Origin of the sequence: Streptomyces sp. Ru73, from assembly GCF_002920575.1 — a bacterium.
GTDB lineage: Bacteria > Actinomycetota > Actinomycetes > Streptomycetales > Streptomycetaceae > Streptomyces.
In genome coordinates, this window is the sequence record NZ_PQSQ01000066.1 from 1 (window position 1) to 45,425 (window position 45,425).

At 73.1% G+C, this 45,425-nt stretch carries 35 protein-coding genes and 1 pseudogene; 19 read left to right on the plus strand and 17 right to left on the minus strand.

All coding sequences use genetic code 11. From position 1 onward, the window contains the following. Nucleotides 1-467 precede the first annotated feature (467 nt). Entirely contained in the window at nucleotides 468-1,217 is a 750-nt protein-coding gene (locus C3486_RS24785; protein WP_103834976.1) for an enoyl-CoA hydratase/isomerase family protein, read from the plus strand. 185 nt (nucleotides 1,218-1,402) lie between these two features. On the opposite strand, the gene C3486_RS24790 is transcribed toward C3486_RS24785, so the two are convergent. From C3486_RS24790 to C3486_RS24805, 3 genes are all read right to left on the minus strand, one after another. Next, nucleotides 1,403-2,194: a maleylpyruvate isomerase family mycothiol-dependent enzyme gene (locus C3486_RS24790; protein ID WP_103834977.1), complete on the minus strand. Its 792-nt coding sequence runs from the start codon at nucleotides 2,192-2,194 to the stop codon at nucleotides 1,403-1,405. Nucleotides 2,195-2,361: 167 nt separating this feature from the next. Continuing rightward, nucleotides 2,362-3,006, minus strand: a complete 645-nt coding sequence (locus tag C3486_RS24795; RefSeq protein ID WP_103834978.1) for a DJ-1/PfpI family protein — start codon at nucleotides 3,004-3,006, stop codon at nucleotides 2,362-2,364. A 337-nt stretch (nucleotides 3,007-3,343) separates the two neighbouring features. Next, the gene (locus tag C3486_RS24805) at nucleotides 3,344-4,330 is read right to left on the minus strand and encodes a GlxA family transcriptional regulator (protein WP_103834979.1); all 987 of its coding nucleotides are present in this window, start codon (nucleotides 4,328-4,330) and stop codon (nucleotides 3,344-3,346) included. Nucleotides 4,331-4,469: 139 nt separating this feature from the next. Here C3486_RS24805 and C3486_RS24810 point away from each other — a divergent pair, with 139 nt between their 5' ends. Together C3486_RS24810 and C3486_RS24815 are read left to right on the plus strand one after the other, a co-directional pair. Then, nucleotides 4,470-5,360, plus strand: a complete 891-nt coding sequence (locus tag C3486_RS24810) for a hypothetical protein (RefSeq protein ID WP_103834980.1) — start codon at nucleotides 4,470-4,472, stop codon at nucleotides 5,358-5,360. 363 nt (nucleotides 5,361-5,723) lie between these two features. Then, complete coding sequence (locus C3486_RS24815; RefSeq protein WP_103835007.1) at nucleotides 5,724-8,141, plus strand: Tex family protein; 2,418 nt, start codon at nucleotides 5,724-5,726, stop codon at nucleotides 8,139-8,141. Between the two features lie 267 nt (nucleotides 8,142-8,408). Here the strand turns inward: C3486_RS24815 and C3486_RS24820 are convergent, their stop codons facing one another. Further along, nucleotides 8,409-8,990: a MarR family winged helix-turn-helix transcriptional regulator gene (locus tag C3486_RS24820; RefSeq protein WP_103834981.1), complete on the minus strand. Its 582-nt coding sequence runs from the start codon at nucleotides 8,988-8,990 to the stop codon at nucleotides 8,409-8,411. Between the two features lie 66 nt (nucleotides 8,991-9,056). Between C3486_RS24820 and C3486_RS24825 the strand changes: the two genes are divergently transcribed. Continuing rightward, nucleotides 9,057-9,776 (plus strand): SDR family NAD(P)-dependent oxidoreductase, encoded by a 720-nt coding sequence (locus C3486_RS24825; RefSeq protein WP_103834982.1) that lies wholly within the window; start codon nucleotides 9,057-9,059, stop codon nucleotides 9,774-9,776. A 115-nt stretch (nucleotides 9,777-9,891) separates the two neighbouring features. Here C3486_RS24825 and C3486_RS38210 read toward each other — a convergent pair whose 3' ends face one another. Then, nucleotides 9,892-12,207: an FUSC family protein gene (locus C3486_RS38210; RefSeq protein WP_258052977.1), complete on the minus strand. Its 2,316-nt coding sequence runs from the start codon at nucleotides 12,205-12,207 to the stop codon at nucleotides 9,892-9,894. A gap of 188 nt (nucleotides 12,208-12,395) precedes the next feature. Between C3486_RS38210 and C3486_RS24840 the strand changes: the two genes are divergently transcribed. Continuing rightward, nucleotides 12,396-13,346: an FAD-dependent oxidoreductase gene (locus C3486_RS24840; RefSeq protein ID WP_103834983.1), complete on the plus strand. Its 951-nt coding sequence runs from the start codon at nucleotides 12,396-12,398 to the stop codon at nucleotides 13,344-13,346. A 221-nt stretch (nucleotides 13,347-13,567) separates the two neighbouring features. Here C3486_RS24840 and C3486_RS24845 read toward each other — a convergent pair whose 3' ends face one another. Together C3486_RS24845 and C3486_RS24850 are read right to left on the minus strand one after the other, a co-directional pair. Beyond that, the gene (locus C3486_RS24845) at nucleotides 13,568-15,328 is read right to left on the minus strand and encodes a BCCT family transporter (RefSeq protein WP_181138681.1); all 1,761 of its coding nucleotides are present in this window, start codon (nucleotides 15,326-15,328) and stop codon (nucleotides 13,568-13,570) included. A 54-nt stretch (nucleotides 15,329-15,382) separates the two neighbouring features. Next, nucleotides 15,383-16,696 (minus strand): M14 family metallocarboxypeptidase, encoded by a 1,314-nt coding sequence (locus tag C3486_RS24850; protein WP_103834984.1) that lies wholly within the window; start codon nucleotides 16,694-16,696, stop codon nucleotides 15,383-15,385. A 261-nt stretch (nucleotides 16,697-16,957) separates the two neighbouring features. Between C3486_RS24850 and C3486_RS24855 the strand changes: the two genes are divergently transcribed. The 3 genes from C3486_RS24855 (at nucleotide 16,958) to C3486_RS24865 (ending at nucleotide 20,224) form a co-directional block, all read left to right on the plus strand. Then, nucleotides 16,958-18,484: a M1 family metallopeptidase gene (locus C3486_RS24855; RefSeq protein WP_103834985.1), complete on the plus strand. Its 1,527-nt coding sequence runs from the start codon at nucleotides 16,958-16,960 to the stop codon at nucleotides 18,482-18,484. Nucleotides 18,485-18,577: 93 nt separating this feature from the next. Then, entirely contained in the window at nucleotides 18,578-19,576 is a 999-nt protein-coding gene (gene sph, locus C3486_RS24860) for a sphingomyelin phosphodiesterase (protein ID WP_103834986.1), read from the plus strand. 99 nt (nucleotides 19,577-19,675) lie between these two features. Further along, nucleotides 19,676-20,224: a hypothetical protein gene (locus C3486_RS24865; RefSeq protein WP_103834987.1), complete on the plus strand. Its 549-nt coding sequence runs from the start codon at nucleotides 19,676-19,678 to the stop codon at nucleotides 20,222-20,224. 133 nt (nucleotides 20,225-20,357) lie between these two features. On the opposite strand, the gene C3486_RS24870 is transcribed toward C3486_RS24865, so the two are convergent. Beyond that, nucleotides 20,358-21,863 (minus strand): amino acid permease, encoded by a 1,506-nt coding sequence (locus C3486_RS24870; RefSeq protein ID WP_103834988.1) that lies wholly within the window; start codon nucleotides 21,861-21,863, stop codon nucleotides 20,358-20,360. A gap of 215 nt (nucleotides 21,864-22,078) precedes the next feature. Here C3486_RS24870 and C3486_RS24875 point away from each other — a divergent pair, with 215 nt between their 5' ends. Then, nucleotides 22,079-22,822 (plus strand): MerR family transcriptional regulator, encoded by a 744-nt coding sequence (locus C3486_RS24875; protein WP_103834989.1) that lies wholly within the window; start codon nucleotides 22,079-22,081, stop codon nucleotides 22,820-22,822. An 89-nt stretch (nucleotides 22,823-22,911) separates the two neighbouring features. Here the strand turns inward: C3486_RS24875 and C3486_RS24880 are convergent, their stop codons facing one another. The 4 genes and pseudogenes from C3486_RS24880 to C3486_RS24895 form a co-directional block, all read right to left on the minus strand. Further along, a complete protein-coding gene (locus C3486_RS24880; RefSeq protein ID WP_103834990.1) occupies nucleotides 22,912-25,083 on the minus strand; it encodes a 3-hydroxyacyl-CoA dehydrogenase NAD-binding domain-containing protein in 2,172 nt (723 codons plus the stop codon). Nucleotides 25,084-25,117: 34 nt separating this feature from the next. After that, nucleotides 25,118-26,332 (minus strand): acetyl-CoA C-acetyltransferase, encoded by a 1,215-nt coding sequence (locus tag C3486_RS24885; protein WP_103834991.1) that lies wholly within the window; start codon nucleotides 26,330-26,332, stop codon nucleotides 25,118-25,120. Between the two features lie 66 nt (nucleotides 26,333-26,398). After that, nucleotides 26,399-27,541, minus strand: a complete 1,143-nt coding sequence (locus C3486_RS24890; protein WP_103835010.1) for an acyl-CoA dehydrogenase family protein — start codon at nucleotides 27,539-27,541, stop codon at nucleotides 26,399-26,401. A gap of 347 nt (nucleotides 27,542-27,888) precedes the next feature. After that, a pseudogene (locus C3486_RS24895) lies at nucleotides 27,889-29,019 on the minus strand (CaiB/BaiF CoA transferase family protein); the annotation flags it as partial. Between the two features lie 449 nt (nucleotides 29,020-29,468). On the opposite strand from C3486_RS24895, the gene C3486_RS24900 reads away from it, so the two are divergent. Next, on the plus strand, nucleotides 29,469-30,212 hold the full coding sequence (locus C3486_RS24900) for an MgtC/SapB family protein (RefSeq protein ID WP_103834992.1): 744 nt from the start codon (nucleotides 29,469-29,471) through the stop codon (nucleotides 30,210-30,212). A gap of 218 nt (nucleotides 30,213-30,430) precedes the next feature. Here C3486_RS24900 and C3486_RS24905 read toward each other — a convergent pair whose 3' ends face one another. Then, nucleotides 30,431-31,360 carry a dihydrodipicolinate synthase family protein gene (locus C3486_RS24905; protein ID WP_103834993.1) on the minus strand — a complete coding sequence of 310 codons (930 nt, stop codon included), beginning with the start codon at nucleotides 31,358-31,360 and terminating at the stop codon, nucleotides 30,431-30,433. 199 nt (nucleotides 31,361-31,559) lie between these two features. On the opposite strand from C3486_RS24905, the gene C3486_RS24910 reads away from it, so the two are divergent. Continuing rightward, nucleotides 31,560-32,747, plus strand: coding sequence for a trans-acting enoyl reductase family protein (locus C3486_RS24910; protein WP_103834994.1), 1,188 nt, complete (start codon nucleotides 31,560-31,562; stop codon nucleotides 32,745-32,747). A gap of 9 nt (nucleotides 32,748-32,756) precedes the next feature. Here the strand turns inward: C3486_RS24910 and C3486_RS24915 are convergent, their stop codons facing one another. After that, the gene (locus C3486_RS24915) at nucleotides 32,757-33,461 is read right to left on the minus strand and encodes an endonuclease V (RefSeq protein WP_103834995.1); all 705 of its coding nucleotides are present in this window, start codon (nucleotides 33,459-33,461) and stop codon (nucleotides 32,757-32,759) included. Nucleotides 33,462-33,583: 122 nt separating this feature from the next. On the opposite strand from C3486_RS24915, the gene C3486_RS24920 reads away from it, so the two are divergent. Further along, nucleotides 33,584-34,984, plus strand: a complete 1,401-nt coding sequence (locus C3486_RS24920; protein WP_103834996.1) for a carboxylesterase family protein — start codon at nucleotides 33,584-33,586, stop codon at nucleotides 34,982-34,984. An 89-nt stretch (nucleotides 34,985-35,073) separates the two neighbouring features. Here the strand turns inward: C3486_RS24920 and C3486_RS24925 are convergent, their stop codons facing one another. After that, nucleotides 35,074-36,447, minus strand: a complete 1,374-nt coding sequence (locus tag C3486_RS24925; protein WP_103834997.1) for a deoxyribodipyrimidine photo-lyase — start codon at nucleotides 36,445-36,447, stop codon at nucleotides 35,074-35,076. A 493-nt stretch (nucleotides 36,448-36,940) separates the two neighbouring features. Between C3486_RS24925 and C3486_RS24930 the strand changes: the two genes are divergently transcribed. Together C3486_RS24930 and C3486_RS24935 are read left to right on the plus strand one after the other, a co-directional pair. Next, nucleotides 36,941-37,645: a response regulator gene (locus C3486_RS24930; RefSeq protein ID WP_374936913.1), complete on the plus strand. Its 705-nt coding sequence runs from the start codon at nucleotides 36,941-36,943 to the stop codon at nucleotides 37,643-37,645. 166 nt (nucleotides 37,646-37,811) lie between these two features. Beyond that, nucleotides 37,812-38,339 (plus strand): flavodoxin domain-containing protein, encoded by a 528-nt coding sequence (locus C3486_RS24935; RefSeq protein ID WP_258052978.1) that lies wholly within the window; start codon nucleotides 37,812-37,814, stop codon nucleotides 38,337-38,339. Between the two features lie 203 nt (nucleotides 38,340-38,542). Here the strand turns inward: C3486_RS24935 and C3486_RS24940 are convergent, their stop codons facing one another. After that, the gene (locus tag C3486_RS24940; protein ID WP_103835000.1) at nucleotides 38,543-38,722 is read right to left on the minus strand and encodes a hypothetical protein; all 180 of its coding nucleotides are present in this window, start codon (nucleotides 38,720-38,722) and stop codon (nucleotides 38,543-38,545) included. A 164-nt stretch (nucleotides 38,723-38,886) separates the two neighbouring features. Between C3486_RS24940 and C3486_RS24945 the strand changes: the two genes are divergently transcribed. The 4 genes from C3486_RS24945 to C3486_RS24960 all read left to right on the plus strand — a co-directional run bounded on the left by C3486_RS24945 (nucleotide 38,887) and on the right by C3486_RS24960 (nucleotide 42,719). Next, the gene (locus C3486_RS24945; RefSeq protein WP_103835001.1) at nucleotides 38,887-39,186 is read left to right on the plus strand and encodes a YciI family protein; all 300 of its coding nucleotides are present in this window, start codon (nucleotides 38,887-38,889) and stop codon (nucleotides 39,184-39,186) included. A gap of 253 nt (nucleotides 39,187-39,439) precedes the next feature. Beyond that, on the plus strand, nucleotides 39,440-40,345 hold the full coding sequence (locus tag C3486_RS24950; RefSeq protein ID WP_103835002.1) for an SIS domain-containing protein: 906 nt from the start codon (nucleotides 39,440-39,442) through the stop codon (nucleotides 40,343-40,345). Nucleotides 40,346-40,444: 99 nt separating this feature from the next. Next, a complete protein-coding gene (locus C3486_RS24955) occupies nucleotides 40,445-41,326 on the plus strand; it encodes a class II fructose-bisphosphate aldolase (RefSeq protein ID WP_103835003.1) in 882 nt (293 codons plus the stop codon). A 577-nt stretch (nucleotides 41,327-41,903) separates the two neighbouring features. Beyond that, the gene (locus tag C3486_RS24960; RefSeq protein ID WP_103835004.1) at nucleotides 41,904-42,719 is read left to right on the plus strand and encodes a DeoR/GlpR family DNA-binding transcription regulator; all 816 of its coding nucleotides are present in this window, start codon (nucleotides 41,904-41,906) and stop codon (nucleotides 42,717-42,719) included. 292 nt (nucleotides 42,720-43,011) lie between these two features. Here C3486_RS24960 and C3486_RS24965 read toward each other — a convergent pair whose 3' ends face one another. Next, nucleotides 43,012-43,845, minus strand: coding sequence for an SDR family oxidoreductase (locus tag C3486_RS24965; protein WP_103835005.1), 834 nt, complete (start codon nucleotides 43,843-43,845; stop codon nucleotides 43,012-43,014). A gap of 269 nt (nucleotides 43,846-44,114) precedes the next feature. Here C3486_RS24965 and C3486_RS24970 point away from each other — a divergent pair, with 269 nt between their 5' ends. Then, nucleotides 44,115-44,843 (plus strand): TetR/AcrR family transcriptional regulator, encoded by a 729-nt coding sequence (locus tag C3486_RS24970; RefSeq protein ID WP_181138682.1) that lies wholly within the window; start codon nucleotides 44,115-44,117, stop codon nucleotides 44,841-44,843. Nucleotides 44,844-45,425 lie beyond the last annotated feature (582 nt).

Consider the following 45,425-nt stretch of genomic DNA (forward strand, 5'->3'; position numbering starts at 1 on the left):
CAGCTCTCGGCAGACGGCCGGGCGGAGGGAGCGGGCCCCGACAGGCGGCCGGGCGGAGGAGGACGGGCCCCGGCGGGCGACACGGGGAGCGGGGGCGGCTCCGGCCTCGGTGGTGGGCCACGGGCAGCGGGGACGGTTCTCGGCAGGCGGCCGGGCAGAGGAGGACGGGCCCCTGCGGGCGGCAGTGGGAAGTGGGGGCGAGTCGGGTCTCGGTGGTGGGCTGCGGGGCGCGGGTGCGTGGTCGCGTGGGCGGGTGCTGGGGGCGGCGGCCGCGCGGGCGGGGCTCCGGGGCCGGCGTCCGGTGCTCGTCGGCTGTCCGCGGGCCGACGGGCCTTGGCGCTCGGCCGCCGCGAGCGACACCGGGTCGAACGGTGGCGTTCGCGGCGAGGAGCGGGGGTCCCGGCGTGGTGGTGATCACGTCGGGCGGGGCGGGACGGGGGCGGTCGTGCGGCCTTACGATCCGCAGCATGAAGCCTGGGCTCAGCACGCGTGTCAGCGGCGGCACCGCGACCGTCACGATCAGCAACCCCGCCAAGCGCAACGCCATGACGGCCGACATGTGGCGCGCGGTCCCCGAGCTGGTGGAGCGGCTGGCCGCTGACCCGTCCGTACGGGTGCTGGTCCTGACCGGCGAGGGCAACACCTTCTGCGCGGGCGCCGACATCGGGTCGCTGCGGGAGTCGGGCGACGAGAACCGCGGGCTCGCGCTGGCCGCCGAAGAGGCCCTCGCCGCCTTCCCCAAGCCGTCGCTGGCCGCCGTACGCGGCTACTGCGTGGGCGGCGGCAGCCAGCTGGCCGCCGCCTGCGACCTGCGGTTCGCCGAGGAGGGCGCGCTCTTCGGCATCACGCCGGCGAAGCTCGGCATCGTCTATCCGGCGGCCTCCACACAGCGCCTGGTCCGCCTCGTGGGCCCGGCGACCGCCAAGTACCTGCTCTTCTCCGGCGAGTTGATCGACTGCGCTCGGGCCCTGCGGTCCGGGCTGGTGGACGAGGTGCTGCCGGAAGGCGAACTGGACAAGCGGGTCGCGGACTTCTCTGCGGTGCTGGCGAGCCGGTCGCAGCTCACCCAGGCGGCGGCGAAGGAGTTCGCTGACGGCCCTGCGGACGCGGAGCGGAGCGCGTACTGGGAGGAGCAGGCGCGCGGCAGCGGCGACACCGCGGAGGGCGTCGCGGCCTTCCTGGAGCGCCGCGCGCCGCGCTTCGAGTGGACGGTGTGAGCCGCAGTACGAGTCACGGGGCCGGCCCCCGCGGGGCGCGGGACTCGCTCCCGCTCTTCCCGGCCCGGCGGTCCGGGCCGCACGAGGCCGACGCCCCGCGAGGCCGACGCCCGCTCTTCCCGGCCCGGCGGTCCTGGCCGCATGAAGGCCGGCGCCCCGCCTCACCTTCACCCTCCCCCTCTCCGTCACCCGAAGGCGACGCGCTCCAGCCAGAAGTCCAGCAGCTCGGCATCGCCGATGACCTCAACCGTGCCGTCGTGCGGCGAACGCCGCCGGTAGATCGTCAGCAGCAGCTCGGTGAGCGGTCCGCGCACGGCGACCGCCGCCTTCTCGTGCGCCCGGCGCCAGCTGATGGCGTCGCCGGTCAGGTCGACCACCCACTCGGCCGCCGCCTCCGGCGCGGTGTCCGTGGCGTGGAAGTGCAGCGTGCGGCCGGGCCCGAGGAGCTCGCGCATCTCGGGGTGGTAGTCGAACATCATCGGCAGCGAACCGAGCCACAGCCACTCGTCGGCCGCGTCCAGCGCCACCTCCTCGTCGAGCTCGTACGGCACGCCGAGGGCGAGCGCCGCGTCGGCCCGGTGTATTGCCGTCTCGTGCGCGAAGCGGCGGGCGTAGAACGCGGACCGCTGCCCCGGCACCGGCGTCCACAGCGCCGCGTCGGGCCCGGCCTCGCGCAGCGCGTCCGCGAGCTGCCCGGCGCCCTCGGCGAGCCAGCCGTCCAGCTCCTCCGGGGTCTCGCCGGCGTAACCGGAGAGGTCGCGGAAGAAGGCGTCGTCCACCGGCCCGTCGGCCCTCGTCCGCACGGTCTCCGCGGCCCAGCGCTGGGCACCGCCGAGGTGCCGCAGCAGCTGGTTGACGGTCCAACCCGGGCAGGAGGGCACCGGGGCCGCCAGGTCGGCTCCCTTGATGTGAGCACGCAACAGGTCGGTCTGCGCGACGATTTCGCCGCAGTGCCGGTCGAACGACATCCGAGTCATGGCAGCACCGTAGACGGCACCACTGACAACGGCCCGCGGGCCGCCCGCAGGCCGCGTGGATCCGGCCGCGGCCGCACCGTGGCCGGCACCGGGCTGCCTCGGTCCGGCCGCGGCTCGCCGAACGGCATCCGTCCGGCGAGCCGTGCCCACCGGCCCTGCCGGGTCCGTCAGGACATGCCCTTCAGGACGAACCGGCTGCGGTCGCGCAGGGCCGCGACCACCGCGGCCGGCGCCTTCTCCGGTGAGCCGCTGTCGTACGGCGGCTGCGGGTCGTACTCGACGGCCAGCTGCACCGTCTGCGCGAGTTCATCGCCATGGAGCCGGCCCAGCAGCGTCAGACCCATGTCGATGCCGGACGAGACGCCGGCCGCCGTGACGTACTTGCCGTCGATGACGACCCGCTCCCCCGTGGGCTCGGCGCCGTACTCCTTCAGCTGGTCCAGCGCCAGCCAGTGCGACGTGGCGCGGCGGCCCGCCAGCAGTCCGGCGGCGGCCAGCAGCAGCGAGCCGGTGCACACGGAGGTCGTCCAGGTGGTCGCGGCGTCGACCGTGCGCAGCCACTCGTGGAGCGGCCCGTCGGCCATCAGGTCGCTCTGCCCGGGGCCGCCGGGCACGACCAGGATGTCGGGCGCGGTGACCTCTTCCAGGGCCGCGTCGGCGACCAGCGCGAGGCCGCCGCTGTCGTTGCGTACGGGTCCGGTGCGCTCGGCGACGAAGACGGTCTCCGAACCGGGCAACCGGCCCAGCGTGTCGTACGGACCGACGGCGTCCAGCGCGGTGAAACGGTCGTAGAGCAGGATCGCGATCTGCATGACGGGGTTCCTTTCGGCAGTGGGTCGTTGGCTCGGGAGCGGGTCGTTGGCGGTCGGCGGCCGTCACCGACGGTCGGCGGCCATCTACAGCCATCGGCGGTTGACGGTCGGCGGTCGCGGTCGGCGGCCGGGGGTCGGCGGTCCGCGGTCGAGGGCCAGCGGTCGGCGGCCGGGGGTCGGCGGTCCGCGGTCGAGGGCCAGCGGTCGGCGGTCGGCGGTCGGCGGTCGGCAATGGTCACCCGCAGGGCCGCGGCGACCAGCAGCGGGAAGCCGACAGCGGGAGGCCGGCAGCCGCCGGGCGGGGCACCGGCGGCCGGAGCTGTGGCCGGAGCGCAGGTCAGTGGGAGTGCGCCGGCCGGGGCGCCGGCGGGCAGTGGTGCGGCCGGTACCGGCGCCGGTACTCGGCCGGGCCGGTGCCGAGGGCACGCAGGAAGGCCCGGCGCATCGCTTCGGGGGTGCCGTAGCCGCAGCGGCGGGCGACGCGTTCGACGGCGTCGGTGGTGTCCTCCAGGAGCCGGCGCGCCGCCTCCAGCCGGACTCTGTCGACATAGCGACCTGGCGTCATGCCGACTTCGTCACGGAAGGCGCGCGCGAAGTGGCGAGGCGAGAGCCCGGAACGGGCCGCGAGCGCCTCGACGGACAGGTCGGCGGCCGGGTGCTCGGTGATCCAGTGCTGCACCTCGCGCAGCGAAGGGCGCTCCGCGGTCTGTGCGGCGAGCTGGGCGCTGAACTGCGTCTGGTTGCCGGGGCGGCGCAGGAAGACGACGAGGTGCCGGGCGACGGTCAGCGCCACGTCCCGGCCGAGGTCCTCCTCCACGAGGGCCAGCGCGAGGTCGATGCCTGCGGTGACGCCTGCGGAGGTCGCCAGGTCGCCGTCCCTGATGAAGATCGGCTCGGGGTCGACCTCGACGGCGGGGAAGCGGTCGGCCAGCGTGTCGCACATCGCCCAGTGGGTGGTGGCCCGGCGGCCGTCCAGCAGCCGGGCGGCGGCCAGCAGGAACGCGCCCGTGCAGACCGACACCTTGCGGCGCGCCCGCGGCGCATACGTACGCAGCCGGTCGACGAGCCGAGGGTCGGGGTCGCGGGTGCCCTGCCCGCCGGGCACGAGGAGGGTGTCCGGCGGCGCCGCGTCCGTCAGTGCGACGTCGGGCGCGATCCGCAGGCCGCTGGAGGCGCGTACGGGGGCGCCGTCGAGCGTGGCAGTGCGCACCCGGTAGGCGCCGGGGACGCAGTGGGCGGCGCCGGTGAAGACCTCCATCGGGCCGGTGACGTCCAGGCTCTGGACGCCGTCGAAGAGGACGACCAGTACGTCGTGCGGTGGCATGGCCCCATCGTGGGCGCGGCGGAGCACGGCGGCAATGACGCTTTTCCCACCTTTCCTGCCATGGCGGCCGCCCGGCGGTCGTACGATTGTCCGCCCTCCCGGCCTACCAGGCATACCGACGGGTCGGTAACGTGCTGCCATGACCACCACGGCTTCCCCGCAGGACCGCTCCGCGCTGCCCGACCGCGCCGGACGGCACTGTCACAACGTCATCAACCCGCTGCACTCCACGGTGTACTTCTCGCCGGACTTCCCCGCCGAAATGGCCGGGCTCGGCATCGAGGACCGCAGCGTCGCCTACTTCCTCGGCCGGGCGGCCGCCATGGGCCCGGTGGGCCCCGGCGTCATCGCCGCGACGTTCTACAACTTCAAGTACGAGCTGATCGCCCGGCACATCCCGGACGCCTGGTCGGCCGTCACGCCGCGGCAGGTGCTCGACGCGCGGCTGCGCGCCGCCGACAGCACGCTGCGCCGGCTGCTGGGCGACGCGCTGGTGGAGTCCGACGAGATGGCCGAGGCGGCCCGGCTCGCGCTGCGCGCCGCCGAGGGCTGCGTACGGCACGCCCGGCCGCTGTACGCCGCGCACGCCGACCTCCCGGTGCCCGAGGCGCCGCACCTGGCGTACTGGCACGCCGCGACCCTGCTGCGCGAGCACCGCGGCGACGGGCACCTCATCGCGCTCGCCGACGCCGGCCTGGGCCCGCTGGAGGCACTCGCCTCGCACACCGCCAGCGGCCGCGGGATGAGCACCAAGTGGATCCTGGCGACCCGCGGCTGGTCGGCCGAGGAGTGGCAGGCCGCGCGCGACGGGCTGCGCGACCGCGGCATCCTGGACGCCGAATACGGCCTGACCGAGGCCGGTACGAAGCTCCGCGCCGACCTGGAGGACGCCACGGACCGGCTGGACGCGGCCCCGTACGAGCACCTGGGCGCCGAGGGCGTGGCCCGGCTGACCGAGCTGGCCACGACGTTCACCAACACCGCGATCGGCAACGGCGCTTTCCCCGCCGACCTGTTCGGCAAGGGCTGAGCCCGCGGCTCCCGGGAGCGGGCACAGCTCGGCTCTTCTGGGCGGGCTGAGCCCGGCTCCTCGGGGCGGGCTGAGCCCGGCTCCTCGGGGCGAGCGCAACGCGGCTCCTCAGGGCCGGCGAAGGCGGCCCCTCACGGGGAGCTGAACCCGGCTCTCCGGGGCGGGCGAAGACGGTCCCTCAGGGGCGGGCGCGGCCGTGTGCACGATGGTCCGCCCCGGGGCCGTGCCTCTTGTCACACCTGTGCGCTCCGGCCCGGGTCACGCGACAGGCCGTACCGCGACCCTGCACAATGCAGGCTCAAGCACAGCGCGAGAAGGCAGGTCGGGAGCATCGTGACGGCAACCACCGAGTCCACCGGGCCCATCCAGTCCCCGGGGGCACCCGGGCCCCTGGGGTCCATCGAGAGCAGGATCGCCGAGGAGCTCGGCGTCAAGGAGCGGCAGGTGAAGGCCGCGGTCGAACTGCTCGACGGCGGCTCGACAGTGCCGTTCATCGCCCGGTACCGCAAGGAAGCGACCGAGATGCTCGACGACGCGCAGCTGCGCGCGTTGGAGGAGCGGCTGCGCTACCTGCGGGAGCTGGAGGAGCGCCGGACGGCGGTCCTGGAGTCCGTACGGTCCCAGGGCAAGCTGGACGCGGCGCTGGAGGCGCAGATTCGCGGCGCCGAGTCCAAGGCCCGCCTGGAGGACATCTACCTGCCGTTCAAGCCCAAGCGGCGGACGAAGGCACAGATCGCCCGTGAGGCCGGTCTGGAGCCGCTCGCCGACGGCCTGCTGGCCGACCCGTCCGTGGAGCCGCAGGCGGCCGCCGCCGCGTTCGTGGCCCCGGAGAAGGGCGTGGCCGACCCGGCGGCGGCCCTGGAGGGCGCGCGGGCCATCCTCACCGAGCGGTTCAGCGAGGACGCCGACCTCATCGGCGAGCTGCGCGAGCGGATGTGGACCCGCGGCCAGGTCGCCTCCAAGGTCCGGGAGGGCAAGGAGGAGGCGGGCGCGAAGTTCGCCGACTACTTCGACTTCGCCGAGCCGTTCACGGAACTGCCCTCGCACCGCGTACTGGCGCTCCTGCGCGGCGAGAAGGAGGAGATCCTCGACCTCTCCCTGGAGCCGGAGACCGAGCCCTCCGAGGGCCGGACGTCGTACGAGCAGTCCATCGCCAACAAGTTCGGGATCGCCGACCGCGGCCGCCCGGCCGACGGCTGGCTGCTGGACACCGTGCGCTGGGCGTGGCGCACCCGCGTCCTGGTGCACCTCGGCATCGACCTGCGGCTGCGGCTGCGCCAGGCCGCCGAGGACGAGGCGGTGCGGGTCTTCGCCGCCAACCTCCGCGACCTGCTGCTGGCCGCGCCGGCCGGCACCCGCGCCACGATGGGCCTGGACCCCGGCTTCCGTACGGGCGTGAAGGTGGCCGTGGTGGACGCGACCGGCAAGGTGGCGGCCACGGACACGATCTACCCGCACGTGCCGCAGCAGAAGTGGGACGCCGCGCTGGCCACGTTGGCGAAGCTCGCGCGCGAGCACAACGTGGAGCTCATCGCGATCGGCAACGGTACGGCCTCGCGCGAGACCGACAAGCTGGCCGCCGACCTGATCGCCGCGCAGCCGGACCTGAAGCTGACGAAGGTGATGGTCTCCGAGGCGGGCGCCTCGGTGTACTCCGCCTCCGCCTTCGCCTCCCAGGAGCTGCCGGACCTGGACGTGTCGCTGCGCGGCGCGGTCTCGATCGCGCGCCGCCTCCAGGACCCGCTGGCCGAACTGGTCAAGATCGACCCCAAGTCGATCGGCGTCGGTCAGTACCAGCACGACCTGTCCGAGGTGAAGCTCTCGCGCTCCCTGGACGCGGTGGTCGAGGACTGCGTGAACGGCGTCGGCGTGGACGTGAACACCGCCTCTGCGCCGCTGCTCTCCCGGGTCTCCGGCATCGGCTCGGGCCTGGCGGAGAACATCGTGGCGCACCGCGACGCCAACGGCCCGTTCCGCACCCGCAAGGCGCTCAAGGACGTGGCGCGGCTCGGCCCGAAGGCGTACGAGCAGTGCGCGGGCTTCCTCCGGATCCGCGGCGGCGACGACCCGCTGGACGCCTCCAGCGTGCACCCCGAGTCGTACCCGGTGGTGCGGCGGATCGTCACTGCTGCAGGCAGCGACGTGCCGTCGCTCATCGGCAACACCGCGGTGCTGCGCTCGCTGAAGCCGGCCGACTTCGTGGACGACTCGTTCGGCCTGCCGACCGTGACGGACATCCTGAGCGAGCTGGAGAAGCCGGGGCGCGACCCGCGGCCGGAGTTCAAGACGGCCACCTTCAAGGAGGGCGTCGAGAAGATCGGCGACCTGCAGCCCGGCATGCTCCTGGAGGGCGTCGTCACGAACGTCGCCGCGTTCGGCGCCTTCGTGGACGTCGGCGTGCACCAGGACGGGCTCGTGCACGTCTCGGCGATGTCGAAGACGTTCGTGAAGGACCCGCGTGACGTGGTCAAGCCGGGCGACATCGTGCGCGTGAAGGTGCTGGACGTCGACGTCCCGCGCAAGCGCATCTCGCTGACGCTCCGGCTGGACGACGAGCACGGCGCCGGCGGCCAGGGCGGCTCGGGCGGCCGCGGCGGGCGGCAGGAGCGCGGCGGGGAGCGGCGCGGCGGCGACCGGCGCGGTGCCGCCCCGCGGCAGCGGCAGGGCGGCGGCAACGGCCGTGGCGGACGCGGCGGCCGGGACGCGGCCCCCGCGAACGGTGCGATGGCCGACGCACTCCGCCGCGCGGGCCTGCTGGGCAAGGACGGCGGCGGACGCTGAACCAGTAGGCGGCGCCGCGCCGACCCGAGAGGCGGCGCGGCGCCGCCGCACGAATGACGGCGGGCGGTCGGAGCCTACGTACGCTCCGGCCGCTCGCCTACTCGTATGTCCGGCCCTGGGCATACGGGGGCTGCGGCTCCCCGGCCCCGGGGGCAGCGCCCTGCGCCGCCCCCGTAGGCAGCGCCTTGTGTCGCCCCGTAGGCAGCGTGGCGTGCCGCCTCCGTAGGCAGGCGCGGCGTCGGCCTCGTTCCTCCTGCCCGGCGTACCTCACTCCTGTCCCACGTGCGTCAGCCGGTCGTCGCCGAGACGGTGCTGGACGTCTCTCAGGAGACCGCGGAGCAGCTCGGTCAGCTGCTCCTGCTTGTCGGCGTCGAGGCCGTCGAGGAGCTCGGCTTCCCGGTGCAGCACCTGGTCCACGGTGGCCTCGACGACCTCGTGCCCGGTGGCGGTCAGCGTGACCTCCACGGTGCGCGGCCGCCCCTGCGCGGGCCGCCGGACGACCAGGTCCTCCCGTTCCGCGCGGGCCACGCGTTGCGAGACGGCGCCCGCGGTGACCATGCAGCGGCGGCCGATCTCGCGGGTGCTGAGCGTGTAGGGCGGGCCGCTCCGCCGCAGGACGCTGAGCAGGTCCAGGGTGGCGGTGTCCACGCCGGCCCGGGCGAGGGTCCGGCGCCGGTCGTCGCCGAAGAGCTTGGCCAGCTGCCAGATGCTCGTGACGATCCCGATGGAGGCGACGGGCGTGCCCGGGCGCTCGCGCTCCCAGGCCGCGGCGATGTCGCGTACCGGGTCGGACGGCACCCTGCCCTCCGGCCGGCCGTCCCCGGCCTCCCCCTTCGCTTCGCTTGCCACGGTGCTCCTCCCGACTGATATGTTTAGCTCTAAATTTAGATCTACATGAATGCGAGGAGCCAGCTTATGCCACGCAACGTCCTGGTGACCGGCGGCGGCACCGGCATCGGCCGCGCGATCGCCCGGCACTTCGCCGAGCAGGGCGACACCGTCGTCATCACGGGCCGCCGCGGCGGCCCGCTCAAGGAGGCGGCGGACGCCCTCGGCGCCCGTCCCGTGGTCTGCGACCACACCGACCCCGAAGCGCTCACCCGGCTGCTCACCGAACTGCCCGGCACCGTCGACGTACTGGTCAACAACGCGGGCGGCAACACCGATTTCGACACCGGGGCCGCGTCGGACCTGGCCGCGTACGCGCACGCCTTCCGCGCCAACCTCGACGCGAACCTGGTCAGCGCCGCGCTGACCACCAAGGCCCTGGAGGAACGGCTCACGGAGGGCGGCGCGGTGGTGCACATCGGGTCCATCGCCGGCGCCCGCGGCCCCGGCGCGTACGGCGCGGCCAAGGCTGGCCTTGCGACCTGGAACATCAGCCTGGCCGACGAGCTGGGGGCACGCGGGATCACCACCAACGTCGTGGCGCCCGGCTACATCGCCGACACCGAGTTCTTCCGGGACCGGCTCACGGGCGAGCGGCGCGCTGAGCTGGTGGCCGAGACCGCCGTCGGCCGGGCCGGTTCGCCCGAGGACGTGGCGGGCACGGTGGCCTTCCTCGCCTCACCGGCGGCGCGGCACATCACGGGCCAGGTGCTGCACGTGAACGGCGGCGCGTACCGCACCCGGTAAGGGCACGCGTACCGCACCCGGTAGGCCGCGCGTACCGCACCCGGTAAGGGCACGCCCCGCACGTACCGGGTGCGGGCACGCGCCCGCGCCACTCGGACACGTCCCACCGTGAGGCTCAGACCGCCCCCGCGTACCCCCGCATCCGTTCCAGTTCGGCCGCGACATCGCTGAGCGTCGCGCAGTCCGGCGCCGACTCCAGCGCCGGCGGCGGCAGCAGCCGGGGGCGGTGCCGGCGCGGTGCGTCCAGCGCGGCCGCCATGTCGGCCAGCACCGCGCACAGCCGCCGGGCCTCCTCCTCGCTGGGCCGCTGCGCCCCCTGGTCCAGCCGGACGGCCGCCGCCGTGGTCGCGTCCACGATGCGCTCGGCGGCCTTCACGACGGTCGGCCAGTCGGGCGCGCCGCTCCGGTGCGCCAGCAGCTCGGCCGCGGCGGTCTCGGCGGCGGTCCGGGCCTCCCCCAGCGCCTGGTAGGCGGCCCGCCGGAGCGCCAGCCGCTCCCCCGTGTCCGTACCGGGCCGGGCGGCGAGCACCTGCCGCAGGTACGCCTCCGTGCAGCGCAGTGCGGCGCCCACGCGTGGCCCGACCCGGCGCCGCGGGTCGGCCAGCCGCGGCAGGTGGCCGACGACCAGCACGATGAGGCAGGCGATCGAGGTGTCGACGATCCGCTCGGGCGCCGCCTCCGGGGCGCCGCTGACGTGCACGAACGACAGGACCATCAGCGTGATGGCGACGGTCTGCAGGGCGAAGTGCCGGGTGGCGAACGGCAGCAGGGCGCCGCCCGCCGTCACCATCACCACCGGCCACCACGCGCCGGGCAGCACGAACCCGGCGGCGGCGAAGACCAGCACGCCGCAGGCGGTGCCGGCGAAGCGGTTCACCGTACGGGAGAACAGCGGCCCGAGGTCGGGCTTGACGAGGAAGGTGGCGGTGGCGGGCAGCCAGTACCAGTGCTCGGGGTGGAGCAGGAGCGCCATGGCGGTGCAGGCCGCGATGCAGAGGCCGACCCGCAGGCCGTAGTCGCGTCCGGCCGGCCCGAAGACGCGGCGACCCGGCCCGCGGCGCCAGGCGAACACGCCCGCGACACCGCGTACGAGGGACGCCCAGCGCCCCGTATCGAAGGCCGCGCGCGACCCGAAGGGCACCCGGTCGTCGCTGCCTCCGAGCATGGCGCGCGCACCGCCTCCGGACATTGCGCGCCCGCCGCCGTCCGCGTCGCCGCCCCCGGGTACCGCACGGACACCACTGCCCGCCTCGCCCTCTCCAAGCACGGCACGCGCGGCGCCTCCAGGCACGGGGCGCCGAGCGCCGTCCGCCTCACCGCCTCCGGACACTGCACGCGCACCGCCTTCAGGCACGGCGCGTCCATCCGGCTCACCGCCCTCGGGGCCGGGCGCATCCGCCTCGCCGCCCCCAGATGTGCCGGGCCCCCCGAGGGCCGGGCGCAGTCCGCGGAGGAGCCGTTCGTCCGTCGCTCCGGGCACCGCCGTACCGGCCGGCGGCTGGGTCCGGGCGAAGACCACCGCAGCGTCCAGCAGCGCCCGGTCGAAGGCGCGGCGCGCGGGCGTGGAGGTCTCGGGCGCCGGCAGCCGGCCGGGCGGCCGCCCGGTGCGCAGGGCGGTGGCGAGGGCGCGCGGCCCGTCGGCAATGCGCGCGGGCAGCGGCTGTGCCTCCCACAGCAGCGCGACGCTGGCCTCGCAGAGCGTGGTGGCGGCCGCGAAGCGTTCGATGAGCCGGCGTTCGCCCGTACGCGGCCTGCGGCGCAGCAGCCGGCGCAGCCGCATGGCCTCGTCGGCCCGGTCCAGGGCCGTCGTCAGCCGGCGCCTGGCCGGTTCGGCGCCCGGCGTGCCGACCGCCGTGAGCGCGTCGGCCAGCGCGTCGAAGACGGTGGCGACGGCCGCGCGCTCGCCGCTGAGCGGCCCGCCCGACGGCCGGGGCGAGCGCAGCACCAGCCGCAGCAGGAGCAGCCAGCCCGCGCCGACCAGCGTGAGCACGCTCTTCTGCCACGGCTCCAGCTGCGGCAGCGGCATGCCGGCGCCGAGGATGGCGGCGGCCAGCATCTGCATGCCGGCGGTGGAGCGGACCGGCCCCGCGACGCTGCCCGCGCCGGAGACGAACCCGATGCCGAAGAGCGCGAGCACCAGCCACCAGCCGACGCCGGACAGCGACGCGCCGGCGAACATGCCCAGGGCCACGGCCAGCGCGGGCAGCCCGATGTGCACGATGCCCTTGCGCCGGGTGCCGGGCCGGTCGTTGACGCCCGCGAGCATCGAGCCCAGGCCCGCGAGCACGCCCGCCGCCGGGTGCCCCGTGGCGATGCCCGCGCCCAGCAGCGGGCCGGCGGACAGCGCCCCTCTGACCACCGCCGCCCACGGCACGGGCAGCCGCTGCCAGCGGAAGGGATGGGCGAGCCAGGCGGGTACGGCGCGGGGCATGGGCCTCCTCGGGTCGGCTGCGTACGGTGCGGACGGACTGCGCTGCGTACGAGTACGGGCGGTCTCCGTGGACTTCCTCGGCCGACGGTGTGCTGCTACCAGCCTAAGTACCCGCTTTGTCCAGGTCGCTGCCGGAGGGTTAACCCAAGATCACAAAACGTCGGCGGGACTCCCGATACGGTCCTCGCATGACGAACGATGTGATCGTGATCGGAGCCGGGGTCACCGGGCTGACCTGCGCCGTCCGGCTGGCCGAGGAGGGCCGCCGGGTACGGGTGCTGAGCCGCGACGAGGCGGCGGGGACGACGTCCTCGGTGGCGGGCGGGCTGTGCTGGCCGTACCGCATCCTCCCGGAGGCGGCGGCCGTCGAGTGGTCGGTGCGCGGCTACGAGGCGCTGAGCGCGCTGGCCGGGACGGACGGCACGGGCGTACGGATGGCGACGGGCACGATGGCGACGGCCTCGGTGCCGGACCGCTGGCGGGACGCCGTACCGGGGCTGCGCGCCGCGCGCCCCGAAGAGCTGCCCGCCGGCATACCCGAGGGCCTGCGGGCCCGCACCCCTCTGGTGGCGATGGACGCGCACCTTCAGTACCTGGAGCGGCGGCTGGCCGCGGCCGGCGGCACCGTGGAGCGGCGCCCGGCCGGTTCTCTGGAGGCCCTCGCGCACGAGGCCGGCGCGGTGGTGAACTGCTCCGGCCTGGGCGCCCGGGAGCTGGTGCCCGACCCGGAGCTGCGTCCCGTGCAGGGGCAGCTCGTCGTCGTGGAGAACCCCGGCATCGAGGAGTGGTTCGTGAACGCCGACGGGCACGCGGACACCACGACGTACGTGCTGCCGCAGCCGTACGGCGTCGTGCTGGGCGGCACGGCGGTCGAGGGCGCGTGGTCCACCGAGCCCGACCCGGCGGTCGCCGAGGCGATCGTGGCGCGCTGCGCCCGTATCCAGCCGGCGCTGGCCGAAGCGCGGGTGCTGGCGCACCGGGTGGGGCTGCGCCCGGCCCGCTCGTCGGTGCGCCTGGAGGCCGAGCGGCTGCCGGGCGGCGGGCTGGTCGTGCACAACTACGGGCACGGCGGCGCGGGCGTCACGGTGGCGTGGGGATGCGCGGACGAGGTGGCACGCCTGCTGGACACGGCGGCCTGAGGGTCGTTGACCAGCTGACCGGGCCGGCGGGGCCCCGCGGCGGCCCGAGGCGCCCGACACGCGGCCCGGGCACCACCCTGCCCGGAAACGCCGGAGCGGAGGGCCCCACGGCCCTCCGCTCCGATGACACCGATCGCACCGGCCCCGCAGGCGGCGTCCCCCGCGCGGACGACGCCGGTGGCGGGCCGGTGGCGGCCCCGTGCCCGTGGCGGGCCGGTGGCTCAGTCCTTCCCCGTGCCCGCCGGTGCGGGCCCGTCCGAGTCGGTGACGACCTGCGCCGACTGCTCGGACCCGCCCGTGGCGGGGCCGATCCGGATCTCGAAGTCGCCCTCGTACTTCTCGTGCCCGGCGACCACCGCCGCCTCGATGACCTCCTCGCCGATCTGCCCGCGGACGATCAGCGGGTCGCTCCGCAGGTCCTTCAGCAGCGCCCAGCACATCATGATCATGACCAGCACGAACGGCGCGGCGACCAGGATCGTGAGGTTCTGCAGACCCGTGAGGGCATCGCCGCTGCCGCCGCCGATGAGCAGCATGATCGCGGCGACCGCGCCGGTGACCACGCCCCAGAAGATGACGACGGGCCGGGTCGGCTCCATCGTGCCCTTCTGCGACAGCGTGCCCATGACGATGGACGCGGCGTCAGCGCCGGACACGAAGAAGATGCCGACCAGGATCATGACAAGAACGCTCATGAGGGTGGCGACCGGGTACTGGTGCAGCACGTCGAAGAGCTGCGCCTCGACGCTGGAGGCGTCCGACAGCTGCTTGTGCTCCTTCAGGAACATCGCCGACTGCCCGAAGATCGCGAACCAGATGAGGCTGACGACGCTGGGCACCAGGATGACGCCGCCGACGAACTGGCGGATCGTCCGGCCGCGGCTGATGCGTGCGATGAACATGCCCACGAAGGGCGTCCAGGAGATCCACCACGCCCAGTAGAAGACCGTCCAGCTGCGCAGCCAGTCGCCGACGCCCTCACCGCTGCTGGCGCCCGTACGGCCGGCCATCTGCGGCAGTTCGTCGAAGAACGTGGCCACACCGGTGGGCAGCATGTTCAGGATGAGGATGGTCGGTCCCGCGACGAACACGAAGACGGCCAGGATCAGCGCCAGCACCATGTTGATGTTGGACAGCCACTGGATGCCCTTGGCGATGCCGGAGACCGCGGAGAGGATGAACGCGATCGTCAGCACGGTGATGATGACGACCAGCAGGGTCGTGCTGACGCTCTCCTTCCAGCCGAGCACCTTGATGCCGCTGCCGATCTGCAGCGCCCCCAGACCCAGCGAGGCGGCCGAGCCGAACAGCGTCGCGAAGATCGCGAGGATGTCGATGACCCGGCCGCCCGTGCCGTTGGCCCGCCGGGCCCCGATGAGCGGGGTGAAGACGGCGCTTATGGTCTGTCTGCGGCCCCGCCGGAAGGTGCTGTAGGCGATGCCCAGCCCGACCACCGCGTAGATGGCCCACGGGTGCAGCGTCCAGTGGAACAGCGTGGTGGCCATCGCCGTGTCCATGGCCTGCGCCGCGTCCCTGGGGTGGGTGCCCGGCGGGTGCGTGGTGAAGTGCCCCAGCGGCTCGCTGACGCCGTAGAACATCAGGCCGATGCCCATGCCGGCGCTGAACATCATGGCGATCCAGGAGACCGTGCGGAACTCCGGCTCCTCGCCCTCCTTGCCGAGGGTGATCCGCCCGTACTTGCTGATCGCCAGCCAGATCGCGAAGACCACGAATCCGGAGGCGGCCAGGACGAAGGCCCATCCGCCGTTCTCGATGAGCCAGTCGAGCATCGTGCCCGACGCCTTCTCGAGCGACTTGGTGGACGTGGCACCCCAGGCGATGAAGGCCAGGGTGAGCAGTGCCGTGACGCCGAAGACCACCCGGTCGGTGCCGGCGGGGCGGGCACGCTGCGACTCCGGGGGCAGGTCGATGGGGCTCGTCGCCCCGCTTCCGCCCTCCGGTTCGTTCTCTCTGTCCGTCACGTGTTGACCTTTCGATGGGCTGGATTTCTCCTAGCCATTACCCCCTACCACGATTCAACACCCGGCTGAGGGCTTCGCGACCGTAAGGTGATCTGCCGACCGCCCGTCCAGCAGCAGGGGCACCAGCGCCCGCAGCGGCTGGCGCAGCCGCACGAGGGCGCCCGTACCGTCCTGTTCGGCCCGTACGCCGTGGAGTGCCAGCTCGTCGCGGACCTCCGCGTACGCAGCGCCGTCCAGCCGGTAGCCGCACGGCGGGTCCTTGAGCACCTCCTCGTCCGTGGCCGGGTCGTTGTCGGCGCCGCCGAGGTAGACGGGCCCGCGGTCCGCGTAACCCGCCGTCCTCGCCGCGCCGGTGGCCGCCTCGATCCGGCCACGGCGCTCGTCGAGGAAGGCGAACGCGCCCTTGAGCCCGGCCAGCTGGGAGTGCACCCGGCGCCGGTTGTTGACGGCGGGGTCGTCCTTCTCGGCCTGGGTGAGCGGGGTGGTGCGGGTCTCGACGAGCAGGCCGACGGAGTTCTTCACCCCGGCAGTGTTGCGCAGGATGCGCGCCTGGCCGTCGCCCGCCACCTGCTTGACCGGCTCACCGGTCTCCGGGTCGGTCCAGATGCCGTAGATGCCCGTACTGAAGCCGCTGTGCTGCACGGTGGGGCGGACGTACCGCTCGGACAGCGTGGTGGCCTCTTCGTGCACGGCGTCCTGAGTGTTGAGGTTGCGCGGCCACAGGGCCAGCAGGTCCTTGTCGTAGTACGGCGGGGTCGCGCCGTACTCGTGCAGGTCGTAGACGGTGTCGGGGCGGTAGTCGCGGAGGACGCGGGCCATCGTGCGGCCCTCGGCGGTCTTCAGCGCGAGGTGGTCCCGGTTGATGTCCACGCCGTCGGAGTTGCCGCGGGTGTTGGCGGCGCGGCCGTCGGGGTTGGCCGTGGGGATCACCAGAACGCTGGTGCGCTCCAGGAAGCGGCGGGTCGCGGCGTCGGTGGCGTAGGCGAGGTCGCGGACGGTGGACAGGCACGCCTCGCGCCCCGAGGGCTCGTTGCCGTGCTGGGAGCAGATCAGCAGGACGGAGTTGCCGTGGCGGGTGCGGTCGGCGGTGGGCGGCCGGGTGGCGCCGATGCGGACGAGCTGGAGCGGCCGGCCCTGCTCGGTCGTGCCGATGCGGTCGACCTGCAGGCGTGCGCTGTCGCGGTCGGCGCGGGCGAGGAGTTCCTGCTCCTCGGGCTGGGTGGTCCAGCGGGCGCCGCCGCTCTCCTCGAAGCCGGTGCGGGGCCCCGCGTGCCCGGCGGCGACGGCCGGGGCCGGGCCGGCGAGGAAGGTGGCAGTGAGCGCGGTGGTGACGGCGCCGAGCAGTGCGGTGCGGAGTCTGTGCCTCACGGAGCGATGCCTCCCTGGTACGACGCGGAAACGGTTCTTCCGGGGCGGGCCAGGACCGTAGCGCGGAGTCCCCGGGCGGCGTAAGGGTGCGCACGTGACGGAAGTGACCGTGTCGACGCGATGTCGGTCATGTGTCAGATGTAGCCATGCACCTGACGTACGGCGTGCCAGTACATAAGGTCGGAGACGACCCGACCAGGGTCGGCACCACCCCCCACGCAGGCCGGAACGGTCCGGCCTCTCCGACGAGTTGGAGGACTCGTGCGTCACAGACTCATCGTGCCGGGCGCTGCCGTGCTCAGCCTGCTGCTGGCGATCCCGGCATCGGCTGCCGACTACACCCCCGGCGCGCCGGGTGCGGGCGACTCCTACTACCCCGAGAGCGGCAACGGCGGGTACGACGTCTCCCACTACGACCTGCGCCTGAAGTACCAGCCGAAGACCGACGTGCTGGAGGGCACGGCGACGCTGCTGGCGAAGACCACCCAGGACCTCTCGCGCTTCAACCTCGACTTCGGCCTGAAGGTCTCCGAGGTGCGGGTGAACGGCAAGAAGGCGGGCTTCAAGGCGTCCGGCAAGCACGAGCTGGAGGTGACCCCGGCCGCGCCGCTGCCCAAGGGCAAGGACATCAGCGTCGTGGTGCGCTACGCGGGCAAGCCCTCCGACCTGAAGATCGACGGCTTCACGGCCTGGGCCCGCACCCCCGACGGCGGCGTGGTCGCGCAGGAGCCGGACTCGGCGGTGTGGTGGTACCCGAGCAACGACCACCCCACCGACAAGGCGACGTACGACATCTCCGTGGCCGTGCCGGACGGCACCCAGGCGCTGAGCAACGGCGTCCTGCTCTCGCAGACCTCCAAGCTCGGCTGGACGCGGTACAACTGGCGCTCGGACAAGCCGCAGGCGACGTACCTGACGACGCTGGCGGTCGGCAAGTTCGACATCACCAAGGACACCACAGCGAACGGCCTGCCGGTCATCAACGCGGTCAGCAAGGACCTGGGCAGCAACGAGGGCGCGGCGAAGGCCAGCATCGAGCGCAGCACCGAGGTCGCCGAGTGGCTGGAGACGGTCTTCGGGCCGTACCCCTTCAACGCGCTCGGCGGGTACGTGCCGAACGTCCCGGCGGGCTACGCGCTGGAGACCCAGACCCGCCCCTTCTACGGCAAGAAGGCGTTCGACGCGGGCACCAACGTCTCCGTCGTGGTGCACGAGCTGGCCCACCAGTGGTACGGCGACAGCGTCTCGCTCAAGGACTGGAAGGACATCTGGGTCAACGAGGGCTTCGCCCGCTACAGCCAGTGGCTGTGGTCGGAGAAGGAGGGCGAGGGCACCGCGCAGGAGCTGGCGGACTACGTGTACGACCAGCACCCGGCCGACGACGCGTTCTGGAAGGTGAAGCCCGGCGACCCGGGCCCGGACAACCAGTTCGACATCGCGGTGTACGACCGCGGCGCGCTGGCCCTTCAGGCGCTGCGCAACAAGCTCGGCGACAAGACCTTCTTCTCGATCCTGAAGTCCTGGCCGACGGAGAACAAGTACGGCAACGCCTCGGTCGCCGACTTCGTGAAGTTCGCCGAGGCGAAGTCCGGCAAGCCGCTCGCGGGCTTCTTCGACACCTGGCTCTACCAGCCGGCCAAGCCGTCCGCTCCGGCGGCGAAGGGCGCGTCCCTCGCGGCCGCGAAGACGCCGGCGCCGCGGCCGAAGTCCTGGAAGTCGATCGCGGCGACGAACGGCGTCCACGCGCACGGCGGCGTCCACACGCAGGACGGGCACCGGCCGGAGTGAACATCTCCGGCCACCTGACGGTTACCCAAAGGTAATCGCGGCTGATTGGATGTGCGGCGCCGGATCAACCTCCTCACCCCACAGGGAGATTCAGTGCCGCACTCCACGCCGCGCCGCAGGCGCGCCGCCGTCCTCGCCGCCGCGCTCGCCCTCGCGTCGTCACCGCTCCTCACGGCCGGCCCCGCGTCGGCCGCCCCGGCCTCCGCGGCGGACACCCCCGCCCTGAAGGTCCTGACGTACAACACGTTCCTGATGAGCAAGAACCTCTACCCGAACTGGGGCCAGGACCACCGGGCGAAGGAGATCCCGGCGGCCGGCTTCTTCCAGGGCAAGGACGTCGTCGTGCTCCAGGAGGCGTTCGACAACACCTCCTCCGACGCGCTCAAGGCGAACGCCGCCGCTGCCTACCCGTACCAGACCCCGGTACTGGGCCGTGGCAAGGCCGGCTGGGACGCCACCGGCGGCGCGTACTCCTCTCTCACCCCGGAGGACGGCGGCGTCACGGTGCTCAGCAAGTGGCCGGTGATCCGCAAGGAGCAGTACGTCTACAAGGACGCCTGCGGCTCCGACTACTGGTCCAACAAGGGCTTCGTCTACGCCGTGCTCGACGTGCACGGCACGAAGGTGCACGTCGTCGGGACCCACACGCAGTCCACCGACCCCGGCTGCGCCGCCGGCGAGGCCGCGGCGACGCGCGCGAAGCAGCTCAAGGAGCTGGACGCCTTCCTCGACGCGAAGGACATCCCCGCCGCCGAGCAGGTGCTCGTCGCCGGGGACTTCAACATCGACTCACGGAGCGCGGAGTACGGGTCGATGCTCGAGGACGCCGGCCTGGTCGCCGCCGACGCCCGCACCGGACACCCGTACTCCTTCGACACCCGCGAGAACTCCATCGCCAGGGACCGGTACCCCACCGACCCCCGCGAGGACCTGGACTACGTCCTGCACCGCACGGGTCACGCCCGCCCGGCCGACTGGCAGAACGCGGTCGTCAAGGAGGAGTGCCCGCCCTGGACGGTCACCAGCGGCGGCAAGGACTACACCTACACCGACCTCAGCGACCACTATCCGGTGACGGGCGCGGTCGGTTAGGGCCTCCCCCTTCCCGGGGTCACCATTTCATCACCTCTATTCCTCAAAACCTCCACTTCATCAGATGATGCATGGATCAATCACACTCCTGGGGGGACCATGCATCGTCACGTCCGCATCTACGCCGCCACTTGTACAGCGCTCGTACTCGCCACGCTCACCGCGTGCGGTGCGACCGGCAAGGCCACGGCCGAGGCGAAACCGAACGAAACGATCAGTGCCGCGACCGAGCCCGCAGAAGCCACTGAGACAGCCATCGAAGACGAAACCGCGCCACTCACCGGCACCGTTGACTACGACGACGGTGTCAGTGTCCATCTGGAAAACTTCGTCCGCGGTGTGTCGAGTGCCGTGGCTTCGCCCGAGAACACCCCGTACATCAAGTTCACCCTCAAGCTGCACAACGGCAGCAAGTCCACGATGGACCTGAACGAACTGTCCGTGCAGTGCATGTACGGCGATGAAGGCAGACAGGGAGACCAGATCTTCGACGAAGGACTGGACATGCCGACGACGCACCTTCGCCCAGGCCGGGCCGTCAGCGCGACGACGGCCTGCGAGCTGCCGAAGGGCGAGCATTACCTGCAGATCGAGGTGACACCGAACGCCGAAACAGAGACTGCGATCTTCGCGGGCGATGTGAAGTAGTCGCAGCCTCGATGCCTCCTTTCACCGCTATGAAGGTGAGCAAGGGGGCATCGGGTTCGGAAATGACGGATCCCCGGCTGCCTCACAGCCGGGGATCCGCATCTGCCCTGGACCGTCGCCAACGGCGCCCCCGTCAGCGCCCTGGCGTCTCCGGGGCGGGCGGGCCCGCCAGGCCGTCCGTTTCGGAGGCGCGTTCCGCGGCGATGCGGTTGACGCGGCCGCGTACGACGAACCAGCCGGCGATCAGGGCGGCCACGATCACCGGGGCGACCATGACCGTGCGCCGGCCGACGCCGTCGTCGAACCACATCAGGACGATGACGCCGAGCAGGAAGGCGATGGTGAGGATGTCGGTGACGGGCGTGCCCGGCAGCCGGAACTTCGGGCGCTGGAGCAGGCCCTCCTTGGTCCGGCGGACGAAGACCATGTGGCAGACCATGATCACGCACCAGGTGCTGATGACGCCGAGCGCCGCGATGTTGATCACGATCTCGAACGCCTCGCCCGGCACGACGTAGTTCAGTACGACGCCCAGCACGCACACCGCCGAGGTCAGCAGGATGCCGCCGTAGGGCACCTGGTGGCGGTTCATCCGGCCGACGAACTTCGGCGCGGAGCCGGCCATGGCCATCGAGCGCAGGATGCGGCCCGTGGAGTACAGGCCGGAGTTCAGGCTGGACATGGCGGCGGTGAGCACGACGAGGTTCATGACGTCGCCCGCGGCCGGCACGCCGACGTTGGAGAGCACGGTGACGAAGGGGCTCTCGTCGCCGGTGTACTTGTTCCACGGCATCAGCAGCGCCAGCAGCACGACCGAGCCGACGTAGAAGATGCCGACCCGCCACATGATGGAGTTGACGGCCTTCGGGACGACCTTGTGCGGCTCGCTGGTCTCGCCGGCGGTGACGCCGACCATCTCCACCGCGGAGTACGCGAAGACCACGCCCTGGAGGACGACCACGACGGGCAGCAGGCCGGTCGGGAAGAAGCCGCCGCTGTCGCTGATCAGCTGCAGCCCCGGGGTGTGTCCGCTCACCGGGTGCTGGGTGGCCAGCAGGAAGATGCCGATCAGCATGAAGACCACGAGCGCCGCGACCTTGATGATCGCGAACCAGAACTCCAGCTCACCGAAGATCTTCACCGAGATGAGGTTCACGGTCAGCACGACCGCGAGCGCGATGAGCGCCATCACCCACTGCGGGATGTCGGTGAACATGCTCCAGTAGTGCGTGTAGAGCGCGATGGCGGTGATGTCCGCGATACCGGTGGTCGACCAGTTCACGACGTACATCCAGCCCGCCGCGTAGGCGCCCTTCTCGCCCAGGAACTCGCGGGCGTAGGAGACGAAGGAGCCGGAGGAGGGGCGGTGCAGCACCATCTCGCCCAGCGCCCGTACGACGAAGAACGCGAAGAGACCGCAGACCGCGTAGGCGACGGCGAGCGCGGGGCCCGCGGCTGCCAGCCGGCCGCCGGCGCCGAGGAACAGGCCGGTGCCGATCGCGCCCCCGATGGCGATCATGTTGATGTGCCGGGCCTTCAGGCCCTTGCTGTACCCGGCGTCACCCGCGTCGTGCGGGGCGCTGCCGTTCCCCCCGTCCGGCGGCCGGTAGGCGTCTTCCTGGACGGTATGCGTGCTCACAGGTGGGTCATCTCGCTTTCGGAAGGGCGGTGGAGCGGTCGGCCGCTGCGGATCACGCGAGCCGGGCCGACGGCACACCTTCCCCGAAGGACGGGCATCCGTCTGTGAAAGGGATCACACGGGCGCCGACGGGCAGGCGGACGGGTGCGGACAGCGGCGGAACGGTCACCCCGCGGAGTGGTGACAACAGTGGTGAGACAGCAATACTGTCCAACATGATGGAGTCCGAGCCCGCCACCGACCTGAGCCTGACCGTGGACGAGCTGGCCGCCCGGGCCGGTGTCACGGTCCGCACGATCCGCTTCTACAGCACCCGCGGGCTGCTCCCGCCGCCCGAGATCGGCCCGCGCCGCGTCGGCCGGTACGGCCCGGACCACCTCTCCCGGCTGGCCCTCATCGAGGAGCTCCAGCACCAGGGCATGACCCTCTCGGCCATCGAGCGCTATCTGGAGCAGCTGCCGCCGGACCTCAGCGCCCAGGACCTCGCGATCCACCGCGCCGTCGTGGCCGGCTGGCTCCCGGACCGCGCGGAGAAGCAGTCCCTGGCGCAGCTGGAGCGGCGGGTGGGCCGGTCGCTGACCGAGCAGGACCTGGACCGGCTGGCGGCCATGAGCGTACTGGTGCGCACCGAGGAGGCGGGCGCCTTCCAGGTGGACCCGGGGCTGCTGCAGCTCGGGGTGCGGCTGCTGGACGTGCCGATCGCGCTGGAGACCATCCTCGCGGCCCGTGCGGTCGTGATGGAGCACACCCGCTCGGCTGCCCGGGAGCTGAGCCGGCTCTTCAAGGAGGAGGTCGGCGCGGCGTACGAGGACGACGGGCCGGACGCCGCCGAGGTGGCCCGCCGCAAGTCGCTCTCCGCCCACATGCAGCCGCTGGTGGTGCAGGCGCTGGTCACGGCCTTCCAGCGGTCCATGAAGGACGAGCTGCGTGAGTGGTTCGGCGGCGGGCCCGAGAAGTGAGCGGCTCGGAGCAGTGAGGGGCCCGAAGAGTGAGCGGGCCCGAGAAGTGAGGGGGCGCGGGGCGGGCCGGACGGCCCGCCCCGGTGTCCTCAGTCCTTGAAGGTCTCCCCCTTCTCGGCCTTCTCCAGCAGCAGCGCCGAGGGCGCGAACCGCTCGCCGTACGCCGCCTGGAGCTCCTTGGCGCGGGCCACGAAGCCGCCCACGCCGCCCTCGTAACCGTTGATGTACTGCATCACGCCGCCGGTCCAGCCGGGGAAGCCGATGCCGAGGATCGAGCCGATGTTGGCGTCGGCGACGGAGGTGAGCACGCCCTCCTCGAAGAGGCGCACGGTGTCCAGCGCCTCGGCGAAGAGCATCCGCTCCTGCATGTCCTTGAACGGGATCTCCGCGCCCGGCTTGGTGTAGTGCTCGCGCAGCCCCGGCCACAGGCCCTGGCGCTTGCCGTCCTCGTCGTACTCGTAGAAGCCCGCGCCGCCGCTGCGCCCCGGCCGCCCGAACTCGTCCACCATGCGGTCGATCAGCGCGTCGGCCGGGTGCGGCGTCCAGGTGCCGCCCGCGTCCTCGATCGCCTTGCGGGTCTCGTTGCGGATCTTCCGCGGCAGGGTCAGGGTCAGCTCGTCCATCAGGGAGAGCACCTTGGCCGGGTAGCCGGCCTGGCCCGCTGCCTGCTCGACGGAGGCGGGCTCGATGCCCTCGGCGACCATCGCCACGCCCTCGTTGATGAACTGGCCGATGACGCGGGAGGTGAAGAAACCGCGGCTGTCGTTCACCACGATCGGGGTCTTGCGGATCTGGCGTACCAGGTCGAAGGCGCGGGCCAGCGCCTCGTCACCGGTCCGCTCGCCCTTGATGATCTCCACCAGCGGCATCTTGTCGACGGGCGAGAAGAAGTGCAGCCCGATGAAGTCCTGCTGCCGGTCGACGCCCTCGGCGAGGCCGGTGATCGGGAGGGTGGAGGTGTTGGAGCAGAGCAGCGCGTCGGGCGCGACGATGCCCTGGATCTCCTGGAAGACCTTGTGCTTGAGCGCGGTGTCCTCGAACACCGCCTCGATGACGGCGTCGCAGCCGGCCAGGTCCTGCGGGTCGGCGGTCGGGGTGATGCGGGCGAGCAGCGCGTCCGCCTTCTCCTGGGTCGTACGCCCCCGGGAGACGGCCTTGGCGCACAGCTTCTCGGAGTAACCCTTGCCCTTGGCCGCGGCCTCGGCGGACACGTCCTTGAGCACGACCTCGATACCGGCCTTGGCGCAGCTGTACGCGATGCCGGCGCCCATCATGCCGGCGCCGAGGACCGCGACCTTGCCGACCTTGCGCTCCTCGATGCCCTTCGGCCGGTTGGCACCGGAGTTGACGGCCTGCAGGTCGAAGAAGAACGCCTGGATCATGTTCTTGGAGGTCTGGCCGGTGACCAGCTCCACGAAGTAGCGCGCCTCGATGGTCTGCGCGGTCTCGAAGTCGACCTGAGCGCCCTCGACGGCGGCCGCGAGGATGTTGCGCGGGGCCGGGTACGGCGCGCCGTTCAGCTGCTTCCTGAGGTTGGCGGGGAACGCCGGGAGGTTCGCGGCGAACTTGGGGTTGGCGGGCGTGCCGCCCGGGATCCTGTACCCCTTGACGTCCCAGGGCTGCTGGGACTCGGGGTGCGCGTCGATGAAGGCGCGCGCCTTGGCGAGCAGGTCCTCGGGCGAGTCGGCGACCTCGTGGATCAGGCCGGCGTCCTTGGCCCTGGTGGCGTTGTACTGGGTGCCCTGCAGCAGGACCTTGAGCAGCGCGTCGGCGATGCCGAGCAGCCGTACGGTACGGGTGACGCCGCCGCCGGCCGGGAGCAGGCCGAGGGTGACCTCGGGCAGGCCGATCTTGGTGCCGGAGGTGTCGAGCGCGACGCGGTGGTGGCAGGCGAGCGCGATCTCGTAACCGCCGCCCAGCGCGGCGCCGTTGATGGCCGCGACGACCGGCTTGCCGAGCGTTTCGATGCGGCGCAGGTCGCGCTTGATGCCCTGGCCCGCCTCGAACGCCTGCTGGGCGTTCTCGGGCGTGACGGCGATCAGTTCGCGCAGGTCGCCGCCGGCGAAGAAGGTCTTCTTGGCGGAGGTGAAGATGATGCCGCGGACGCTGTCCTTCTCGGCCTCCAGGCGGTCGGCGACCGCCGCCAGCGAGGCCTTGAAGTCCTGGTTCATGGTGTTGGCGGACTGGTTCGGGTCGTCGAGGACGAGGGTGACGACGCCGGTCTCGTCCTGCTCCCAGCGGATCGTGCTGGTCTCACTCATGGTGCGTTCTCCGTAAGGGGGTCGGGACGGGCGGTCAGAGGCGCTCGATGACGGTGGCGACGCCCATGCCGCCGCCGACGCAGAGGGTGGCCAGGCCGTAGCGCTTGTCCTGGCGCTCCAGCTCGTCGACGAGGGTGCCGAGGATCATGGCGCCGGTGGCGCCCAGCGGGTGGCCCATGGCGATGGCGCCGCCATTGACGTTGATCTTGTCGAGGCCGATGCCCATGTCGGCGGCGAAGCGCAGCACGACGGCGGCGAACGCCTCGTTGATCTCGACCAGGTCGATGTCGTCGATGGTCAGGCCGGCCTTGGCCAGGGCCTTGCGGGTGGCGGGCGCCGGCCCGGTGAGCATGATGGTCGGCTCGGAGCCGGAGACCGCGGCGGAGACGATCCGGGCGCGCGGCGTGAGCCCGTAGCGCTCGCCGACCTCCTTGGAGCCGATGGCGACCAGCGCGGCGCCGTCCACGATGCCGGAGGAGTTGCCCGCGTGGTGGACGTGGTCGATCTTCTCGACCCAGTGGTACTTCTGCAGCGCCACCGCGTCGAACCCGCCCATGTCGCCGATGGCCGCGAAGGACGGCTTGAGCGCGGCGAGCGAGTCGGCGGTGGTGCCGGGGCGCATGTGCTCGTCGTGGTCCAGGACGGTCAGCCCGTTGCGGTCGGTGACCGGCACGACGGACCGCTTGAAGCGGCCGTCCTTCCAGGCCGCGGCGGCCCGCTCCTGGGACAGCGCCGCGTACTCGTCCACGTCGCGGCGGCTGAAGCCCCCGATGGTGGCGATCAGGTCGGCGCCGATGCCCTGCGGGACGAAGTTGGTCTCCAGGTTGGTCATCGGGTCGTTGAACCACGCGCCGCCGTCGGAGGCCATCGGCACCCGCGACATCGACTCCACGCCGCCGGCCAGGACGAGGTCCTCCCAGCCGGACCGGACCTTGGCAGCCGCCAGGTTGACGGCCTCCAGGCCGGAGGCGCAGAAGCGGTTCTCCTGTACGCCGGCGACGGTGTCGGGCAGCCCGGCGGCGATCGCCGCGATGCGGGCGATGTCGGAGCCCTGGTCGCCGACCGGGCCGACGACGCCGAGCACGATGTCGTCGACGGCGGCCGGGTCGAGGTCGGGGAAGCGCCGGCGCACCTCGTGGATCAGGCCGACGACCAGGTCGATCGGCTTGGTGCCGTGCAGCGCGCCGGAGGCCTTGCCGCGGCCGCGCGGGGTGCGGATCGCGTCGTACACGTACGCTTCGGAAGTCACGGTGTGGAGCCTTTCAAGATGAGGGTGAGCCGTGCGTGAGGGGTCGGCGGGGCGGGTGACAGCGGGTCAGCCGAGCAGCGAGCGGCCGATGATCTCCTTCATGATCTCGGTGGTGCCGCCGTAGATCGTCTGGATGCGGCCGTCGGTGAACGCCTTGGCGACGCGGTACTCGTTCATGTAGCCGTATCCGCCGTGCAGTTGCAGACAGCGGTCGGCCACCCGCTTCTGCAGCTCGGTGGCCCACCACTTGGCCATCGAGGCGTGTACGGCATCCAGTTTCCCGTCCGAGTGGTCCACAATGCACCGGTCCAGGAACGTACGGGTCACAGCGCACTCGGTGGCCATCTCCGCGATCTCGAAGCGGACGTGCTGGAGCTTGGCCAGCGGCCGGCCGAACGCCTCGCGCTCCTTGACGTACTGGGTGGTGATCTCCAGCAGGTGCTCGGCGGCGGCGATCCCGGCGACGGCGATGCCCATCCGCTCCTGCGCGAGGTTGGTCATCAGGTGCAGGAACGCGCCGTTCAGCTCGCCGAGCAGGTTCTCCTTGGGCACGCGTACGTCGTTGAAGAACAGCTCGGCGGTGTCCTGAGACTTCTGGCCGATCTTGTCGAGGTTGCAGCCGCGCTCGAAGCCCTCCATGCCGCGCTCGACGACGAGAAGGCTGAGCCCGTGCGCGCCGCCCTCGGGGGTGGTCTTGGCCACGACGATGACCAGGTCGGCGAGGATGCCGTTGGAGATGAACGTCTTGGACCCGTTCAGTACCCAGTGGTCGCCGCGGTCCTCGGCGGACGTTCTGATGCCCTGGAGGTCGGAGCCGGCGCCCGGCTCGGTCATCGCGATGGCGGTGATGATCTCGCCGCTGCAGAACCCGGGCAGCCAGCGCCGCTTCTGCTCCTCGGTGGCCAGCGAGGTGAGGTACGGCCCGATGATGTCGTTGTGCAGGCCGATGGCCAAGCCCGGGGCGCCGGCCCGGGTGAACTCCTCGGCGAGCACGGCGCTGTAGCGGAAGTCGGGGTTGCCCCCGCCGCCGTACTCCTCGGGCACGGCGAGCCCCAGCAGCCCCTGGCGGCCGGCGGCACGCCACGCCTCGCGGCTGACGATGCCGTCCTTCTCCCACTGCTCGTAGTGCGGTTCGACCTCCTTCTTCAGGAAGGTGCGCACGGTCTCCCGGAAGGCCTCGTGGTCCTCGGTGAAGATCTGGCGCGGCATCTGTGCCGACTGCTGGGTCATCGCTGCGAGCCTTCCTCGGAACCGGCGACGGACCGGTCCCCGGGGTGTGCGGTGGACGGGGTGTCGGAGGGTGCGGGGGTGGGGTCTTCGGGGCGCGTGACGGTTGGCCCTTCGGGGCGTGCGGTGGTCGGGCTTTCGGGGCCAGCGCTGGACGGGCCTTCGGGGCGCGCGGGGGCCCGGTCCTCGGGGCCAGCGGAGGTCGGGCCTTCAGGGCCAGCGGAGGTCGGGCCTTCGGGGCGTGCGGGGGCCTGGTCCTCGGGGCGAGCGGAGGTCGGGCCTTCGGGGCCTGCGGGCGTCGGGGTCTCGGGACCTGCGCCGGGCGGCCCCTCGGGGCCTGCGGCTGACAGGGCCGGGACGTCCCAGTCGCGGGCCACTTCTTCGGTGTCGGCGCCGGGCAGCGCGGGGCCGCCGCGCACGGCTCCCGGCGTACGGGAGAAGCGCGGCGCGGGTGCCGGCTGGGTGACACCCTCGTGTTCCACGAAGGTGCCGCGGGCCGCGAGGTGCGGGTGGCCGGGCGCCTCGCGGAGGGACAGCACGGGGGCCACACACGCGTCGGACCCGTCGAAGACGGCCGTCCACTCCTCGCGGGTACGGGTACGGAACCGGTCGGCGATGGCCGTACGCAGCTCGCCCCACTTGGCGAGGTCCTCCCTCGGGGGCACCTCGTCCGCGATGCCGAGCAGCCGCAGGAACTCGGCGTAGAACCGCTGCTCCAGGGCGCCGACGGCCATGTGGCCGCCGTCCGCCGTCTCGTACGTGCCGTAGAACGGCGCGCCGCCGTCCAGCAGGTTGGCGGCGCGCCGGTCCTGCCAGGCGCCGGCCTCCAGCATGCCGCGGATCATGGTGGTCAGGTGGGCCGTGCCGTCGACGATCGCGGCGTCCACGACCTGCCCGGCGCCGCCTTCACCGCGCGCGTGCTGGAGGGCGGCGAGGACGCCGATGACGAGGTACAGCGAGCCGCCGGCGTAGTCGCCGAGGAGGTTGGCGGGGGCGACGGGCGGCCCGTCCGCCGTGCCGGTCATGCCGAGCGCGCCGGTGAGCGCGATGTACCCGATGTCGTGGCCGGCGGTGTCGGCGAGCGGCCCGTCCTGGCCCCAGCCGGTCATCCGCCCGTAGACGAGGCGGGGGTTGCGGGCCAGGCACTCCTCGGGGCCCACGCCCAGCCGCTCGGCGACGCCCGGCCGGTACCCCTCGATGAGCACGTCGGCCCGCTCCACGAGGTCGAGCACCCGGCCCGGGCCCTCGGGGGCCTTGAGGTCGACCAGTACGGAGCGCTTGCCGCGGTTGGTGAGGTCGTGCGCCGGAGGAATGCTGATGCCGGAGCCGCCGGGGCGGTCCACGCGCACGACGTCGGCACCGAGGTCGGCGAGGAGCATCGCGGCGAACGGGCCCGGCCCGATACCGGCGAGTTCCACCACGCGCACTCCGCTCAGCGGGCCGTTCCCTGTCTGCGCCATTGCGCCCCCAGATCCAGAGCGGTGTCTGTGACACCAATGCTGTAACACTCGAGATGTTAAGAACGTGTTCCACTTTCCACAAGCCCTCACGGGGAGGTTCCGGGAGCGGGAGGGGGACGGCGCAGGGGCGAGGGCGGGGCGCTGGTCACGGTGGCTCCGGGCGACCGGGGCGGGCCCTGCGGCCGGGGCATTGCCCGGCGGCTTACGGAGCGCTCGCCGGGCCGCCCTCGGCACCGCTCCCCCGCCGGCACCGCAGCCGCTCCCCCGCCGGCACCGCAGCCGCTCCCCCGCCGGCACCGCAGCCGCTCCCCCGCCGGCACCGCAGCCGCTCTCCGGGCGGCTCTCGGGCCGCTTCCCGGGCCACGCTCGGGGCCGCTTTCCGGGCGGCTTCGCGGGCGGGTCGCCCCCACCGCCGTTGCCTCCCGGCCGTCAGCGGTGAGAATGACCGGATGCCTTCCACCCACCTCGCCGCCGCACTGTTCGACCCCGGCACCGGCCAGGGCTGGCGCCAGATCGCCGAGCTGGCCATCGCACTGCTGCTGTCCTCCCTCATCGGGCTGGAACGCGAGGCGCGCCAGAAGAGCGCGGGCCTGCGCACCCACACCCTCGTGGGCGTCGGCAGCGCGCTCTTCATGGAGGTGTCGATACACGGCTTCGGGGCGGTCACCGGCATCCACGGCATCGGACTCGACCCCTCCCGGGTCGCCGCGCAGGTCGTCTCCGGCATCGGCTTCATCGGCGGTGGCCTGATCTTCGTGAAGAAGGACGCCGTACGCGGCCTGACCACGGCCGCCACGGTCTGGCTGACCTGTGCCATCGGCATGGCCTGCGGCGGCGGCCTGCCGCTGCTCGCGCTCGCCTCGACGGCCGTGCACTTCCTCGTCGTACGCGGCTTCCCCAAGATCACCGACCGCATGTCGCTGGCCCCGTCCGTGGAGACCTTCGAACTGCGGCTCTCCTACCGGGCCCAGCACGGCCTGCTGGGCCGGATGCTGGAGATGTGCACCAGCAGCGGCTTCCAGGTGGCCGACATCCAGGTCGAGACCGACACCGAGGCCCCCGACCGCGTCGCCTCCGAAGTCCTCCTCCGCCTCGAAGGCACCGCCTCCGCCCACCACCTGGTGGAACGCCTCTCCGAACTGGAGGGCGTCCGCGGCATCACACTGGGCCGCGAGGCGGACCGCACGGAGTGAGGAGGTGCTGGGCTCCGGGGGCGGAATCCGGCTCCGGGTGCGGGGTGGCAGCCTGCCTCCTGAGGGGGCGCCGGCCCGCCGGCCTTTGAAACGGTGCGCTCCGTGCCGCACGAAAGGCAGCGCGGGCCGCCGTTCCGCAAAGGGGAGCCCCGGCCGCCGTCCCTCAGGGCGGCACGCCTCGCCGTACACGAGGAGGCGCCGGGCGGGCAGCCCCCGTGTCAGAGGAGTTCCGCGTCCTCCAGCAGGCGGCGGACGGTCTTCACGGCCGCAGGGCCGAGCGGCAGCTGCGGCGCTGCGGTGGCCGGGCAGTCGATGACGCCCAACAGGTGCAGCGCCGCCTTGAAGGCGCCCAGCGCCGAGGAGCTGCGCCCCATCACGGCCTCGTCCCCGACGTCGGTGAGGGCGAAGAGTGCCGCCAGCCGGTCCTGTTCGGCCGCGGCCTCGTCCCACCGGCCCGCCCTGGCGTGCGCGTACAGCCGCAGGTAGCCCTCGGGGTCGACGTTGCCGAGCCCGGGGACCACGCCGTGCGCACCGGCCAGCAGGGCGCCGTCCACGGCCAGTTCCGACCCGGTCAGCACCGAGAAGCCGATGCCTTCCTCCCGCACCCGCACCAGCAGGCGGCGCAGCGCCCCGTCGTCCCCGCTGCTGTCCTTCAGCCCGGCCAGCACGTCCTCGGCGGCCAGCGACAGCAGCACGTCGGCGGAGAGCTTGGTGTGCACCGCCATCGGGATGTCGTACGCGAACAGCGGGACGCCCAGTGCCGTCCGCAGCCGCGTGAAGTGCTCGGCGACCTCCGCCGGGTGGGTGCGCGTGTAGAACGGCGCGGTGGCCACGACGGCGTCCGCGCCCAGCGCCTCGGCCGCGCGGGCGTGCTCCAGCACCCGGGCGGTCGTCATGTCGATGGCCCCGGCCAGCACCGGCACCCGCCCCGCCGCCGTCTCCACGACCGTGTCCAGCGCCGTGCGCCGCTGCGCGTCCGTGAGGTACGCCGCCTCACCGCTGGACCCGAGGGCGAAGAGCCCGTGCACCCCCGCGTCGACCAGCCGCCCGGTGAGCGCGGCCAGCGACCTGGTGTCCACCTCGCCGTCCGGGGTGAGCGGGGTGCACAGGGGCGGTACGACGCCGGTGAGCGGTGCGGGGAGGGGCATGCGGCGATCCTGCCACGGGGGCGGGCGGGGCTGCGGCACCAAGGGCGTGTTGACGCCACGTACAACTCGTCCCTAGCGTGCGACTCTTGTCGAGACGATCACACCGGCTGTCGGGACGAGCACACCGGCCACGGGCACGACCGCGCTCTCGACCACAAGGAAGTGCTCGCACCGCACTCGCTCACACGGAGGGGCCATCATGGGACGACAGGACGACGCGGGGCGGACGTACGACGTCGTCCTCTTCGGGGCCACCGGCTTCGCGGGCCGGCTCACCGCCGCCTACCTGGCCGCGCACGCCCCCAAGGGCTGCCGCTGGGCCCTGGCCGGGCGCAACAAGGCCAAGCTGGAGCAGCTCCGCGCCGGCCTGGCGGCCGATCACCCGCACTGCGCCGACCTGCCGCTGCTGCACGCCGACGCCGACGACCCCGAGTCGCTCCGTGCCGTGGCCGCCGACACCCGGGTGGTGGCCACCACCGTCGGCCCGTACCTGAAGTACGGCGAACCGCTGGTGGCGGCGTGTGCCGAGGCGGGCACGGACTACGTGGACCTCACCGGTGAGCCGGAATTCATCGACCAGATGTACGTGCGCCACCACGAGGCGGCGCGCGCTTCGGGCGCGCGTCTGGTGCACGCCTGCGGCTTCGACTCCGTCCCGCACGACCTCGGCGTGCTCTACACGGTGGGGCTGCTGCCCGAAGGCGTACCGCTGCGGATGACCGGCATCGTGCGCACCAATGGCACGTTCTCGGGCGGCACCCTGGCCTCCGCCCTCACGGTGATGTCCCGGCCGCTCGGCATGGTGCGCGCCGCCCGTGAGAGGCAGCGCGTGGAGCCGCGCCCGGTGGGCCGCACGGTACGCGCGCTCCCGGGTGCGCCGATCCGCGAGCAGGGCGTCTGGGGCGTGCCGCTGCCGACCCTGGACCCGCAGGTGATCGCCCGCTCCGCCGCGGCCCTCGAGCGGTACGGGCCGGACTTCCGCTACCGCCACTACGCCGGCGTCAAGCGGCTTCCGGTCGTGGTCGGCGGCGTACTGGGCGCGGGTGCGGCGTACGGCGCCGCGCAGGTCGCGCCGGTGCGCGAATGGCTGTCGGCACGGCTCTCGCCGGGCGACGGCCCGGACGCGGCGCGCCGCGCGAGCAGCTGGTTCAAGGTCCGCTTCGTGGGCGAGGGCGGCGGCCGGCGCGTCGTCACGGAGGTGTCGGGCGGCGACCCGGGCTACGACGAGACGGCGAAGATGCTCGCCGAGTCGGCCCTGTGCCTGGCGTACGACGAACTCCCCGACACGGCGGGCCAGGTGACGACGGCGGTCGCCATGGGTGACGCGCTCACGAACCGGCTGCGGCGGGCCGGTATCCGCTTCCGGGTGGTCGAGGAACGCGGCTGAGCGGCCGCCTCAGGCCTCCGCCAGCGCCCGCCGGCACAGCGCGTCGGCGGCACGGGTGGTCTCCGGCTGGCGGTACGAGGCCGCCAGCCGCAGCGTGTGGGCGCATGCGCGGTCCAGCCCGACGCGGTGGCCCACGGACACGAAGACCGGCTTCACGCCCGGCTGCGTCCGAAGGGCCCGGCCGACCTCCTCGCCGCCGTCCCGCAGCGCCGAGGTGGCACCGCGCTCGGGCCCCGGCGCCTCGTAGGTGAACGTGAACGGGTTCTTGGCGACGCCGATCACCGGCAGGCCGGTGAGCACTCCGAGGTGGCAGGCGAGCCCGAAGCGGCGCGGGTGGGCGAGTCCGTAGCCGTCGCAGACCACGAGGTCCGGTACCCGGGCGAGCCCGTCGAGCGCGTCGAGCACGGTCGGGATCTCCCGGAAGGCGAGCAGCCCGGGGACGTACGGGAAGGACACCGGGCCGACCGCCGTCGCCTCGTCGACGACGCGGAGCGTACGGGCGTCCAGCGTGACGGCCGCGGCCGCGACGACGCCCCGCTCGTCGTCGTACGCCACGTCCACGCCGGCCACCGTGCCGTCGAAGTCCGGTGCGGGCCCCGGCTCGTCCAGGACCACGTGGCGGCGCAGCCGATCCTGGGCGGCGCGGGCCGCGGCCTCGTCGGCGGGCCAGTTGCGCAGTTCGTCGTCGCGGGAGACGGTTCCGTTGATCGTCATGGTTCCGGCCACGCTACCGGGCCGCCGTGGCGGCCGGTACGCACGGTGGACCGGAGCGAGAACGGCCGGGAACCGGCCGAGCAGCACCAGGATCGGACAGCAGCGGCACAGGAGGGGCGGCGATGACGGCGTCGGAGGAAGCGCGGCCGGTGGTGACCACCGGGAGGGGCAAGGTGCGCGGCATACGGGAGCAGCCCGTGCCGGCCCCCGGAGAGGCCGCGGTTCCGGTCGCCGCCTTCCGGGGCGTCCCGTACGCGGCGTCCCCCGTGGGCGAGCGCCGGTTCGCCGCTCCCCTGCCGCACCCCGGCCGGCAGGGCGTGCGCGACGCCGCGCGCCCCGGCCCCTCGGCGCCGCAGGCCGCCTCCCGGCTGGCGGCCGTGATGGGGCCGCGCACCCCGGACTGGGACGAGGACGGCTGCCTGAACCTCAACGTGTGGACGCCCGCCGCCGCGCTGGCCCCTGAGGCGCCGCCCCGCGCCGTACTCGTGTGGTTCCACGGCGGCGGCTGGTCGAGCGGTTCGGGCGGCTGGGACTGGTACGACGGCGCCCGGCTCGCCGCACTCGGGGACATCGTCGTGGTCACCGCCAACTACCGGCTGGGCCCGCTGGGCTTCCTCCACCTGCCCGCCATTGGTGCCGCGAACCTGGGCAACCAGGACCAGGCCGCCGCGCTGCGCTGGGTGCACGACACCGTGGCGGCGTTCGGCGGCGACCCCGGACGCATCACCGTGGGCGGCCAGTCGGCGGGGGCCTGTGCGGCCCTCTCCCTCGCCCTCGATCCGGCCACCGGCGATCTGGTGCAGCGGGTGATCGCACAGTCGGGGCCGTGGGGCCTGCGCCCGCAGGACCCGGCGGACGCCGCCGAGAACACCTCCGCGTACCTGCGCATCCTCGGCCTCGACCCCGTCGGCGATCCGGCCGCCCTGGGCAGGGCGTTGCGCATGCTGCCCGCCGGGCACTTGGTGGCCGCCTACGGACAGCTGGCCGCCCGTTCGGCACGTCCGGGCGAGGTGGCGCCGCCGATGTACCCGGTGCTCGGCGGGCCGGGCGTGCCGCGCACCTGGCAGGAGGCCGTCGCCGAGGGTGCGCTGGGCAACAAGGAGCTACTGCTCGGCGCCACGGAGGACGAGATGACGGCCTTCCTGGCGTTCGCCGCGGTGGACCGGTCCCGCGTCGGCCCGCTCACCGGCCGGGTCTTCGGCGACGGCGTCCGCGAGATCGCCGGTCTGCGCGCGGCCCAGGGCACCCCGGCCCACGTGTACCGGTTCACCCGCCGCCCGGTTCCCGACCCGCACGGCCTCGGCGCCACCCACTGCGCCGAGCTGCCCTTCCTGTTCGGCACGTTCGACGCCTATCCCGAGGCCCCGATGCTCGGCACCGTCGCCCCCGAAGACCACGCGCTGGCCCGCGCCTTCGGGAGCGCCCTGGCCGCCTTCACCGCCACCGGCTCCCCCAACGCGCCCGGCCTCGCCCCCTGGCCCCCGTGGAGCCGAGCCGCGTCCCCGAAGACCAAGCGCTTCTGACGGCTGCCCTTCGGGGGGCTACGGACGCGGGCCTACAGGGGTGCGGACTCACGCCACCCGAGGCGGCGACGAACGCCGCGTCCGTGTGCTCACTCCTTGCCGCGGGCGCGCCGGAAGCGGGCCAGTCCGTCCGCGAGATCGACCAGCGGGTCCGGGTAGTCGTACCGTGCGCGCTCACGGGCCGGCAGCTTCCACGGCTCGTGCACCGCGGCGCCCCCGATGCCGGCGAGCTCGGGAACCCAGCGGTGTACGTAGGCGCCGTCCGGGTCGTACCGCTTGCCCTGGGTGACGGGGTTGAAGACCCTGTTGGGCCGCGAGTCCGTGCCGGTGCCCGCCACCCACTGCCAGTTGAGCTGGTTGTTGGCCAGGTCGCCGTCGACCAGCAGCCGCAGGAAGTGCCGGGCCCCCGCCCGCCAGTCCACGTAGAGCGTCTTCGCGAGGAAGCTCGCCGTCAGCAGCCGCCCGCGGTTGTGCATCCAGCCCTCGTGAGCCAGCTGCCGCATGGCGGCGTCGACGACCGGGTAGCCCGTACGCCCCTGCTGCCAGGCCTCGACCTCCGTGCGCGCCCCCTTCTCGGTGCGCCACCGGTCGTGCCGGGTGCGGTAGTCCTCCGTCGCCGCACGCGGCCGTGCGGCCAGCACCTGATGGTGGAAGTCCCGCCAGCACAGTTGCCGCACGAAGGCCTCGGCCCCGGGGCCGCCCCTCGCGCGCGCCCGGTGCACCGCCTCCGCCGCGGAGACCGTCCCGAAGTGCAGATGCGCGGAGAGCCGGGAGGTGGCGTCGCCCGCGAGGTCGTCGTGCGTGTCCTCGTAGGCGGCGATGCCGTCGCGCCCCCAGGCGGCGAGCCGCGCCCGCCCCTCGGTCTCGCCGCCCTTGGCCAGCCCCGGCGACACCTCCCGCACGGCCGTCCGGGAGGGGATCTCTTCGGAGCGGATGCCGTCCGGCACCCGTACGGTCCGCGGCGCGCCCAGTGGCTTCCTCAGGTGTTGCTGCTCCCACCGCCGCGCGTACGGCCCGAACACGGCGAAGTGGTCCTTGGACTGCGGGGTCACCGCGCCGGGCGGTACGGCGGTCACCACGCCGTCGTGCACGTGCAACTGCCGTCCCTCGGCGGCCAGGGCCCGGCGCAGCCGGTCCTCCCGGCGCTGCGCGTAGCCGCTGACGTCGGCCGACATGTACACATCGGCCGCGTCCGCCTCGGCGGCGACCTCGCGGACGACCGCGGCCACCTCGCCCGACCGCACCACGAGCCTGCCGCCCCGCTGGCGCAGCCCGGCATCGAGGTCCGTGAGGCAGTCGGCCAGGAAGGCCGTGCGGTTGGGCGTTGCGAAGCCGGTGGCCGCGATGGCGTCGTCCCTCACGAACAGCGGCACGATCTGCTGCGACCGCTGCAACGCCGCGCGCAGCGGCGGCTGGTCGTACAGTCGCAGATCGGCGGTGAACAGGACGACGGAAACGGTCATGGCGTCACTCCGGACGTGGCAGGAAGGGCCCGTGCCACCGGCGCTGCGGGCGCCGGCGCCACATGAGCGCTCACGATGCCGCGCCGTTCCCCTCCCCGCCCTGCGCCACGCCGCCCGCTCCCCGGCCACCCGCCTCCCCCGCGAACCCGGCAACAGGCCCGTGAAGCGCCCGCCGTGGCGCTCTGACGCCCCTCCCGGCCCTCATGAGGCCGGTAGAGCCATGGCGGTGCGCCCGGACGCGTACGAGGCTGGCAGAGGACGGCACGGGGACGGGCGGGGGAACGGCGGAGGGGCGGCCGAGATGAGGACCGACGACCGGCAACACGGGGGCGGAGCACAGCACGGGCATGAACCTCGGAACGGCGACGGAGCACAACACGAGGGCGGCGCACAGTACGGGGAAGAAGCACAGCACGAGGGCGGAGCCGGGCGCATCGCCCTGGATACCGGCGGCGGGGAGCGCCCCCGAGGGCAGCCCCGTATCCGGGTCTTCGTGCTCGACGACCACGAGGTCGTACGCCGCGGCCTGCGCGACCTCTTGGACGCCGAGCCGGACATGAGCGTCGTGGGCGAGGCGGCCACTGCCCGTCAGGCGCTCGCGCGTGCCCCGGCACTGCGGCCGCACGTGGCGGTGCTCGACGTACGCCTCGGCTCCCGCACCGACAGCGCCGACCACGAAGGCATCCGTGTGTGCCGGGAGTTGCGCGTGGCGCTCCCCGGCCTGGCGTGCCTGATCCTCACCTCGTTCGATGACGACGAGGCGCTCTTCGACGCCATCATGGCCGGTGCCGCCGGCTACGTGCTCAAGCAGGTCAGGGGCGCCGACCTGGTGGCGGCCGTACGGGCGGTGGCGGCCGGGCATTCGACGCTGGACCCCGACGTCACCGCGCGCGTACTGGCCCGTGTGCGCGGTCCGATGACGACCGCCGTCCCGCCCGAGGTGGCGCGCCTCTCCCCACGGGAGCGGCAGATCCTCGACCTCATCGGGGAGGGCCTGACCAACCGCCAGATAGCCGAGCGTCTCTACCTCGCCGAGAAGACCGTAAAGAACCGTATCTCCGCGATCCTGGCCAAGCTCAGAGTCGGCCGCCGCATCCAGGCGGCGGTCATCGCGGAACGCGTACGGGAAGCGGAGTACGCACGGGGAACGGCACACCTACCGGAACACGAGACGCCGCCCCGTTGCCGGTGCCGCTGACCGCAGCCCTTACGGACGCGCGTACCGCACACCCGCCCCTAGGAGGCCCCCACAACCCCACTCCCCCCTGAAGACGCAGGAGCCCGCGCACCCAGTAACCAGCAGCCAGGAACCAGAACCCCAGCCCCATCCTCATCCCCAGACCCAGATTCAGGGACCCATGGTCATGGCCAAGTACCGCGTCCTGATCGCTTACGGAACCAAGACCGAGTTCACCCAGGCCATCGCGGAAGAGGTGGCCGCCGTGCTGCGCGAGGACGGCCTGGACGTCGAGGTGCGCCCGGCCGCGGAGATCGTGAGCGTGGGCCCGTACGACGCCGTCGTCCTCGGGGGCGAGCTCCGCGCGAACCGCTGGCACCGCGACGCCCGCCGCTTCGCGCGCCGGCACTCCGCGCAACTGCGCTCCCGCCCCGTCTGGTTCTTCAGCAGCGGCACCTCGGACGCATCGGATGCATCGAAGGACGGCGGGGCCGACGTACCGCCGGTGCCCTCGGCACGTCGGGCGATGAACCAGACCGGTGCCCGCGGGCACCTCACGGTCGGCGGCCGTCCCGGCCGCCTCCCCCGTGGCCTGTTCGACCGAGGAGGCGCGGCTCGTTCGTCGGCCGCCCGCGATCTGCTGGCCGACCACCCGGAGATGTTCCGGGTCCGCGACTGGGCGCATCACATCGCGAACGAGGTGACCGGCTCATGAGCGCGCTGCGGTGGGCGGGCGAGCCGGGCGGCGCCCGTGAGTGCCATCCGCCGAGCGGGCGGTCGAGGCGGTGCCGGGCGGCCGGTGAGCGTCAGGCGGCGGACGGCGGGGCGGCCGGTGATTGCGCACCGGCCGAGGCCCCGGCCGGGGACGTGGTCCGTATCCCGCAGCCGACCGGACCGCCCGCCGCAGCGGCCCCCGTATCAGCCCTGGCCGCCTCCGAAGAGCCCGCCGAGTACCTCGCCGGCGAATTCGAGGCCCGCCTGTTCGCGCGGGGTCAGCTGGTCCGGCCCGTCCCCGGGGTCCGCTGCGGCGGCGGACCCGGTTGCGAGGAGTCCTGCGGCGAACAGGGCGGTGAGCATGACAGTGAGGCGACGCATCATTGCTGTTCCTTCCCGTGCGGAAACCGGTGCGGCTCCATCCTCGGTGGCCCGCCGACCGCCCGCCACGCGACGCCCCACCCGCTGCTGCGAACGGACCACTTGCCAGCTCCGGTCAACCGCACCGCGGCGACAGCCTTCTGCAACACCTGTCCTATATTGCAGGGATGTTCATACTTGAGCTGACCTACACCGCCCCTCTCGACCGCGTGGACGCCGCGCTCGACGGACACATCGCCTGGCTGGAGCAGCACTACGCCGCCGGGCACTTCCTCGCCTCCGGCCGCAAGGAGCCGCGTGACGGCGGCGTCATCATCGCGTCGGTCGACGACCGCGCGACGGCGGAGCGCATCACCCAGGAGGACCCGTTCGTCGCGGCGGGCGTGTGCGAATACCGGATCACCGAGTTCATCGCCACCAAGACCGTTCCCGGCCTGGAGCCCTACCGCCAGCAGCTTCCCGCCTGACGAAGCCCCGGAAGAAACCCCGGAACCTCGGAACCCGGAAAGAGGGGTGCGCGAGCCGACGCCCGGCTCGCGCACCCCTCTTTTTTCATGCCTCCCACCCACCCCCGCTCACTCGTTCGAGGGATGGCGGCGTGACGCGATTCTGCGTACAGTTGATTGCAGTAAAGCCAAAAGTTGCAGTTTCGAGCAGCAGTCGAGGGTTCAGGCAATCATCCAGCGCCAGTCGGCGGCGGACGGAAGGGTGGGGAAAGCCATGGGCAGCACGTCGCACATGGAGCAGGAGCTGCGCAGCCAGCCGGAGACATGGCGCGAGGCCGCGCGCCTCGGCAGTGCGGACGGTCCGTTGCCGAAGGCCGGCCGGCGCGTCGCCGTCATCGGCTGCGGCACGTCGTGGTTCATGGCGCAGTCCTACGCCGCGCTGCGCGAAGCGGCAGGCGCCGGCGTCACCGACGCCTTCCCCGCCTCCGAGGCGTTCCTCGGCACCGACCGCGGTTATGACATGGTCGTGGCGATCACCCGTTCCGGCACCACGACGGAAGTCCTCCGCATACTCGACGCCGTGCGGGGCCGCATCCCCACGGTGACCCTGCTGGGCGACACGGACACCCCGGCCAAGGAGCTGTCCGACGAAGTCGTCGCGCTGCCGTTCGCCGATGAACGCTCCGTCGTGCAGACGCGGTTCGCCACCACGGCCCTGGCCCTGCTCCGTACACACCTCGGCGAAGACCTGTCCGCCGCGATCCGGGACGCCGAGGACGCACTGACGGCTCCCGTCGCCCAGGAGTGGATAGACGCCGAGCAGTTCACCTTCCTCGGCACCGGCTGGACCGTCGGCCTGGCCAACGAGGCAGCGCTCAAGATGCGCGAGGCATCGCAGAGCTGGACCGAGTCCTACCCGGCCATGGAGTACCGGCACGGCCCCATATCCATCGCCGCGCCCGGCCGCGTCACCTGGCTCTTCGGCGAGGCACCGCAGGGGCTGGCGGAGGAAGTCGGCCGGACCGGCGCCCGGTTCGTGGCCCACGCCCGCGACCCGCTCGCCGACCTCGTGCTGATCCACCGCGTCGCGCTGGAGCGCGCCCGCGCCCGCGGCCTTGACCCCGACAACCCGCGCAGCCTCACCCGCTCGGTCATGCTCGACACGGCGGCAGCCTCCTGAGAGGGGCCCCCGCCCACGGCCACCACCGGCCGCCCGCACCGCCCAGCCCACCCGTCCTACGCGGCCCAAGTGCCGCACATCCCCAGGGAGGCCGGCACCATGCCCCTCGTCCCTACGTCAGAGATCGTCCGGGCCGCCGATGAGGCACGGGTCGCCGCGGTGTCCTTCAACGTCATTCACCTGGAGACCGCGGAAGCGCTCGTCGCCGCCGCCGAGCGCACCGGCATCCCGCTCATCCTCCAGATCAGCGAGAACTGCGTCCGTTACCACGGCAGTCTGGCGCCGATCACCCGCGCCACCCTCGCCCTCGCGGCGGCCTCGTCCGCGCGGACGGCAGTCCACCTGGATCACATCACGCAGCACCGCTTCATATACGAGGGGGTCGAGGCCGGCGTGAGCTCGGTGATGGTCGACGCCTCCGCCCTCCCGTACGAGGAGAACGTCGCGATGACGGCGGAGCTGACCGCCTGGTGCCACGAACGCGGGATCTTCGTCGAGGCGGAGCTCGGCGAGGTGGGCGGCAAGGACGGCGTCCACGCACCGGGCGTGCGTACCGATCCGGACGAGGCGCTGTCGTACGTCACGGCCACGGGGGTGGACGCACTGGCGGTGGCGGTCGGTTCGTCGCACGCGATGCGGGAGCGTACGGCCGTGCTCGACAAGGAGCTGATCGCGGCGCTGCACGAGAAGCTGCCGGTGCCGCTGGTACTGCACGGCTCCTCGGGCGTACCGGACGACGAGCTCCGCCGGGCGATCGCCGCAGGCATGACGAAGATCAACATATCCACCCACCTGGTCTCGGTCTTCACCCGCTCCCTGCGGGACACACTGGCCGCGAACCCGGACCTGGTGGACTCGCGCAAATACGTCGGCCCCGCAAGGGAGGCAGTGACCGAGGAGGCCGCCCGGCTACTGACCACCCTCAGCGCGAAGACCGCGTTGCCCGAGCAGTACGCACCGGCAACACCGGCCTGCGGCTGAGCGGTATGCGAGCGAGGCGGGACGGACGATAGGGGCGGGACTTCGGGCTACGGTGAGCAGCGCGGACCTGGGTCCGAAGGCCTGCGGCTGTGCGGGCGCACGGGAGTCCAAAGTCCACGGCTGAGTAGTAGTGCCTACCCGGCGGGCTCCGGTCTGCGGCTGAGCAGCGCACACCCGGGTTCCGAGGGTTGCGGCTGCAGTGCGCACCCGGGTTCCGAGGGCTCCGCGGAGCCGTGCGCACGCGGGACCAAAAGCCCGCTCGGCTGAGCAGTGCGTACCGAGGGCTCCGGGCTGCGGCTGGACAGTGCGCACCCACGACTCGGACTGCGGCTGAACAGGGCGCGCGGGCTGCTGGGCCCCCGGTGAGCGCAGGGAGCTGAAAGCGTCCGGCTGGGAGTGTGCGGTCGGGGCCACGACGCTTACGGCTGGGAGTGTGTGGCTGCGAGTGTGCGGCTGGGCGTTCGCCGGTGAGAGTGTGCCGGCGGGAAGGGGGGCGTCGAGAGCGCGTGGTGGAGAGCGGGCGGCGAGGCCGTGAGCGCTCGGAAGGGGAACGATCCGGGACGGTTAAGGTCTCCGTATGAAGCGCCATGAACGGATGAATGCCCTGCTGGAGCTGCTCGGGGAACGCGGCAGGGTGGAGGTCGAGGAGGCGGCGACCGCGCTGGAGGTATCGGCCGCGACCATGCGCCGTGACATGGACGCACTGGCCGAGCAGCAGCTGCTCACGCGGACGCGCGGGGGTGCGGTGCTGAGCTCCGTGGCGTACGACCTGCCCATCCGTTACAAGCATGCTCATCGTGCGGCGGAGAAGGAGGCGGTGGCACAGGCGGCGGCCAGGCTGGTCGAGCGCGGTGACGTGGTCGGGCTCAGCGGTGGTACGACCACCACGGAGATCGCCCGGGTGCTGGCGACCCGGCCGGACTTCGCGGAGGCCGGTCCGCAGCCGCACCTGACGATCGTGACGAACTCGCTCAACATCGCCAACGAGCTGGCCGTACGGCCGCAGATCAAGATCGTGCTGACGGGCGGGGTGGCGCACTCGCGGTCGTTCGAGCTGATCGGGCCGTTCAGTGAGCTGGTGCTGCGACAGATCTCGGTGGACATCGCGTTCATCGGCGCGAACGGCGTGGACCCGCAGATGGGGGCCACGGTGCACGACGAGGGCGAGGCCCGCATCAACCGCCTCATGGCCGAGCGGTCCCGGCGAGCCGTGATCGTCGCGGATTCGTCCAAGATCGGAGAGCGCTGCTTCGCCCGGGTCGGTGACGCGGACGTCTTCGACACCCTCATCACCGACGACCGGGCGGAGGAATCCACCCGGCAGGAATTCACCGACCACGGCCTCCAGGTCATCACCGCCTCATCGCGCCAGGCCGCTGCCGGGACGGACTGACGCCGGGGCGTCATGCGCCAGAACGCGGAGCTTCGCGCCCGGGGGCTGGGCTGAGAACCCGCGGGCGGGCCTGCGAACCCGCGGGCGGGCCTGAGAACCCGGGGGCGGGTGGACGGGGTGTTCTGCGAGGGAAGGTGGGGCGGTTCGGCGGGGGTTCGGGCCCTGCCGCCTAGCGCCTGACCTGTGTGCGGGTTCTGCGTCCGGGGGCGTGACGGCGCACTGCGGGGGCGAAGTGGGGATACGGGAAGCGCGGGGGAGGTGGGGAGGGGGGCGGAGGCGGGGGGGGAAGCGGTTAGGGGGTGGGGCGGAGGAGGGCTTCGGCGCCGCCGTCTATGAAGAGGAACTGGCCCGTGACGTGGGTGTTTTCGGGCGAGGTGAGCCAGGTCAGGAGGGGGGCGATCTGTTCGGGGCGGGCGTGGCCGTTGAGCGGCATCGGGACAGTGGTGTCGACGACCTTGCGTACGTCGGGGTCGGCGAGCATGCCCTCGGTCATCGGGGTCAGCACCGTGCCGGGGCCGATGGCGTTCAGGGGGATGCCGACGCCGGCCCAGTCGTCGGTGACCGCCGCGCGCCGTACCCAGCGGGCGAGGGCCGCCTTGGACGAGCCGTAGATGAGGTGCCCCTCGCCCCGGTCGAGGGCGTGCTGTGCCGCTGCCGTGGCCGCGGCCTCGTCGCCGGCCAGGCACGCGTCGACGATGGCCGGATCGGTGGGATGGACGGCGCCGACGGAGGCGACGGCGGCCGCGCGGGGGTCAGTGCCGGCGGCGAGCAGCGGGCGCAGCAGTTCCAGGGTGGCGACGGCGCCGAAGTAGTTGACGTTGACGGTGGTGGTCGCGAAGTGGGCGAGGCCGGCGCAGGCGATGACGGCGTCGAGGCGGCCACCGGACAGTTCGCTGGCCTGGTCGGCCAGTTGGGTGCGGCCGCTGTCCGTGGCCAGGTCTGCCGCGATCGCGACTCCGTCGGCGTCGGCGGTGCGGTCGGCCCCGATCACGGTGTGGCCCGCGGCACGGAGGCGGGCGGCGGTGGCCTTGCCGATGCCTGATGCCGCTCCGGTGATGAGGTAAGTGCGGGGCGCGGAGGCGGAGTCGGGCGTACGGGCGGAGGGAGTACGAGGCGTGGTCGGCATTGGCCGGCTCCTTGGGGATGAGTGATGCGTACGGCGGCGGAACCTCGTGGAGAGAGCGGGAAGGGAGAAGCAACTCGGCGGTCTGGCAGTCAACTTAGATTAAGTGGCACGCCATGCCAATAAGGCCAATTGCCAGTGAGGCCAATAAGGGGGGCGGGCCTGGCTGTGGCAGAGTGACCCCACTTGGCTACCGGGTGGGCATGACAACCGGGGCGGGCGGCAGGAGCTGGCGCCCTGCCCCCGGGGTTACGGGGAAGGGAGGGGCGCGGATGGCAGCGGGGCGCGGGCGGCCGTCGTTCAGCGAAGACCGGCGCCAGGCGACGCGGATGGCGATCGCCGAGGCGGCGGCCACGCTCTTCTCCGACCACGGGTACGAGGCGACTACGGTCGAGCACATCGCGGCGGCGGCCGGGATCTCGTTGCGGACGTTCTATCGGTACTGCCCGGCCAAGGAGGATGCGCTGACCCCGGTGTTCACCTCCAGCGTCAGCGGGCTCGTCGACCGGTTGGCGGCCCTGCCGGCCGATCAGCCGCTGGCCGAGGCCGTCGAGGCGGCCTTTGCCGCGCCCGAGTCCTTGCGGCGTTTGGCCGACGCGGACCGGGCACGGCGGTTGCTCCGGGTGATGGGGGCGGTGCCGGCACTGCGTACGCGGTGGCTGGCGGCGGGGCGGGAGATGCAGGACCGGCTCGCGCCCGTACTCGCCCCGCGTACGGGTGGTGACCCCGACAGCATGGAGACCCGGTTGCTGGCCGCGGCGCTGATCGATGCGATCACGGTGGCGATGGAGTACTGGGCGCGGGAGGAGGGCGATGCGGCGCGCCTCGCCCCGCGCGCCGATGCCGCGCGGCGGGACGGGGGGAAGGGGCGGGCCCCTGCCCCGGCCCCGGCCCCGACACCGGAGCGAGGGCCTGCGGACGCAGGGGCGGAGGGTGCGCCTGCGGACATCATGGCGCTGGTCGCCCGGGCGCTGCGGTATCTGCGGATCGACGACCGGTGACGGGGTGAGCGGCCTCGACCGGCGGTCGGCTGACTGGTCAGCCGACCGGTGCCGATGGGCGCTGGCCGGTGGCCGGTGGCGGGCAGTGGCCGTGGCCGTGGCGTCGGCGACCGACGGTCGGCGCTCCGCCATCGCCGGCCATCAGCCGACGCCCCACTGCCGACGACCGATGGTGAGTAAGCGATGGTCGGCGGTCTGCGGGCGGTGGCCGGTCAGACGTTGCCCGTCCCGGCGGTCGCCGGGACGGGCGGCCAAGAGGGGGCCAGAGCCGGTACGCCGGCACCCGACGCCCCTCCCCCGTCGCGCCACCGAACCAGCGGGACGGGACCAGCGGGACCGGGCCAGCAGTGTCGGTCACCGTCACATCAGCAGACGGCCGGCGGAAACCGGCCCTTGCGCCCTGGCACGGCCACCCACCCAGCGCCCCCTCGCGGTCCCGGCTCAGTGCCGTACGCCGGGCCCCTACCCCTGCCGCAGCAGCAACAACGGTCACCGTCATCCCGACGACAGACGGCCGGCGGCAACCGAGCCCCCGCGCTCGGCCCGACCCCCTCCAGCGCACCTAGCTCAGCGCCGCCCAGT

Coding starts and splice junctions, on each gene's coding strand:
- C3486_RS24940 (WP_103835000.1), bottom strand. CDS start 38,722: ATGATGCGTCGCCTCACTGTCATGCTCACCGCCCTGTTCGCCGCAGGA.
- C3486_RS24825 (WP_103834982.1), top strand. CDS start 9,057: ATGCCACGCAACGTCCTGGTGACCGGCGGCGGCACCGGCATCGGCCGC.
- C3486_RS24945 (WP_103835001.1), top strand. CDS start 38,887: ATGTTCATACTTGAGCTGACCTACACCGCCCCTCTCGACCGCGTGGAC.
- C3486_RS24970 (WP_181138682.1), top strand. CDS start 44,115: ATGGCAGCGGGGCGCGGGCGGCCGTCGTTCAGCGAAGACCGGCGCCAG.
- C3486_RS24880 (WP_103834990.1), bottom strand. CDS start 25,083: ATGAGTGAGACCAGCACGATCCGCTGGGAGCAGGACGAGACCGGCGTC.
- C3486_RS24965 (WP_103835005.1), bottom strand. CDS start 43,845: ATGCCGACCACGCCTCGTACTCCCTCCGCCCGTACGCCCGACTCCGCC.
- C3486_RS24900 (WP_103834992.1), top strand. CDS start 29,469: ATGCCTTCCACCCACCTCGCCGCCGCACTGTTCGACCCCGGCACCGGC.
- C3486_RS24915 (WP_103834995.1), bottom strand. CDS start 33,461: ATGACGATCAACGGAACCGTCTCCCGCGACGACGAACTGCGCAACTGG.
- C3486_RS24950 (WP_103835002.1), top strand. CDS start 39,440: ATGGGCAGCACGTCGCACATGGAGCAGGAGCTGCGCAGCCAGCCGGAG.
- C3486_RS24960 (WP_103835004.1), top strand. CDS start 41,904: ATGAAGCGCCATGAACGGATGAATGCCCTGCTGGAGCTGCTCGGGGAA.
- C3486_RS24785 (WP_103834976.1), top strand. CDS start 468: ATGAAGCCTGGGCTCAGCACGCGTGTCAGCGGCGGCACCGCGACCGTC.
- C3486_RS24925 (WP_103834997.1), bottom strand. CDS start 36,447: ATGACCGTTTCCGTCGTCCTGTTCACCGCCGATCTGCGACTGTACGAC.
- C3486_RS24920 (WP_103834996.1), top strand. CDS start 33,584: ATGACGGCGTCGGAGGAAGCGCGGCCGGTGGTGACCACCGGGAGGGGC.
- C3486_RS24805 (WP_103834979.1), bottom strand. CDS start 4,330: ATGCCACCGCACGACGTACTGGTCGTCCTCTTCGACGGCGTCCAGAGC.
- C3486_RS24840 (WP_103834983.1), top strand. CDS start 12,396: ATGACGAACGATGTGATCGTGATCGGAGCCGGGGTCACCGGGCTGACC.
- C3486_RS24810 (WP_103834980.1), top strand. CDS start 4,470: ATGACCACCACGGCTTCCCCGCAGGACCGCTCCGCGCTGCCCGACCGC.
- C3486_RS24875 (WP_103834989.1), top strand. CDS start 22,079: ATGATGGAGTCCGAGCCCGCCACCGACCTGAGCCTGACCGTGGACGAG.
- C3486_RS24935 (WP_258052978.1), top strand. CDS start 37,812: ATGGCCAAGTACCGCGTCCTGATCGCTTACGGAACCAAGACCGAGTTC.
- C3486_RS24890 (WP_103835010.1), bottom strand. CDS start 27,541: ATGCCGCGCCAGATCTTCACCGAGGACCACGAGGCCTTCCGGGAGACC.
- C3486_RS24955 (WP_103835003.1), top strand. CDS start 40,445: ATGCCCCTCGTCCCTACGTCAGAGATCGTCCGGGCCGCCGATGAGGCA.
- C3486_RS38210 (WP_258052977.1), bottom strand. CDS start 12,207: ATGCCCCGCGCCGTACCCGCCTGGCTCGCCCATCCCTTCCGCTGGCAG.
- C3486_RS24905 (WP_103834993.1), bottom strand. CDS start 31,360: ATGCCCCTCCCCGCACCGCTCACCGGCGTCGTACCGCCCCTGTGCACC.
- C3486_RS24865 (WP_103834987.1), top strand. CDS start 19,676: ATGCATCGTCACGTCCGCATCTACGCCGCCACTTGTACAGCGCTCGTA.
- C3486_RS24795 (WP_103834978.1), bottom strand. CDS start 3,006: ATGCAGATCGCGATCCTGCTCTACGACCGTTTCACCGCGCTGGACGCC.
- C3486_RS24790 (WP_103834977.1), bottom strand. CDS start 2,194: ATGACTCGGATGTCGTTCGACCGGCACTGCGGCGAAATCGTCGCGCAG.
- C3486_RS24910 (WP_103834994.1), top strand. CDS start 31,560: ATGGGACGACAGGACGACGCGGGGCGGACGTACGACGTCGTCCTCTTC.